A 57,671-nucleotide genomic window follows, 5' to 3' on the forward strand; every position below is an offset into this window, starting at 1 on the left:
TGGTGGAGACTCTGCGCCACGCACTGACTTCCGCAAAAAACGCGAAGACTAATTTTATCTAAAAGATGAAATCAATGATCCCTCTGCATGTTTAAGCATGCAGGGGGATTTTTTATGGCTTAGTATTGGATAGATAACACATATTTTTTAATACTTAAAACAGATACGGCAAGCTGACCTTCGCCCAAACCGTTTGTCCTTCAGGTCGATTGCGTGCATCGAATTCTTTTTCCCAGCGCAGTTCTGCCGACGCGTATTTTAAGAAAGTGAAATGCACGGCTGGGCCAATCGCAAATGCTTGACCTCGATTTCCATTCGACACTGGCGTACCCATCACGTCTGTCACTGCTTCGCCATATTGCTTATCATCAGTCGTCTGCTTGAAGTAGTAGCCATTAACACCGAGGTGCAGGTTATCCGCTATTTTATACGTCAGAGAATAATCAAAGTGGAAAATCTGCCCTGATCGATAATCAGTGTCTTTGTTTTTTTGATTAAAGCTGTACGAGATTTTGCTCGAAACCTCGACATTGTCGTTCGGCTGCCACGTGATTGGAAAGACAGGCTTATAGGTATAAAAGTTATTGCTGGTATTGGCCAGACGCGTGGCATCATACTTTCCAGTTGGAACCGTAACTTCAAGTCCAGTACCCACTGTTAGATTTTTGCCAAAACCCCACAGAATGATTGGCGCAAATTGAATATCACCTAAGCCATCACGACTATCCTTGTTCACACCACCGACAAAATCAGGAAATGAAACCGTTACTTTGGTAAATGGGACCGCAAGATAGCCACCGAGTCGACCACCGCCGGGAAGCGTGATACCACTGAGATAGTCAACCCGAGGAATGATGCTGTTTGAATTGACCTTAAAGTCTGGGATATCTCCACCAAGGATCGCCGATTTAAACTTCGTGGCCGAATAATGGTTGTAATACAGATCAAACACGAAAAGGTTAGAGGGTAAGCTGGCAAGATCAAGAGGCGCAACAAACATGCCATCGCTGCCCGCGCCGACATTGTCGACCCCTGTTTCCGTGGCCAATGCCGAATGGTTAAAACACACCGCGACGGCCCCTGCTAAAGCGAGCTTAATAAACGAGATTCGATTTTCCATTTTCGATGACACCTCATACATGATTGATTCAGCATTCCATATCAATGGAACCCATTAGACCTAACTTCCCCTGCCATGCTCTCTTTTTTCGCCATTACTCCACATCAAACAATTGATATAAAATTAATTTATGTCAAAAAATCACTTAAGCCATGTATCAACACTTCGATGCAGTCGCTGACTGCACACTCCCACAATTACGCCGCCAAACCATCAATAGCGCTACCACCATCAATCCTGCAAACCCCATACTGACCAATGGAACACTTGCTGCGTTGTCCCCTGTGACACTGAACGAAGCAATCAATGGCCCAAAAGCACAACCCAGCAATTGTGAGGCTGGTACAAGCATGGCAACACGCCCTGCTGGATCAGCAGCCATAGCCAATCGAATTTGAAAAGGCATAAAAAATTGCCAGACAAAGCCAAATCCCAAGCACAACATGGCAAAAAGCAGCGTATTGCCTATAGGTAATACATAAATCACCAGCGCTATTGCGCCCATGAGTACAGCACCAACGCTCATCGTGATCAGCAGTGGCAGCCTTCTAACCAGCAGAATTGCAGCGGCACTGCCTATGATTTGTAAAACCAGTACCCAAGCGATCAGCGTTTGCACACCGATAGCACCGAAGCCCACGGCTCGCCCCAGTGGATCCATATAAGCCCATAGCGCCCCTATCGCACTCAAAAATGCAAAGGGAACCGCCAATACAAACAAAGTCATAGCAGAGGCAACTGGAGGTGTCGTTTCATTAACCAGCGTAGTGAGTTGTGTTGGGATAAACGGTAATAGCAAAAGAGAAAGCAGCGTCAATACAGCAAGTGCAACAAAACCTGATTGCCAGCCACCCATAGGCATGACATAGCGCGCCAAGAGTAATGTCACAAGCGCCTGCAATAAGGTTTGCACCATCAGAAATAATCCTGCCATCTGATCGGGATGTGCGGTACGCACAATCATACTGGTGGTTAACCACAGCATCGCACCTTCGACCAGGCCCGCGAGCATACGCAGGATCGTAAAGGCAATATCACCGCTGACCTTCACCATGATCAGATTGATGACGGCTAACAAGATGATCGTTGCACATGCTATCCAGCGTAAGTGGTATATAGAGAAGAATTTTTCCGCAAGAATGACACCGATACCAATCGCAAAAATCTCACCCATGGCAACAATCCCGACTCCTTCCATGGTGATTTGATGCTCTGCAACCAGTTCACCCAGCAGTACAGGCTGCAAACCCAATATCAGTAGCGCTAGAGAGCCCAGCATGAGCGCTGCAACCGTCTCAAAGCGGCTGAACTGTAAAGAAGTCTTCGTCATGCACATCATCCTGATGTTTAAGTAAGGAATGGATCAATTTTTTCACCTTTACCCATCTTCACGACTGATGTTATAGGTCGTGATTAATAACGCTTTTGCACAAGACATCACACAAGTCCTTGCACAATCTCGGGTTGTAATCTTGAAAACCCGCCATAAAATGGTATAAGTCGGTGCGACTGACAGATACCCATAGGGTTCTGACGTTGCTTATTCACCGCTTGCACGCAATTATAGTCATAACTATAATATAGCGATGACTATATTATGGCCGATACAATTACGCAAGCCTCATTGGAAAGATTTTTATGGCCGCTCCTCGTCCCAAAAAAACGGAATCGCTGGAACTGGAACCCAAGATGCAGCCCGCCCAAACGCGTGCAACCCAGACCTATGAACGGATTCTAGAAGCAGCAGCAGAAACACTGGCTGAGGTGGGCTTTGAACGGTTATCGACCAATCTGGTCTGCCAGCGTGCTGAACTCACGCCCCCAGCGCTCTATCGCTATTTCCCAAATAAATATGCGCTGTTGCATGAGCTGTCGCGTCGGCTCATGGAGCGGCAAAATGCGATCATCCCGAAGTGGCTGACGCCGGTCGTGTTTACCAGCGGGCTCAAGTCTTTGGAAACAGCCCTACTCGGATTACAGCTTGAAACTTACGAAATTACCCGTGAGACAACGGGAGGCATGTGGATTATTCGTGCCATGCGTGCAGTGCCGATGCTGCAAGAAGTGCGTTTAGCTTCAGATCTGGAAGTATCGACCTATAATGTTGAACTCTTACGTGAGGCACTCCCTCATATTGCCCCAGCACAATTGCTTCTTATCAGTCGCGTGGCGATTGAAATGGCCTACTCCCCGATGGAAATGCTGTTCGATGATCCTTCGCTAGATCCCAAAGCAGTCATGTCAATCGTGGCCTCTGCTTTGGCGACCTACTTCATCAGACTCGGTGAGGCTGAGTAAGGTTTCTTTTTTAAATCAGCGTCATGAGCTAGATAAAAGAATGCCACGGCGTAAAGCCTATACCATCATAAAGCCACACCTGCTCAAACTGACTGATGATGGACTCACTCTGTGTCGGCTGCAGGAAAATAAAATCATCGACTTGGATTTGTGCAGATTTAGGGACATTGACCAGATCTTGATTGCTACTGCGTCCAAACAAACGATTGGCATGTGCGCCTTGCGGATAAACAAAGTCCGCCATCCATTTCCCGCCATAAATAAACAAAGCGTCTTGAAAAGATGGCAAGCGATCCAGCCATGTCAGTCCGGGGATTTGCGTGGAAGGTAATTTTTTTAAAACTGGTGCGGCAATCCACAGCGCAGACTGAAAACCATCCAGACTGGGGATATCAAAGTCTTTAGGCTTGAGCAGCATGGAACCAAAGGACAAGTCATTGCAGACGCTGTGTTCGGTATGCAGGCTAAAGGTCGGGCTACCCGAACCATTGAAGCAAAGACCAGTTTGATAGAGTCGCGGAAAATCCTGCAATATGGATTCTATGTAGCGCTGATAATGCTGCTGCGACTCGGCATAGCCCTGTGCAATCGGCTGAATAAAGGTCGGAATCTTAGAGACGTGAGCGTCATAACCCATCAACCCTGCGAGTTCCAATTGTTGAGGATGATCTTGAATCAGCGTCAACAATCGCTGAAAAGGAGCCAAATCCTTAATCCCTCCGCGATGCAGCCCCACATCAATCTCAATATTGATCGACAGCGTCAATTGTTGTGACTGTGCCAAAGCCAGATACTGCTCTAATCGTTCTGGTGTATCGACCAGCCACTGAATACGTACAGAGTCTAATGATTGATTCTCCGCGTAAAAGGCTTGAACCGCTTTGACTGGCATGGGCTTGCCGAGCAGGATGTCTGACTTTGGAAAGAGGTTAACGACCTTCGCTATATGTGGCAGATGAAAAACCATAAACCGCTGACAATCCAAAGCCTGCGCAATATATTGCAGTAACTCCACTGCACACAATGATTTAACGACAATTCTGGATTGTATCGTTGCAGGCAGCATGCGCTTGACGCGATTCAAATTGGCATCCAGACGCGCCTGATCAATGATGAGCGCTGGCAATGCAAAATTAGCCCGCTGCAAAGCACTGTTTAGTATTTTAAAATAGTCAGACATCGCGAAATTATCCCTTTATTGATGAGCCTATCGCTCAACCCAGAAATAGCGTCTTTAAATGAGGGTTCAACCATTTTTGGGTTGGATCAAGCATTTCTCTGATTGCCATAAAAGCATCCCAACAGGGATAGAGTGCTTTGAGCTGCTTAGCACTTAGTGTATGTAATTTCCCCCAGTGTGGGCGGCCTTGATATTTCCAAAAGATAGGCTCAATCAATTTGAAAATTTCCCAGCAATCTTGCTTATGATATTGGTGGATCGATATCGATGCCGAATCCTGCTGGTAAAAGGGACTCAGCCAAATATCATCGCCTTTGACATAGCGATACTCGATGGGAAAAAATACAGGCGCTTTATGCTTCTTGAGCGTTGCAACGACTTCAGCTAAACATGCAAGACCCTGTGCCGCGGGGATTTGATATTCCATTTCATTAAAACGTGTTTCCCTCACCGCAGGAAAAATCTTTGATGACCAGTCCACACGCGTAGTCGGCTTAATAAAAACTCCCAGCATTCTTTGAATCTGTGGACTCAAAGCAGGCAGTGCACGCGTGATCTCACAGCAAGCGGTTAATAACGTATCCTCAGAAGGCCAAGACTCTGGCAAGACTTGAATATCATCAGTGGTCGGATCTAATGTTTTCAGTAACGCTTTAGAACCATGGGCAAAGACAAAACATTCAATATGTCGATGCGCTGTCTTCCATTGATCCATATGGGTCAAAATATCGTCGAGGGGCACCAGCGAAATCTGCTCTTTTAGGCGGTAACTGGGTACGTTTTGCATGGTTATTTGACTCAATACCCCAAAGCTTCCGAGTGCCACACGCCCAGCGGTAAAGATTTCCGTATTTTGGGCTCGGTCGCACTCCAGCAATTCGCCATTTGCAGTCACCAACTGAAACCCTTCAACCAAACCCGACAAACAGGTCAGATTCTGTCCAGTACCATGCGTCCCTGTCGCCACGGCACCCGCCAGGCTCTGCTCATCAATATCTCCTTGATTCGCAAGACCTTGATTGATACCGAGCAGCATTGGCCCAAGATTTTTTAACCGCGTGCCCGCATAAATTGTACTTTGTACGAGATTTTGATCATGTCGTACCAAACCGGAAAGCCCATCCAGAGAGATCAACGTATGATCGGTACACACCAGCGGCGTAAAGGAGTGACCCGCACCGACTACACGACATTTGTCAGATTGGCGAATAACTTGACTAAGCGCGCTTTGATCATGGGGCGTTGCGTAATGGCTAGGATTGGACTGTTGTAATCCCGACCAATTCTTCCACGACGGAGTCGCGTTTTCTGGCGTATGAGTGCGGTTTGTCATAGTGCGAGGAATTCCATTCTGAGCATCGAATATATTTTTTGCTTATAAATCATTAAATAGGCTGGGGCACTTCGCATAAAGCCGGGATGATCCCGTTATCGCAACAGGATACCCTCCCCGCTTGCATCAGCCCACGCGGGCGCATTTAGTAATTTACAACAAAACGATAGTTATGACTATATTGTAGGTCGTGATCACTCTGCAAGCACTCTCGACAAAATCTTTTTAGTCGCGCTTTCAAATTACACCCTGCACTTTAGACATCCGCGTTTGGGTTTAAAAAAGATAGCTATCAATTATTTTTATCGATGTGCGTATTCTTTACATTCAGCAAAATATAATTGCGTCATGTCAGGAAAAAATAATGAAGTGACGGTGATCGATAACCATAAATTAATGGATTAAAAATGAAGAAAATTACGGCTTAATCCACCATACAATTTGTTTTTAAATTAAAAAAACTATGTTATTGTTTGTATCTAAACAATGCACGGAAAAGCAATGTCATGCCTTATATTTTTGTATTCCTCGTGGGGATTAATGCCGCATATTTGGGCTACCAGTTATTACAAGAGAACCAACCGACACTACTGCAACCCATTACGGCTGTGACCCATCAGGATTTTCCGGTGACATTAGAGCTGGTTTCGGAAAAACCCCTTTTTCCAGAGCGAAGTCACTCTTAATAAGATTGATGGCATGGGTGATTCAGCTACGATATTAGAAATATGAATATCAGTACGATAAATTATCGGACTAAACCAAATGGCTTAAATAACCCACGACATGCATTTGAGAAATTACCAACAAAATATGAATCTTAGTCCACAATTCACACAAAGCTTGTACATACAGAACAAGCAACTCTCTCTCAAATGTAAGCAATTTTGTGCTACATTGCACAATACGCATTTTATAATTTTGGCTTCTGCTGCATGACGACACCTTCTGCACCATCACTGTCGATGACCAACTCTACCCTCTCCTCATCAGCAACCAATCTGGTTGAAGCCCGAGCGCTTTCTTTCAGCTGGGGCGAGCGTGTGATTTATGATCGACTGAATTTAGTGATTCGTCGTGGTCAAGTCACTGGCATCATGGGACCATCTGGAACGGGTAAAACCACTCTGCTGAAGCTTATCGGTGGACAACTGATTGCTGATTCAGGACAACTGTTGCTGAATGGTCGCAGTGTTGCCGAGATGAATCGTACCGAATTGTTTGCCGCACGCGCACGTATGGGCATGCTGTTTCAAAGTGGTGCATTGTTTACCGATATGAGTGTCTTTGAAAACGTTGCATTTCCGCTCCGCGCGCATACCAACCTTTCTGAAAATCTGATCCGTGAATTGGTCGGCTTAAAGTTGGAAGCGGTCGGTTTACGTGGCACTGAAGATCTGATGCCTGCAGAGCTTTCTGGCGGGATGAATCGCCGTGTAGCGCTGGCACGCGCTATTGCACTCGACCCTGAACTGATCATGTATGACGAACCGTTTGCCGGACAAGACCCGATTGTAATGGGTGTTTTGGTGCGCTTGATTCGTTCGCTGCGTGACGCATTGGGTCTGACCACCGTGATTGTTTCCCACGATGTGACCGAGACCTTGTCCATTTCTGACTATGTTTATGTGGTTGCCGATGGCAAAGTCATGGGCGAAGGCACGCCAGAGCAACTGCGCCAATCAGACTCCCCTTTTGTACAGCAATTCTTAAAGGGTGAAGCAGACGGTCCGGTGAAGTTTCAATACAGTCAACTCCCCTATCTAGGCAATACAAGCAACAACACTAAGCAAGATGCTGTATCTGTTAACAAGGGCAAGGACAACGCATGAAGGTTTGGATTATGTTGTCATTATCGTCGACGAGAGAGCATCAGCAATGAAATGGATACAGTTACTGGGTCGTGATGTTATTGACCGCATTACTGGCATCGGCGCAGCTGGTGTGTTGCTGGCACGTTCAGCATTTGGCATTCCAAAATGGTCGGGTATCGGCTTATTTGGGCAGCAGATGTACCGTGTCGGAGTAATGTCGCTCCTCATTATCTTGGTTTCAGGTTTATTTATTGGTTTAGTGCTAGGTTTACAAGGATTTACGATTCTTTCTAAATACGGGAGCTCACAAGCCCTCGGAACCATGGTTGCACTAACCTTAGTCCGTGAACTCGGGCCCGTGATCACAGCACTCTTGTTTGCGGGGCGTGCAGGTTCGGCGCTCACTGCAGAGATTGGCTTGATGAAAGCCACTGAGCAGCTTGCCAGCATGGAAATGATCGGCGTTGATCCACTCAAGCGGATTGTGGCTCCACGGCTTTGGGCTGGGCTGATCAGTATGCCAATGCTAGCGATCGTCTTCTCTGCTGTCGGTATCTTAGGCGGCAAGCTGGTCGGTGTGGACTGGCTGGGTGTAGACGAAGGGTCGTTCTGGAACAGCATGCAAGTCAATGTTAATTTTACCAATGACGTGATTAATGGCGTCATTAAAAGTGTGGTCTTTGGTGTCGTCTGTACGTGGATAGCGGTTTATCAAGGCTATGCTGCCACACCGACATCAGAAGGCATTTCTACAGCAACGACAAACACCGTTGTGTATTCATCATTGTGTGTTTTAGGTCTTGATTTTATTCTGACTGCGGTCATGTTCGGAGGGTTGTCATGAGAACTCGTGGTGCAGAGTTTGGGGTCGGGATTTTTATTATTTTAACGATCGCCGCGATATTTTTTCTGGCGCTACGCGTCAGTGGCTTACTGAGTGAAATCGATAAAGGTGGCTATACAGTAACAGCACACTTTCAGAACATAGGTGGGCTAACCCCGCGTGCTAAAGTAACCTTAAGTGGTGTGGTGATTGGGCGTGTGACCAATATTGCTCTGGATCCGAAACGATTAGATGCGGTAGTCACCATGCAGATCAATAACAGCATGAAAGAAATCAGCACCGATTCCACCGCCAGTATTCTGACTGAAGGTTTGATTGGTGGACAATATATCGGGATTTCCGTGGGTGCCGATGACACAATGCTCAAAGAGGGCAGTGAAATCGAACAAACTCAAAGTGCACTGGTTCTGGAAGACTTAATCAGTAAGTTCTTGTTTAGTAAAGCAACAGAGCCAACACCTGGTGCAACTGGCGCTGCTGCAGCACCTGCGCCGACTGCGACCGGCAAAGCTGCCAGTAGTGATGCATTCTAAGATTGAGGTTATGGCTTGACGTGTTCATCGCAAGCCAAGACCTAAGCCCCAAAGGGTCAATCTGCAATTTTATTCGTAATATGTTTGGAGTTTTTTGAATGAAACGTATACTTTTTCCAGCGGTGACTGCACTGACATTGTCTAGCTTATTTTCAATATCGACAGCATTTGCGGCCGTTGAACCGGCACCGGTATTTGTCAAAAGAATTTCTGATGCGCTGATTACACGCCTGGTTAGCGAACGCGGCTCTTATAAGAAGAACCCTGCAGTTCTCAACGACATCGTGCAACAAAATATTGAACCCTATATTGATTTTGATGGTTTCTCACGGGGTGTCATGGGTCCATTTTATCGTCAGGCAACCCCACAACAACGCGTGGCTTTTGCTCAAACCTTTAAACAAAGTCTAATACGTACCTACTCTAAAGGTTTGGCGTCTTACGACAACGAAAGCTATACCATCCGCCCATTCATTGAAGGCAAAGACCCGAGCAAAGCGGTCGTGAATATGGACTTTAAAACCGATACCGGCACCATCGTTCCTGTTGCCTATCAGTTGATCCAAAGCGGCGACTCATGGAAACTGCGTAACTTACAGTTGAATGGTATTGATATTGGCTTGACCTTCCGCAATCAATTTGCGACTGCGGTACAGACCAATAAAAATAACCTGGATCTAGCGATCAAGAACTTTATCCCTTCTGCCAATGCGTCTGGACAGTGAGTTTAGACCTTGAGTAATACTCAAATCGCACCAGAATCGGTTGATCGCACTCCTGCCAGCGTCAAGTTTGCAGGGGATACACTGATCATTAATGGTTCAGTCCACTTCGACAATGCCAATAGCATCTATGAACAAGGCGTTAGCGCTTTGAAAGATTTAAAAACCGAGATGATTACTGTTGATTTAGCTGGGCTTAGTCAGAGCCATACGGTATTACTGGCCGTTATTGTGCAGTGGATTCGTCGCTTAAATGCAGGACAGCGTCTACATTTGGTCAATGTCCCTGCAAAAATGCAATCGATCATTCAAACTTCCCGCTTACAGGAAATTCTTTAAGCGGGTGGTTCACTCAAATATTTATATAAAAACGTCACTCCCACCCTTCTTGCAATTTGATCACTACTGCTGTTTTTTTTGACTAGTCACGCTTATTGATCTGTGTCCATAATCTGAATGTATGAAACAACTCAAAACCGTATGAGAACGGTTTTCTTATCGCACTTGATGTAACTCGATGCCATTGATCGGTTTTCCTTTTAAGATCGATAGGTATCTGTCGTAATAAGCAAAGCACCATGTACGTAAATCGCAATATAAATTTAATCTGTTCTTTTACTTTAAATGGCAAACACCGCCCAATTCGATGCAGTCCATGCACAATATATAAGTCTTTATTCATACTGAGATAGCCATTTAACAGACGCTTTTGCAGATTCGCTGTGGACTGAAATGACAATCCTTCCGCATCATAATCAAGTGATTGCGTTTTCGGGGCATGCAATAACGATTTTAAGTTTACCGTCAAAGAAAAATGACTGCGCGACCACTGTTTGAGTGCGTGCTGATGATGAGGTATGCAGGGAATCTCACACAACTCCTGCACGATCTGCTGTGCCGTACACTGTCTGGATTGTCGCCCACTAAAATTATAGTACAGCGCCTGCTCCACGTTACTCATGGATAACCAGCCCGGTCCGCCGAAATGATCATAACAATACACGGGAAGTCCAAGGACTAAGGCATATTGAACCGTCTTGCCGATACTCACGATCGCATCATACTTCGCCAATAATGCCGGTGTAACCGGCTTCATATGGTCGGGCAATCCAATATGATCGACGACAATATCATGATGCTTTTGCAATATCTGCATTGCTTCCGCAAGCTCAGGGCATAAATGGTTAGTGACGATGGCAATATTTTTTTTGGTCGATACGAGTCTGACTGGCGCTTCGAAGTTTAAGAACTCATCGGGTGCTGCATTCGGAAAGACCTGACTCATGCGCACATACTCAGGCACATTTTCCGCCAACCAATCCTGATTCTCTTGCGAGTTCACCAGTAACTGATGCCCCGATAACAAACTCATCGGCGGGCATTCTAAGGACTCGGTAGGACCCAAAGAAGTATAAAAGGCTTGTGCGGCATGAATCTGCTTGTCTTGAAAAACATACGCATAAGTCGGCCAATGCTGAATCCACACCAGATCATAGGTCGACGACTCTGGTAAATCAGCCAACAGCCGGATATCGATATCCAAACTCCGTGCCAAGGCATGTAGCTTGCCGCCGAACTTGAATGCATAGAGATCAACGCTAAAGCCCATACGCGAAAAAGCCTGATGTAGCTCGAGAGCATAGAGTTCGGAGCCTGCCAGATCAAAGAGCCTGGAGGTGGCAATCAGCGCCCTTTTTGGCCTAAATCCGATGCCCTTGAGATCAAATGCATCCGACACGCAAATGATGTTATAGCTGGGTTTATTAGGGAATTTAAACGGTGCAGGATATGACCATTGATGTAGTGCAATCCGTGCTGACTCGATAAATGCTCGATTGCTTGCACTGCTGGTATTGCTCAGCTTGGAGACAAAATTTGAGCGCACAAAATTCATATGGTGCATGGCAATGCAATCCACATCAAAACGTTTAAACCGCCCTGTTGCATGGATTAAGCGACGTGTCGGGTCAACATGCTCAACAGGAAAACGAGATTGCCCCTCAAAGATCAGTCCCTCATCAATCTTAGCAATAAAGCAGACATTAGTGGTATCCGGCATTGCAGAGCGATAGATCGGCTGATGCAGATAGAAATAGGAAGACACACAGCTATAGTAGATCTCCTCATCTTCAATCTGCTGCTTGGCTGCCAAAAACTGATCAGGCAGATAGAACTCATCTGCATCCATCAACAGGAAGTGACTGGCCTGATTGGCAATTGCCACATCCAAACCGATACGGCGTTTACGAAATTCATTTTCAGCGGCACGCAGGGTCAGATCAGGTTCATAGCAGATCAAATCATCAACAAGTCCCGCCTGCTGTAAACGGGTGAGTACTGCCAATGCACTTGCCGAAATCTCCTGCCCCCAATTCGATTGGCGCTGGTAAACAATTGATAAATGTTCAACCAAAGGACGCATGTTTAGCACTGCATGCCAGAGCAGTTCCTCGCCATTGAAGAAATTAATGCTGGCTGAGAGTCTCATGATTCAGACTCCGCCAAGGCATGCTGTAGATACTGGGCGATAATGGTTTGCGGATCACCATCGGCCACCAAGCGACCATGATCCAGCCAAATCACTCGTGTGGACAGCTCGGCAAGCAGCACCATATCATGCGAAACAAAAACCATGATACTGGCACTATCGATAAACGACTGCATACGGATACGGGCTTTACGGATAAAGTCATCATCCGCGCCAGCAAACAACTCATCCAAGATCAAGATATCCGGCCTGATCGCGGTGGCTATGGCAAAGGCCAAACGCATATACATGCCCGTCGAATAATATTTCACGGGCGTATCGATAAAAGGCTCAAGTTCCGCAAAATCGATGATGTCCTGCTCGACACTTTTGAGAGTCTTGATGCTACAACCAAGTATGGCGCCATTGAGATAAATGTTCTGACGACCGCTCAGTTCTGGGCTAAAGCCAGCACCGATTTCAAGCAGCGGGGCGACTTTGCCTTGTACATCGATACGACCTGCGGTGGGCTCATAGATACGGCAAAGGGTTTTCAAAAGCGTGCTCTTACCCGCCCCATTATGCCCAACGATCCCGACGCGCTCACCGTGCCCGATCTTGACACTCAAATGATCCAAGGCGTGAAACTCGGTGAGCTTTTGATAACTATTTTTCTTGAATAAGCCTGAGAACACCTCTTTCATTGATGTGCTCTTTTGTCGAAAGAGCTGAAAATTAAGTGAGACATCCTGCACATGAATATGCGAAGGGATAGCTTTGGAAGAGGTGTTTGCTGAGGTCATGGGGCTACAACCTAAAAATAACTTTGCGATCGTTGGCTTTGAAGATCCAAATCCCCAAAAGCAATGAAGCCAGTGCAAGAACGCTACAAATACCAATGGAATGCCAGCTCGGTAGTACGCCATTGGAAATCGGCTGCCTAAACACATCTAAAAAGTAATACATGGGATTGAGCTGAAAAAAGAAACGATATTGCTCAGGAATCTGCGTGATCGGATAAATGATCGGGGTCATAAAATACAAGGCTTGCAGCAGTGCCGTGATGATGTTTTGCATATCCCGAATGAATACCGTGATGATCGATAGCATCAATCCCAGCCCAAAACTAAAGATAGCCAACAGCAAGAACGACACAGGCAAAAACAGTAAACTCAGTGTCATCGGCGCACCAAGCGCCATGGCAACCAGAAACAAACACACGGTACTGAGCAGGGAATCAATCAGGAGTCCGATTGCAGTCGATGCTACAAAGAGTTGCTTGGGCAGGTATATCTTTTTGATAATGCTTTCTTTAGCAATTAACACCCATGCACACTGACTCAGGGTTGTTGAGAATAAAGTCCAAGGAATCACCCCTGCAAACAAATACACGGCAAAATTCTTGACCGGCATATGCATGACGGTTGAAAAGACGATCGCTAATACCGCCATATTTAACAGCGGATTGATCAGCGTCCACAGAAAGCCTAATGCGGTTCGGTGGTAACGCAATGTCAGTTGCAAGCGCACCAGTTGAACCAGCACCACACGGTAATCATAAAGACCACCAAAGAACCATTTCATCAACTCGATTACTCATGAAGTCAGATTTAAAGGTTTGTTTATTTATTCATATCAAAGATAAAATTTTCATAAACTTAGATGAATTAATAGGCAAGCTTAAACCGCATTCTTTGAGGAAATATGAGGCAAATATGAAGTAAAAAAGGAGATGTGGGCGTTTGTGTGAGCGGAATCTAGGAAGATCATTTGAGAAAGGACTTGAGCATTTTATCTTTTACTCACCACTTTGCTGCAATGAGTTTCAACGATGGATAACACGCAAAAAAAAAGAATGATCAAGCATTCTCTTTTTTTAAGTTTTATAACCAACCACGTCTACGGAAATAGACCAGTGGCACGAGGAAGAACAGCAGTACGATGCCCATGGTGATGATAAAACCATAATGACTGTTTGGGCTGACAAAGGGCAACCCATTGACGTTCATTCCAAAGACGCCCGTAACCAAGACTGGCGGTGCGAGCATGCTGGAGATCACCGAGAAGCGTTTGATGATGTCACTTTGTTCGGTGTTAATAAATCCGGATGTGGTGTCGAGTAAGAAGCGCACCTTTTGAAATAAGAAGGCATTATGTTCGACCAATGAGCGCACATCTTCATTGAGCTCGCGTACATCCACATCATACTCGTGGCTACCCAAGGCACGTGGTCGGCTTAAAAAATTCAGCACGCGACGCAAGTCAATCAGACACAGCTGCGCTTTTCCAAGTACGTCGTCCTGCTGCGCAAGACGGGTAACCATGTCATCCAGATCCAGATGATATTCACGGTGGTGGTTGTTTAGGACTTCGGTAGTACCTTGTTCCAGGTCTTTATGCACATCTTCCAAGATGTCCGCCAGTTCATCCAGCTTCGCTTCCAGCAGCCCCAAGAGAATCCAGACTGGATCTTTATAGTTCAAGTCATAGTCGTTGCGATGTGCGCGGGCACGAAAGGCTCTGAACGATAACAGCTTATGTCCGCGCAAGGTAAATAAGCGATCCTTATGCAGAATAAACGCAACCGTATGTGCTGAGGCCAGAATATTACTGGACAGCTCACCCTCACCATCGGCGGTTGAGTTTCTGTTTTTACTGAGGAAATAGGTACTGATGTGCAACACGCCATCGTCATCACGATAGTAGCGTGCAGATGCCGAAATATCTTCAAGCGATTTTAAGGTCGGGATATTCTGTTCATAGGCTTCAGTCACCCATTGCTGCTCTTCTTGCGAAGGCGCAATCAGGTCAACCCAGACTAGGTCTGGCGCGAGATCAAATCCACCGCGTAACGTGACTTCTCGTAGACTGCCCTGCTCGGTGGCTTGAAAGGCTTCCAGCATAGCGTCTCCTCCCGCCATCTTGCGGAGTTGATGGGCTTATTTTAAATGCTCGGCAAGCATCTCCCTATGAAGTTGTCTATTCTAATGATAGCGCCTGATAAAAGGCAGTATTTAACGTAAATTTTCACACTCTTTTCGCACTTATCTGAATAGAACTGCGTATTTTTTCGCCATGTCTTGTTATTTTATTTGACGGCTAGCGATCACCATCGCTTCTACCTGCTGTACACCGTGCTGTTTGAGAAATTGCGTGAGGCTAAGCAGCGTACTTCCTGTCGTCAATACGTCATCGATCAGTGCCACGCGTGTAGGCAATGATCGGTTACTCTTGCCCTCAAGGCTAAATACATTGGCAACATTTTGCAGGCGCTCGCTGCGGCTCAGTCCCTTTTGGCGTAGGCCATCCAGACGTGTGATACCAGTCCATACCGGAATCTGCCATGCTTGTCCCAGCCGCTTGGCCAGTTCATGGCTTTGATTAAATCCCCGCTCACGCAAACGCGCATCAGACAATGGCACTGCAAGCAGCGCATCCACATCCGGTCGCTGTAACTGAGTCAGCCCAAACTGCAATACTGCCATGAGATCTAGACGATCCTGATACTTATACAGATGAATCAGGCGATCCATCGGCCACGCATAGTCAAAGGCAATCTGGACAGCCAAATCTTGTACCCATCGGGTATCCCTACACCATGGTAAATCCCGATGACAGCCACCGCAGATGGGCTGTGCTATAGCGGCTGCACACACCTGACAGAGCAAGCAAGGCTGACATGGCTGAATAGATCCCAGAGCAGAATGGATCATGGCTAGACACGCGCATAGCGCGGTGCGGTCGGTAGCCAGCGGTTCATCAGCGCGTCACAGACCTCAGGTTGCGCTTTAAGCATCTGCGCGGCAACCTGTTGCGCCCGCGGCAACAGATATTCATCGCGCAACAGTTGTACCAAACGAAAACCGAGCAGCCCTGTTTGCCGTGTACCCAGAATTTCACCCGGCCCGCGCAATTCTAAGTCCTTCTCCGCAATCACAAAGCCATCGGTACTATTGCGCAAGGTTGATAAACGCTCCACACCTGTCTCCGAAAGAGGGGCTTTATACATCAGTACGCAAAAACTGGCCGTAGCGCCGCGACCCACTCGTCCGCGTAACTGATGCAACTGGGATAAGCCTAAGCGCTCTGCATTCTCAATGATCATGAGTGAAGCATTGGGGACATCCACCCCAACCTCTATCACAGTCGTTGCAATCAGCAAATGCAGTTCATTGGCTTTGAACTGCTGCATAACGGCCTGCTTCTCTTCAGACTTCATCCGGCCATGCACAAGACCAATACGTAGATGAGGCAATCGGCTCGATAGTTCGGCATAAGTATCTTCTGCTGCTTTCGCATCCAGAGTCTCCGATTCTTCAACCAAGGTACAGACCCAATACGCTTGTTTACCTTGTGCACAATTGGCAGACACCCGCGCAATGACCTCTTCACGACGCTCAAAAGGCACCGCCACCGTAGTAATTGATGTCCGTCCTGGCGGAAGCTCATCAATGATCGATGTATCCAGATCGCCATACACACTCATGGTCAGCGTACGGGGGATTGGGGTTGCGGTCATCACCAATTGGTGTGGACTCATGCCCGCTATGCCTTTCTCTCGCAAGGCCAGCCGCTGATCCACACCAAAGCGATGCTGCTCATCAATGATGACCATCGCCAAATGGGAAAACTGCACACTGTCTTGAAACAGCGCATGAGTGCCGATCACCAGCCCCGCTTCGCCAGTACTGACCGATAACTCAGCTGCCGTCCGTGCTTTTCCCTTCTGCTTGCCAGCTAGCCACGCCACTTGAACCCCGAGCGGCTCAAACCAGTTTTTAAAATTAATGAAATGCTGTTCTGCCAAGATTTCAGTGGGCGCCATGAGCGCGACTTGCCATCCGGCCTCCAGTACATGGCATGCTGCGAGTGCCGCGACCAGAGTCTTCCCCGATCCCACATCACCCTGTACTAAACGCAGCATGGCATGCGCTTGCTGCAGATCTCGTCCAATCTCCTGCCCGACCCGCTGCTGCGCCAGTGTCGGTTTAAACGGTAAACGGGCCAATAACTGTGGTGCGAGAATCTGACTCATCGGTACCACAGGTGCCTTTTTTAATTGCATGTAATAACGTCGACTAAGCAAACTCGCCTGATGCGCCACTAGCTCTTCAAAGATCAAGCGAATCTGCGCAGGATGGCGATAAGACAACAGTGCGCTGACATCGGCATCACTGGCAGGCTGATGCACCTCGCGCAGTGCCTGACGTAAGCTATAGGGCTGAGGCAGCGCAGTTGACGGGAGTAACTCCTGCAGATCAGCAGGAAATTTTTTAAGCACTTGATCCACCAGCATGCGCAGCTTCGCCTGACTCAGGCCTTCGGTAGTCGGGTAAATAGCGGTCAGACGTGAAGGCGGCAGTGCAGCCCCAGCACTCACCATCTGGATATCCGGATGAGACATTTCAAGGCCACGTCCCCCCATGCGCACCTCGCCAAAGGCGCGCAGTGTACGACCCGTTTGGAACTTGTCTTTCATTCCCGGGTACATTTGAAAGAAACGCAGGGTGATGCGCCCACTGCCATCGCTCAGATGTACAAGCAGCGATGTCCGCCCGCCGTGACGCGAATTTGTAGCGGGATGCTCCGTTGACTGCACGACCGCTTCGATTAAGGCGCTTTGTCCCGGACGTAGTTCAGGAATGGGGACGAGACGACTGCGATCTTCATAGCCTCGCGGCAAATGAAACAAAAGATCGCTGGCCTTATAAATACTCAACTTTGCCAGCAACTGAGCAACCTGCTCTCCCACACCGGTCAGTGTTCGTATCGAATCATTCATAAAAGAGGTCAACAACTTGCTAGAAAAAAGTTTATGCAGCTCTAAGCTTAGCCCGTGAAACATGCATGTTTCATATGGCCTTAATTAAATCATAAAAAAAGGAAGCTCATGGCTTCCTTTTTTTAACAGGCGGCAATTAAGACGCTGTTTTAGCCGCTTCAGTCGGCGCAGCAGCCGTTGCAGCGGCACTGCTTGCAGCAGCGCTCGCATCCGCAGCAGCATCCGCAGCAGGCACAGCAGCAGTCGCAGCATCGGTCGCAGCTTGTGCAGCTTGTGCAGCACTATCTGCGGTGGCAGCAGCGGAATCTTGCGCTTTTTGCTCTTCATGCTTTTGACAACCCACAACAGCAAGTGTCGATACAATTGCAGCAGCGATGGCGATGTTTTTCAATTGAAGTGGCATAGCAGTGTCTCTCACAGATTTAAAAAGGGCAAACAAAACGATAGCACATCCTGTGACAATCACACACCATCCTTGTAATACAACGCCTCGCTATTTGAACAATTACATTCATACTGCTAAATAAGCAGCAGAAGCGAACTCAAATCGCAGGCACAAAAAAAGGAAGCCGAAGCCTCCCTTTTTTCAACACTATACAAAGGATCGATTAAGATGCAGTTGTAGTAGTAGTTGTAGTTTCAGAAGCTGGTGCAGTTGCAGTTGCTTCAGAAGCTGGTGCTACAGTAGAAGCTGGTGCAGAAGCTTCAGTTACAGCTGGAGCAGAAGCTTCAGTTGTAGTTGTAGTAGTTGTTGTTTCTTCAGCTTTCTTTTGGCAACCAACGATAGCTACAGAAGCAGCAATAGCAGCAGCGATTGCGATTTTTTTGAGTTGCATAGCATCACTCTCACAGATAAAAAAAGGGGGATTTAAAAACCAACTGTTAATCTGCACTTTTTTTGCTATTAATACCTACAATATCAAACTGTAGGCGCAAGAGCTCAGGAACAGACTAAATGGTGATATGATCTTAGCATTGGTTTTTGTGAAAAACCACTGTTGTTTCATAAAAATTTTTTAAGTATCAATCTATACAGATATAAACAAAAATAATACTGATAAAAATCAATATATTAAAATTAAATATTAAATAGCGATAAAAATGTACTATAAGCTAATATGCTCTTGTTTTTCCTCAGTTACGAAGATAATTCGGTCCGTCTTCTGCTGCTTCGCTTGTTCAAGCGAGTCATGCATTCGTCTCAATAATGGATCAATCGCTGCATGATCCAGTGAAATCTGACTCACTGCAAACGTCAACTGCAGGGCTTTTAAAGACCCCAAAATCTTGACCAGATCTTTGGCCAATACACTGGCACCCGACACAGAGGTATCACACAGCAAGATCACTAAATCCTGATCATCTAATTGTACGAAAACATCACTGCGGCGAATTCGACCCAAAACCTCCGCAGCAAAGGTCTGCATGGTTTGCACATGATGCACGCGCCCTTCAGCACGAATCATGATCAAGCTGACAGGAATCTTATTGCGCTGATGATAAGGCAGCAAGTAATGGAGGCTGGTATGTAGCGCTTTCAAACGGGGTAAACCACTGACTGGGTTCAAATCGGTTTCGATATCCGATTGCTCATGCCCCGTTTTCTCAAAACGCCAAGCGCCAAGCAAGGCAAACAGTACCAATAACGCTTGCAGCGCATGGATCGGCATCGGCACACTGCTTGCCAATACATCCGAAAAATGAGCCACAACTAAAGCACAAATCCCTAAAATCAAACTCTGACTAAGGATAAAGCGTCCATTTAAGCCTTGCAGCATCGCCAGCATTGCAGCAACAGCAATACTAAAACCAACCAGTGCGACCCCAGGGAAAAGCGCTAATAAACATACCACAAGGATCGTATCGCAGACACTGGAAGCAATAAACACCTCACGCTTGTTGACCCAGATCATTTGACAGATAAACAGTACTGCGCTGGCCAAACTATAAGCCAGACAAACCAGTGTAAAAGAGTTCGTCAACCACTTCGTCAACGCAGCAATATGCCACTGCCCGAGCGGGATCAGTTCCCACTGCATGGTCCAGCCAAAAACGACCAGCGCCAGCAATCGAATCAGGAGACCCGAAAACTGCTGCTGAGCCAAGCGACGATAGATACTGGGAGAGATTAAAGCTGCAGGACGAGACAACATGAGTTAAGTCACAATGAAAAAGATAAAATGTCTGATGTTTAAGGTGATCATCTGTTCAAATGGCTTTAAAAGCAGAATCAGATCTAAAGTTACTTCCTTGAACAAGCCTTGATCTACAACATTTAACGATCTGAGCGCTGACCAACAATCATGGTCAGCACACATGCATCAGTAATGAAAAACCACGCTGATGTTAAAAGCGAAACGCTCTTAACGAACAGCATCACCCCAAGCTGGGACAACCGCTTGCATCAAAGGTTTCAGTAATTTCAATGGGCACGCAAAAACCTGACCATTATTCAGGAAGTCAGAACCCCCTTTAGCATCCACTACCGTGCCGCCAGCTTCGCGAACCAATAGCTCCCCTGCCGCAATGTCCCAGCTCTTTAAACCGAGTTCGAAGAAGCCATCGTAACGACCCGCAGCCACATAGGCGAGGTCCAATGCGGCTGAACCACAACGGCGGATTTGCGCACCCGCTTCGGTTACGGCAAGCAGTGACGCAAAATGTTCTTTGGCAAAGCTCTTCACCACACCACCACGCTCCGCGCGGTAGGGATGACCGACAGCAAGATTGGCATGTTCAAGGCTCACTTGCTCAGAGACACGCAAGCGACGTTGATTCAACAATGCACCGCGTCCACGGCTCGCGCTGAACATTTCATCGCGCACCGGATCATAGATGACGCCATGTTCGGTCACGCCTTTATACTGCACCGCGATTGAAATGCAAAAATGCGGCAGACCATTCACAAAGTTTGTCGTACCATCTAAAGGATCAATGATCCAGCACCATTCCGGCTCTGAGCCTTCTTGAAAGCCTTCTTCTTCACCTAAAAAACTATGCGTTGGATAGCTTTTACGCAAAGTGCTGATCAGTAAACTCTCCGCATAACGATCAACACGTGTCACTAAGGTCGTCATACCCGCAGAACCTTTGCTCTCGACTTGAAGATCAATTTTATGGCGGTTTTGATGCGCCTTAAGAATTTCGCTGCCGACCAATTGCGCTGCGCGCGTCGCCATCACCACCATTGGTTCCATGTACCGTCACTCTTTAATAAGGCTTGTCTGTAATAAGTCGGGTATTCTAACGTATCTTCTGCACCTAGGGCTAGAAAAGCGCTAAAAAAGCATGCACTGCAATAAAAAAAACGGTGGTTTGTCTGCACCTCGCCATATCCAAGAAGAATTCACCCGCTATAAGGCTACCCCCTCCCTTGGAGATCAGTCAAAAATCAAAATCCGGGTCAACATCCATGGGCACGATAACAACTTTAACTAGACAGTCCATGTTTGACCTTTTAGTTAAAAAATGAATATCGTTGTCATTTTTTACTGAAAGTAAAAACGGTCAGGCATGCTAAATTTTACGTTTACAAATTTAGACATGGTTTATGTAATGCCTCAACAATTCACACCATCTCGCTACACTTTCCCGTTGTCAGCGCTCGCGCTCGCGCTGGCTTCGCTGTCTACACAGGGTTATGCCGCAGACAGTGGTACGACAGCAGACGCCCCCCAACAAGTGACGGTCACCGGCTCTCGGATTTCACGCGCACAAAAAGAAGGCGCGACCAGTGTCACTGTCATCACCAGTGCGGAGCTGGAAAAGAAGGGCTATAGCAATGCATTTGATGCCCTGAACGGTCTGACCCAAAATACCGGTTTCACGCAAGGTGCGGACTTCGGTAATACCTTTACCCCAGCCGCAAACGCGATCAGTCTGCGTGGTCTGGGTCCGAACCACACCTTAACCCTGATTGATGGTCACCGCGTCGCCGACTACCCCGTGCCTTATGATGGCTCCGAGAACTTCGTCAATCTGGCCAACATTCCCACGGCCATGGTGGATCGCATTGAGATTTTAAATGGTGGCGCTTCCGCAATTTACGGATCTGATGCGATTGCGGGGGTGGTCAACATCATTCTCAAGAAAAAATTTGATGGCGTTGAAGTGAATGTCAAAGGCGGTGGCACCAGTCATGGCGGCGAAAATCTACGTTTTCAGCTCAGCGGTGGCAAAACTTGGGATGATCTCAATCTGGTCTATGGCCTTGAGGTCAGTGGTCGCAATCCCATTTGGGCACGCCAACGGGACTTTATGTCAGATCGTACTCGCCTCGGTGAAACACCGACCGTTATCCTAGGACGTAAAGACGCAGAATCAGGCAAGTATCTCAATCTGGGTGGCTGTAATTCTGCGGCAGGATTATTTGGCGGTAGTGTCAGCAGTATCGGCAATCGCTGTGTAAGTGGTAAAGCCAGCCCAGACTTCTGGACCGTACAAACGCTCAATCAAAGTGAAAACGGCTACTTTAGTCTGGACTACACCTTGAATGAACACACCCAACTCTTTGGTAATTTGTTGTTCGGTTTCAATCACACGGAAAATAACACCCGTGGGCCCAGCTGGACCTCAGCCGCAAACTCGACCAGTTACTTCCTGAACCAAGCCACAGGCGGATACGAATCGTGGACCAAGCGCTTTGCTCCTGAAGAAGTGGGCGGCGTCGATCACACCAATAAAGAATGGGATGATACCTCTGCGAATGTGAACTTTGGCGTACGCGGTGATATCGGCGACTCGACCTGGAAATATGAGACGTCGTATAGCGGCTCGACTTACACCAGCAAAGCCAGCGTTTATGGTCGCCTGCTATCGAGTGTTGACAATTACTTCTTAGGCCCACAACTGGGCGTTGATCCCGATGGCGTGCCGATCTACAATCCCAACGTAAATCGCTTGAGTCAACCATTGACCCCGACTGAATTCCAAAGTATTTCGGGACGCTCGATTGAGCGTGATAAATCATGGCTGCACACCATCAGCGCATCAGCCAACGGCGAATTATTTGATCTTCCTGCAGGTGCTGTGAAATTGGCGGGTGTGGCAGAGTACGGTCGCCAAGGCTTTTCCAATACCCCTGATGCGCTGATCAATCAGGGAGCTTTTTATAATGCTTCGCAAACCAATAGCTATGGCGGAACCCGAACGCGTCAAGCTGTCGGTACCGAACTGTTCATCCCCGTTTCATCACTCCTCAATGTGAACTTTTCTGGACGTTATGACCGCTATGCCCTATCCGACAGCAGCATCGACAAATTCACCTACGGCAGCAGCTTTGAATTCCGCCCCGTGAAGACCTTGTTGTTTCGTGGTAACTATGCATCCAGCTTCCGCGCACCCGACATGAATTATCTGTATCTCAAAGAACAGCATGGCTACTACTCAAACACAACCGATTACTGGCGCTGTAAACAAGCGGGGCAACCCCTCAGCACCTGTGATTTCAATAACATGTCGCCAGGCGCCAACTATACCCTGACCGGAAATCAGGCTTTGAAACCTGAAGATGGCAAATCATTTGGTTTTGGCTTTGTCTGGTCACCGACCAAGAAATTTGATCTATCCGTAGACTATTGGGATATCACCATCAATAATCTGGTCACCAATCTCGACGCGGATAAAATCCTGCGTAATGAAGCGGACTGCCGCAGTGGTATTCGCGATATCAACTCCAGCCTCTGTCAAGATGCCATCTCACGTGTCGTGCGCAACCCTGATAATGCCGTTGTGGATGCAGGCGTGATTAATCACATCAATATCATTCCGATCAATGCGGCTAGAGAGCATGTGGCAGGCGTCGATTTAGTCGGCAAACTACGCTGGGATAGCGAGGACTTTGGCAACTTCTTATGGACCACCAACTATACACAGGTGGTGCGCCATACTTACCAACAGTCCGGTGATGACCCTAAAGACAACTACTTGGCGGACCTCACCAATACTGACTGGCCGAATAAGCTGAATACCAGTCTGACGTGGAATCTGGATAAGGTTTCCTCAACAGTACTTCTGAGCCGCAATGGTAAAATCCCCAATGGTGAACAGACGGGTTACCTTAAACCGGGCGTGACCGTCAACTGGAGCGCAAGCTACAAAGTCACCCCGAAAGCCACGGTCTCTCTGATCGTGAACAATGTCTTCAATACCATCAAACGCGACGATACTGGCGGCTGGCCTTACTATCCGGTTGGCAGCTATTCTCCGTTTGGTCGTCAAGGCTGGCTCGAGTTTAACTACCACTTCTAAAGTTCACTAACATTTTATTCCCAACAAAAAGCCCACGTGATACGTGGGCTTTTTGTTGGGAATAAAAACAACTTGCTAAACAGGTTCCGCATAGTCAACGTTAAGACCAAACAGGTTCACAACATCCAGCAATTGATCACTTTCTGGTTCCAGCGTTGATCGATTCACCAGATAATCGCCATCCCAGTCGGCATAACGTGTCGCATTACTGGCCAGACTCATCGTATAGTCATCATTAAACGCAGTTTTCTCACGTTGATTTTGCTCTAATTGAAAACCCTGCTGACCCAAAAAGAACACCAAATCGGTCATCGCGTTTTCAAGGCGCCAACCGTTTGCGGCATAGAGCGCCATTTGTGGCATCGCATTCAAATCACAGGTCAGCCAAGCCGTACTGCGGGTTTGCAAACGAATCCGTTCAAAGCTCTCAAACACCTCATAGGTAAAGGAGAATGGATTTTCAAAACGTCCCACACCAACAATATTCCCTTGACCTGCAAACTCAAGCTCAGTAGGCAGTACCTGCTCATCAAAATACGCATGGAGCAAGCTGCTCAGCGCTTCAACATCTGGAATTTCAAAGGCCGGATAGTACAAGCTTTGCTGCTGATGCGCGGGTTGATACTGCATCGGATGGTTCTGCGGCTGATAGCGGTACTGCACTTCACCCTCGACCATCGCACTGAAGGCATAAAACGTCACCTCAGAGACATGCAATAAATCATAGTGCGCCAGCACGGCCGCCACCAGTCCACAGCTTTCCATCAGACTCCGGCGATAATGTGGAATATGGTGTGCAGGCTCCGCCAGCACATCAGACAGGTACTGTGAATGGGGGCGCCAGAAATCCCACTCATAGACAATCCCTTGATCCGTACTCGCCGTGGTCAATACCGCAGGGGTCTTGGCATGTAGGGTATTACTCTGATGTCTACGGGCGAGCGGATAGGTAGTTAAAGAAGCCGCAAGCTCTGAAATAGTCAAATGTGTACTGGAATATACAGGTGGAACGGGTAAAGGCATCTGCTCAGGCACAACCAGCGGCAACGGATGCGCGGGCAGGGCGGATGTGTTAGGTAAAACTTGCAGTCCGTGTTGGGAAGTTTGAGGTTGGATGGTGTCGATTGGGAGGGGAACTTGTGCATCTAAATGAGGCGGGCTTTGACCCTCATTCACGTTGTGATGCATCTGAATGTCATGACCATTGATCAGATCATCTATGAAATCAGTCTTTTGAGATGGTGCTCCTGTCGTGTCAGTTTTAGTACCGAGGGGGGTCGAATCGTCTACTCTTGAATCAGTCATTTGACACGCTCCAATCGTTAAAACTCACCTACGAATGTATAAGATAATGAGTCAAAATTGAAGCTTTTTTTGTCGGCTTGCTGTGAATCTTGCAAATGAATTGTTTCAAACATTTTACATCGCGCATCGCACAAAAAATCGGATCAGGCGACATCTGGGTAGATCAGACTGGATGTCGCCTGATCCGCTGCTCACACATGGTAAAATACATATAAGGTACGTTAAGCTTCACGTATTAAAGGGCTGTAAGTTTGGTCAAAAAGGCACTGACTGAACGGCTAATCCCTGCGGCATCCAAGCCTTCTTCTTTCAGCATCTCCCCATGTTCACCGTGGGCAAGAAAACGATCGGACAGCCCTAAATTCAGGACAGGCTTGATGATCAGCATCTGATGTAATGCTTCATTGACCGCACTCCCCGCACCGGCCATCACCGCATGTTCTTCAACAGTGACAAAAGCCTGATGAGTTTGCGCAAGTTGTTTCAGAAGCGCGGTATCTAGCGGTTTGATGAAGCGCATATTCACTACGGTGATGCCAAGACCCGTCTCAGCCAATTGCGCCGCGGCTTCAAGTGTCACCATCATTCGACTACCAAAGGCTAACAGCGCAATTTGCTGCGGATGACCCGCATTAAACGTTGCCAGTACCTCAGCTTTGCCGATCGGGAGTGCGGTAAATGTCTCTTCGATTTTACTGCCGACGCCTGCTCCGCGCGGATAGCGCACTGCTGCTGGGCCTGGATGTTGATACGCGGTATGCAGCATTTGCCGGCATTCGTTTTCATCTTTTGGCGCCATGATCACCAGATTCGGTAGCGTGCGCATGAAGGCATAATCAAATGTGCCTGCATGGGTCGCGCCATCCTCTCCGACCAAACCTGCACGGTCGATGCCAAAGGTAACGTCCAGATTCTGTAAACAGATATCATGAATCAGTTGATCATAGCCACGCTGTAAGAAGGTGGAATAAATCGCAACCACCGGTTTGATGCCTTCGCACGCCATGCCTGCCGCAAGCGTTAGGGCATGCTGCTCGGCAATCGCCACGTCAAAGAATCGATCTGGATAGCGCTTGGCAAACTCAACCATACCTGAGCCTTCGCACATGGCAGGAGTGATTGCAAGCAGACGCGAATCCAGTGCTGCCTGATCACAGAGGAACTGCCCAAAGACATCGGAGTACTTAACCGGTTTATGAGAAGCATATTTGGTGCTAACCGCACCGAGTTTATGAACGCCCAGTTTGGCAATTGCATGGTAGCCAATCTGGTCTTGCTCAGCAGGGGTAAAGCCTTTGCCTTTAGTGGTATAGACATGCAGCAAGCGGCAACCTTTACGATCCTTTAACGCATTGAGCACACGTAGCAGCTCAGGCAAGTCATGACCATCAACCGGACCAAAATACTCAAAACCTATAGCTTTAAATAAGTTATCGGTGTTAATTTTAAAATGATCAGACGTCGGTTTACGCGCACGAAAATCCCAATTCGGGCGCTGACGCACTTCAGGTGTGCCGTCATCATGGGCATGGACATAGAGTCCGTTTTGCCATAAACCAGACAGATGGTGCGCAAGTCCACCGACACTCCCTGAGATCGACATATCATTGTCGTTTAGTACAACCAATAAATCGGCTTGATGCTGCACTGCATCATTCATGGCTTCAAATGCCATACCTGCCGTCATGGCTCCATCACCAATCACACAGGCAACCCGCGCCTTTTGCTGCTGATAGCGCAGCGCAAGTGACATGCCGAGGGCGGCTGAAATGGAGGTAGAGGAATGACCAACACCAAAAGTGTCAAACTCAGATTCATCACGTGCTGGGAAAGCCGCCAAACCATTTTTACTTCGAATCGTTGGTAACTGTTCACGACGACCCGTCAGTACTTTATGGGGATAAGCCTGATGACCGACATCCCAGACCAAACGATCACGGGGTGTATCCAGAATACGATGTAACGCTACGGTCAGTTCAATCACCCCCAGATTGGCACCAAAGTGTCCGCCACTTTGCCCTGCGGCATAGAGAATATAGGCGCGCAGTTCTGCCGCCAACGTCTGTAGCTCGGCTAAATCGAGGTTATTCAGCTGCTCAGGGGCATCAATAGCGTCTAATAACGGCGTATCGGGGCGCAGCTCTGGAATTTGGGTATACATCATAGCGTTAAGATATGCCGGAAGCTTAGTTAAAAATATTTGCTAAACCAATGCTTTGTCTATAAGAATAATCATTCAAAGTCACCGTTTGTATCACAGCAATTGCTAAAACTGCCAATCTAAAGTCGAATCGTATCACTCTCGCGCAAAATGACCTAGTCACAAGATGCAAAAGCATGCCTTGGAATCTAAAACAAAGCACGATTTCAGATCAATTGCACATTTGTCATCCAAAATAACGCATTAAAGCAGACTGATGCCTATCACATGGCCAACAGATTGCGGTCATGCAGCGAGGATACCGATAAAAACGACTTGAAATTACCAGACCTCAGCCCGATTAATCATAGGTCAGTCCTATGACAGATCAAACATGTCGTCTATACACCCTTTTGTTTTATCTAACAAACAGAAAAACTTAAATGACATTGTTACTAAGCCACATAGTGGGATCACACCAAGCGGTCTAAAGCTAGGCTATAATATCAACCCTTTAACGTATGACAGAGCACGTAATGCCAGTAGAGTTCGTTGCTGCATCCAAACTGCCGACCAAGCATGGATTATTTGATATTTCAGTTTTTCAAGATCCTGAATCTGGTCAAGAGCATATCGCACTGTCTATCGGACTCGTTGTCGATCCATCGGTCGCGCCTTCTGATGCTGCAATCAGTGCCAGTATCCCAACCTTAGTTCGCCTGCACTCGGAGTGCTTAACCGGTGATGCGTTCGGATCATTACGCTGCGATTGTGGTCCTCAGCTCAATTCAACACTGGCACTTCTTGCAAAAAAAGGACGCGGCGCACTACTCTATTTGCGTCAAGAAGGTCGCGGCATTGGGCTACCAAACAAGATCCGTGCTTATGCACTGCAAGACCAAGGCCATGACACGTTGGATGCCAACCTGATGCTGGGCCTGCCTGCGGATGCACGCACCTATGAAATGTGTCAGGTGATGCTAAATTTCCTGAATGTACAAAAAGTTAATCTCATTACCAATAATCCAGCTAAAATCGAAGCCTTAGTTGCGCTTGGATTAGATGTCGTCGAGCGGACTCCATTACACGTCGGCGAGAATCCACACAATGCTGCCTATATTGAGACCAAACAAAAACGTATGCGCCACATCAAAGCATAGTGGCGAAACAGCCAAATCTGAGGACAAAGGATTGTCCACACTATTGCTATGGGGCACTCCTCTACTTGCCTTTTTAGCCTTTTCAGGACTGTCATCATTCTGGGTGCAAGTACCTTATGATGAGTGGCGCCTGACCCAAGTGGTCATCTTGCTGCTGCTCTCTGGCTATGCGCTTTTTAGCTCACTCCCCAAAAAATCGGCACTCACACCTCAGATCCATCGCTTGCTTGCTATCGGCATTCTGATGATTTTTGCGCTCATCATCATAACCGTGTCACAGGCGCAATACCCAGATCGCGCAATAGCCGATGCTGCACTTTATACTTTGCTGCTGGCGGCTATATGGGTACAGGCCATACTCATGAAACGCGCCCCTGCGCTTGCACCTCAAATTGCAGCGGTATTGGCACTCCTCCCATTGCTCACCTTGGTTTTTTTACCCCTCAGTATCCTCACCACGATATTTGCTCATCAAGAGTCCGTATGGCATCAATCCTTTAGTAATATTCGCATGCTGGATGATGCTTTACTGCCATGCTTATTTTTACTCTGGCAACGTCCCGCATGGCTTGCGAAACACCCCGCTCAAACGCTTACATTCAACGCCATGCTCACCATTGCGCTCTACGTCATTTCGACCCTGTATCTGATCGCATTCTGGATGGATGGCGCGCGGGCTGGGCTACTAACCATCATCATCGGTTTAGGGCTGATTGGATTATTGCGCCGTGACCAGTGGTCCTCATTACGCTTACCCCTTTTCACGCTGGCGGTCTCTGGCTTGATCTATGCCCTTCTCGTCCAACTGCTCCCCACAGATTTTGCGGTCAGTGTCATGCGTACCGATAGCTCCCAGCGTACCCTACTATGGCAAAAAGCACTCGATCTTTGGCAAGCCCATCCTGTACTCGGTGTAGGTGGCGATCATTTTGCACTGGCCAAGCCATGGCTACTCAATGCCCACCCGCATAATTTACCCTTGCAGTGGATCAGTGAATGGGGTCTAGCTGGACTGATGACCTTAATCCTGTTGTTACCCATCATGCTGCGCATACTCCATCATCGGCAAACCTTACCCGCCTTTGCCCTCGCTGCAGTGGCCGCAGTTGGCATCGACGCCATGGTCTCGGGCGTGCTGGTTTATCCGCTCAGCCAGATGCTAGGTTTATGGTCAGTCGCATGGTTGATCTCTTTACTACCTGACACGCACCTAATATCAAACACTGAAAAAAAGTCTATTGCATCACACTTTCAAATTTGGCAACGAAGCTTTAAGATCATCACAGCTTGGGCCATAGTAGCCATGTTGGTCATTCATGGTCGTGACTTGGTTTGTGTCCACTGTGTGAGTGTGGACAGTGAAAACGCACCTCGATTTTGGCAATTTGGTCGGGCATTACACCTTGAAAAACAACATATTGCACCCACAATGCCAGAATAGTAAAACCTTAAAACTGCATCAAACCGGATGTTTAAAAGGCACTGATGCAATGAAGTACTTAACCGCCACAGAGAATGCGATGACCCCTCATGACTTAAGTGATGCCCCTGCACCATCCGATATTGATCGGGTTCGTACATTCTTACTCGATTTGCAAACGCGTATCTGTCGGGCGCTTGAGATCGAGGAACAACAGGGCGGTGGCAGCGCACGTTTTTTCGCTGATGAGTGGCAACGTCCGGAAGGCGGCGGTGGGCGCTCCTGTGTCTTGCAAGGCGGCGATGTGATTGAAAAAGGGGGGGTGATGTTTTCACACATTGACGTTAAGCATCTCCCTGCTTCTGCGACAGCGCGTCATCCCCAGATTGAGGGTGCAACAGCACAGGCATTGGGACTATCCATTGTCATTCACCCGAAGAATCCTCATGTCCCGACGAGCCATGCCAATATCCGCCTGTTCATCGCACAAAAAGAAGGTATGGAACCTGTATGGTGGATGGGTGGAGGCTTCGATCTGACCCCCTACTACCCTGTGCTTGAAGACTGTGTCGCGTGGCATCAACAAGCCTTTGAAGTCTGCACACCATTCGGAGAATCCGTCTACCCTGAATATAAGACCTGGTGCGACAACTATTTTTATCTTAAGCATCGCGATGAACAGCGTGGTATCGGGGGGTTATTCTACGATGATCTCAACACATGGGGCTTTGCACGTTGTTTTGAATTTATGCAGGCGGTCGGCAATGGTTTTTTAAATGCTTACTTGCCCATTGTGCAAAAACGCAGAGAGACCCCCTACAGCGAATCCGAACGTGAGTTTCAACTTTATAGACGTGGTCGTTACGTGGAATATAACTTGGTGTATGATCGCGGCACCTTATTCGGATTACAAACAGGCGGCCGGATTGAATCGATTCTGGTCAGCTTGCCCAACCTCGTCAGTTGGCACTATCGCCCAGAATGGGCCATCGACTCGCCAGAGGCACGCTTGACGTCATACTTTTTAAAACCCCGTAATTGGTTGCAACTGGATCAACAATCAACATGACCGCTCAAACCGCTATCAAGAAATTCGCCGTGATTGGTAACCCGATTGCCCACAGCCGCTCACCCGAGATCCACCAAGCCTTTGGTCGGGAAATGAGCATCCGGCTGCACTATGACAAAATTCTGGCGCCACTGGATCAATTTGCAATCACCGTTCACGATTTTTTTGCACAAGGTGGCAGTGGCTTAAATGTGACGGTTCCCTTCAAAGAACAAGCCTTTCTGCTATGCAATCATCTGACTGAGCGGGCTAAAGCAGCCCATGCCGTCAACACCTTATGGATGGAGAAAGACCAAATCCATGGCGATAATACCGATGGTGCGGGTCTCGTCAACGCGCTCAATCTATTGAATTGGCCGCTCGATAATAGTCGCATCTTGATTTTAGGTGCAGGCGGTGCAACACGTGGTGTGGTTCTCCCCCTTGCTCAAGCGGGCGCACTGGAAATTGTCATCGCCAATCGGACTCAAAGCCGTGCGGAGTCCTTGGTCGCTGATCTCAGTCCCTTCATTTTACAATCGGCTCAGAACACATCGTTGAGTACCAGCACGCTTGACGATCTGACGGGTCACTTCGACATCATTATTAATGCAACCTCCGCCAGCTTAGAGGGTAGCGGTATCACTCTGCCCTACACGCTCACGTTTGATTACGCGTATGAAATGGCCTATGGCAAACCGTCCAGCTTCATTGAACATGCCAAACAAAAAGATGTACCTACGGCTGATGGTTTAGGAATGCTGATCGGTCAGGCTGCAGAAGCCTTTTTTGTATGGAATGGTGTCCGCCCATCCATTGAGAGCGCTTTATAAGTATTGGATGGATGATGACAATAAAAAACCAGAGTGCATACCACTCTGGTTTTTTTAAATCATGAAGGAGTACTTATTTCGCAGTTTGTGAAATATCGACTTTCAACGTGTCTGAAGTTGATGTAGGCGCACCGAATGTTCCGGCAGCTTGGCCAGTAGGTTCTACGTCATGGAAAACAACGCCATTTTTCCAAACGACACGCTTCTCAGCAGAACCCTTTTCATCGGTTGCTTCTTTTTTCACAGCTTTATGGGCTTTATGTTTCACTTTTTTCACCGCTTCATGGGCAGGCTTTGCTGCGGCTGGGGCGGCGGCTGGCGCTGGTGCCGCAGGAGCAGCTGCTGGCGCATCGGCTGCATATAAAGGAAAGCTGATACCCATTGCTAAAGTAGCCGCTGCAAAAGTCAAACGAGTGAAATGTTTTGACATGTTCATCACGAAACTCCAAGTTAGTTTTCTATATTGATTACAGTATCTAATACAAATATTGATCTTTATATATCGCGCTAAGTCAGAACAGATGCTTAGTTTGTCTATTATCTAACCTTAAAGCGCGATAAGAATACGACAAAAATGTTAACCAGCTCATATAAATAGAGTCAAAATGTTATTAAAAGGTGAGTTTGTGTGAGCATCGCTCACATGCTGAGCGAAACCAAAAACAACAACGTAGCAAACTCCCTTCTAAAAACTATAATCAACAAATACATTAAGTTGAGAAATTCACCTTGATGAACAGATTTAAATCCCGTGCGAACCATGCTGCGTAAAGCAGTCGACCAGAAAATCCATCACCGCTCGTACGGCAGGGGTATTGTGTAGGTCCTGATGGACGGCCAGCCAAATCTCTCGCTCAAGTCCGCCCTCCCCGAGACCAACCCTTGCAAGCCCTCCGAGCTCCCCTAAAAAATAAGGCAAGACTGCCACTCCAACCCCAGCACACGCAGCGATGCGCTGAATTTCAGGACTATTGGTGCGCAGAACAATGGGCCGATCCGCCAGATGAGCCGACAGCCAACGCTGTTGCACAGATTGCACCAGGCTGGAATCAAGCGCGATAAACACATAATCCTCAGACCTAGTTTTGGCTAAATAATCTGGTGCTGCATAAAATGCAAAGGGCATCATGCCAATTTTGCGTGCCACCAAGTCATCTTCCGTTGGACGGCTCAAGCGTACCGCAATATCCGCCTCGCCATGAGGCAAGGAGGCAATCCGGGTTTCAGCAATCATCGAGAGCAGGATGTTTGGATACTGCTGACGCAGTTTAGCCAGATGCGGCACAATGAAATTAGCCGCCGTGGCAGGCGGGACGCTGATCGAAACTTCGCCACTGATAGACTGCTGCCCCGCTTTGGCGATTCGCCCGATTGAAAACGCCCCCTCCACCATTTGATCCGCTATACTGGCGATTCTTTCACCATCGACCGTCAACACATAGGCGCGCGGTCTTCGGTCGACTAATTTAAGCTGTAGAGAGGCCTCAAGCACAGCGATCCGCCGTGCAACCGTGGCGTGATCGACACCTAACTTACGCGCTGCTGCCGAAAGAGATTTTTCGTGAGAAAATACCGCAAAATAATGTAAGTTTTCCCAATCTAGCATGTGCATTTTTCCACAATAGCAGTGAGCATCTGTGGAATTGTACCCCTTCTAATTTAAGTCCACGCTATGCATTATTGTTAATATTGGATTATTACTAAAATGACCTCCTCCATGCGCTACGCATACTTTGGCATCATCTTGACGACCTTCTTTTGGGGTACCAATTTTAATGCCGGGGCTTATATTATTCACTTCATGTCACCGATTACTGCCGCCACTGAACGCTTTGTCATTGCTACGCTACTACTGCTTGCCATCTTTGGCACACTAGGCCGTTTACGCGTCACGGCGCTCAAACAAAATTGGCTGCCTTTTATTGCCATTGGTTTTCTGGGTGTCGTGGGTTTTAACATGGCGATGTTCTTTGGTCTGCAATCAACGACACCGATCAATGGCGCATTGATCATGGCAACGACTCCACTGACCACACTTGCATTGGCTTACTTATTTGAACGTGAGCAAATGACCTTGCATAAGGTGATTGGTCTCGTCTTTGGTCTGGTCGGGGTGATCTTGGTTATTACTCATGGCGATATCATGCATCTACTCACGTTAAAAATTGCACGTGGCGATGCCATGATTCTGGCGGGGAGCGTCTCTTTTTCACTGGCCACAATCATTTCAAGGCGCTTTGTTCAACAGGCCACTCCACTTGAAACCACGACTTTCTCCATGCTGTTTGGCACGCTTGCACTGGTAATACTGAGCTTAGCCTTTGAACATCCACTGACTACGGTTGCCGCAATGCCAACCTCGGTACATCTCGCCCTATTTTATCTGGCATTCTTTGGATCGATGATTGCCTACTTATTTTGGTTCAATGGTATTCAACATATTGGCTCAGCCCGCGCATCTGCTTTTTTTAATCTGGTTCCAGTCTTTACCATGCTGGTTTCAATCATCTTTGGTGCGCTTCCCAATATTTGGCAAATTTTAGGTACTTTTATAGTCATAATTGGTGTACTCTTTACCACAGGCATTATTCAAAAACGTAAAATCACTTCCCTACCCCCACCTTAAAACAGCTAACACATAATTAAAAAAAAAGTAATGGCTGAAATGACCAAAATTTATGGCAATTACAGACATGCAAAATTTGCTATAGCGGTTTATGATTCGCCGCAGCGAAATTATGATCGCCCTTCGCATTACTTACTTTACCCACTAAAGGGGTCACTATGCCAACCTATAAAGCACCGCTTCGCGACGTTCGTTTCTTGATGAACGAAATGTTTGATTTCCAAGCTCACTTCGCAACACTGTCCAACGGCGCACTTGCCGATAGCGACACTGTAGACATGATTTTGGAAGGTACTGCTGATCTGTGTGAAAACGTTCTCGCACCTATCTATCAATCTGGCGACGAAGAAGGCTGTCATTTTGACAATGGCGTAGTCACCACGCCTAAAGGCTACAAAGCAGCTTACGACCAATTCGTACAAGGCGGATGGCAAGGTCTGTCTTACCCAGAACAGTACGGTGGTCAAGGTCTACCAATGTCACTGAATCTGGTTAAGTCAGAAATGATGGGGACTGCAAACTGGTCATTCACTATGTACCCAGGCTTAAGCTCTGGCTGTATGAATACCATTCTTCAGTACGGTACTGAAGAACAAAAAGACACCTATATGCCTAAACTGGTTGAAGGCACATGGAGTGGTACCATGTGTTTGACCGAACCACAATGTGGTACTGACTTGGGTCAGGTCAAAACCCGTGCTGAGCCAGAAGCTGACGGTACTTATAAAATTTTCGGGACCAAAATTTTCATCTCTGCGGGTGAGCATGATCTGGCTGAAAACATCATCCATATCGTTCTGGCACGTCTCCCAGATGCCCCTAAAGGTACCAAAGGGATTTCACTGTTTATCGTTCCTAAATTCATGCCAAAAGCTGATGGCACCATCGGTGAACGTAACCCAGTAACTTGTGGTTCAATCGAACACAAAATGGGTATCCGTGCTTCTGCAACTGCTGTATTGAACTTTGACGGTGCAGTGGGTTATTTGATTGGCGAGCCAAACAAAGGCTTGAATGCGATGTTCACCTTCATGAACACTGCGCGTATCGGTACTGCGGTTCAAGGTATTGCACACGCTGAGTTGTCTTATCAAGGTTCATTGCCTTACGCCAAAGAGCGCATGTCTATGCGTGCACTGTCTGGCAAAAAAGATCCTGATAAAGTTGCTGATGCGATCATTCACCACGCCGATGTCCGTCGTTTGCTCTTGACTCAAAAGGCAGTGGCTGAAGGCGGCCGCGCGATGATCTATTACGCAGCACAACTTGCTGACAAAATGACTGACGGTATCCTCAAAGGCGATCATGCTGAATACGAATACTGGGATGACAAACTCGGCTTCTATACCCCAATCCTGAAAGGTTTCTTGACTGAAATGGGTCTGGAATCTGCAAACTTGGGTATGCAAGTCTTCGGTGGTCACGGTTATATCAAAGAACACGGCATGGAACAAATCGTTCGTGATGCGCGTATCTCTACCCTTTACGAAGGGACTACCGGTATCCAAGCACTCGACTTGCTAGGCCGTAAAGTATTGCTCGGTAGCCGCGGTAAAGTGGTCCGTGATTTCACTGGCGACATCCTGAAGTTCTGTGGTCGTCAAGCCAGCCACAAAAACATGCGCGGTTTTGCATGGGATCTGACCAAGATCTGTGCACAGTGGAATACACTGACCCTGCGCCTGATGTTGATGGCACGTAAAGATCGTGATGTGGTTTCAAGCGCATCGAACGACTACCTGATGTACTCAGGCTACGCGATGATGGCGTACTTCTGGGCACAAATGGCGGCTAAATCTTTTGAACTGCTCGACAAAGGCGGCAAAGAACAACCTGAGTTCTATCAAGCCAAGATCCAAACTGCTGAGTTCTTCTTCGAGCGCTTGTTGCCACGTGCACAAGGTCATGCTGAAGCAATGATCAAACCATCTAAATCACTGATGCAGATGGATATCAGCAACTTCTCATTTGATTACTAATCATTTGAAGCGTTGAGAATCAAAAAGAAGGAAGCCTAATGGCTTCCTTCTTTTTATGGACTATATCTAAAGATCAAATTGCTATTATTCCATGCAAAAAGGAATGGTGCATAATATCTAATCATGCTGGAAAGGGGGAGGTATCCTCACAACCCTCACCAAACGCACATCCTCTTGTCCCAAGACATTAAAAGTAAAATCTCCAGGCCCTATTTCCGCAAACTCTGATGGCTTCAAAATCAGTTCATTACCACCTATCGTATATAGGCAAACCCCTGCAAGCACGTAAATTGTCGTACGGACACTAAGCTTGCCTACAAGTGCTGTCTTAGACTGATAAGTATTAGGAAATAGCCTATATTCATGCTCTGGTATATACAAAGCACGAACCACTTCCAATGAAATAGGCTTAACAGACACGAACGACCAATTCTGTTTTTTTAACCGCATATACCATCGACTCATATCAAGAAAGATATCCTATTGAGCCAGCCAAATCTCGTTTGAAATGCACGCTTCGCCAGCTCAACAATATTATTTAAAAGTGATAACCTACCTTTAATCCATAGGCAATCGCATGATTGTCGCTAAATGAACCTGCATATGCTGCAGATTCATTACCTGGAACTGAATAAGATCCTGTATGAGCTTCTGCATTCCCAAGCCATAAGTATTTCAATGCTAAGGATACATCCCATGCAGGTACTGGGTTATAGCGTAAACCAAGTCCTACATTCCAATTACCATTCGTCGGTCCCAATGTAGAGACGGGATTACCTGCACCACTGTCCCAACCAACCGCTGCGGTGCCCGAAAATTGAGGATCAAACTTGCGCCCCACCCCCAAATTAGCAGACCATTGATCTTTAGTATAATCAACAAGATTAAATCCTTGTGTCGAACCTCCTTTGCCTAAAAGAGGTGAGACTGTAGAAGCAACTTGACCAAATAAATACGGACGAACTGCAAAACTTGACCAATTTACCCAGCGTACATTCGCAAATGCTAATGTATTTTTCATAAGACCCATTTGAAAATCTAAATTAAGAGATTGGGGAGTTGTAATCCTGGTGATCCCTGAAGCATTTGTATTAATGCCAATGACATTTGTAAGTACACCTTTCACAGACTTCGGTAAAGAATTGATCAACCCACCCAACTTGGCAAGATTGACGGGATCTTGCAGAGCATTGACTAAGGGTACAGCCTCTTCTCCTTGAATATCATGATCAATTTCAGAGCGGTAGGTGATTGACGTTTTTAGTGCAATTTCAGGAATTTGGTAAGCAAAGCCAGCTAACCAGCCATAGGCGTGACTCTCTTTCAACGTTTCACTAAAGCCATTGAATAAGCTATAGGCAGACCCTCTTAACTCAACTTGACCTTTAACCTCTTGATACACGGCACCGCCAAAGAAATTAAAGTTTTTAATCGGCTGATAACCAATAATGGCCGAAATATTACGACTATCTAACTTAACGCGAGTTCCACCAGTAATACCTGCATTCAAGCTTTCGTTAGTGATCGGCAAAGAGCCAAGCACACGATCTGTCGGCTTTGTCACAAAATTATTTACGCCTGAATAGCTGGCATCCGCACCAAATGGCTCATCGAAAATCAATCCAAAAGAAATCTGTTCAAACGGCTGAATCTTGATTGCACCCACCGGGAATCGATAAGTATTCGCCATATCGCCAGTTGCCGTGATTCGACTACTGTCTGTACCTTCAATGGTAGGGTCCAATACTGTAAAGCCCGCTTCAGCATAATTTCCCGGTTGTAAAAATGCAGCAATCGATTGACCCGAACGGTCAATGGCAGCCGCAAAAAGGCTAGTTGTGGGGAGTACCATTAAAAACAAAGCAACAGACAGAGATTTAATTCTCATAAGAGACCGATCCATGATTAATAAAAAAGAGTGATGAAATCCACCATCAACAATTAATAAATCTAACTATTTGTTGTTAATGAATAAATATAAAAAATAATTACGAAACTACATGCCTGCCAATTTCAGCCGATTGGCTTGTTGACGGTACAAAACCACAGGGCTGACAGAAAACACATCAACCATTCCCATAATTTGATTGACCTCATTCATGTGATTTTGGTTATAGTTATCACGAATGACTTTCCCTAAATGGCTCGAACAGCGGGGAACTAAGCCATCACTTGAACCTGAAATCAATGGACTTGTAACAAGGAAGGCATAACTCAAAACATCAAGAGGATTGGTTATGATGCCAGTGCCCCCCCAAGAATAGTAATTGGTAGTGCTAGTTCCATCCGGTGACTTCACTTGCTGGTCACCTTCGCCACATTTGCTGGTCGACATCCCTTGTGGGAAATTTTTGTTGTATGCGGTCATGCCTGCTGTAGAAAGTTGTTTTACAGCTGCATAGCTACTTTGGCTATATGCTTGCCCTGACGAAATACCTATGAGTGAGAAAAAGGTATTTAATACGCCACCTATAATAGGTTTAGTAAAACCGCCAATCACAGGGGCATCCATGACATCGAGAACTCGATCAGCAACAGGTGACCCTAAATTAACACCGGCAACACCCGTTAGAGACGCAACCTGATTAGGAATCACCGCAGCAACATAGCGACCATCAAGAACACCTTGGCTATGCCCAACAAGATTCACTCTTTTTGAGCCAGTTATAGCTAGAATCTCTTGAATCTGATTCAACAATTGTTCACCGCGCACATAGGAGGATTCCGCCGCAGCAACTTGAGTATCAAAAACCTGAGCGCCATTTTCCGTCAGATCTGAACTGATCCCATAAAAATACTCAAAACCGCCAATTGAGCTCCATCCTGAAAGCCCATGTGCCAACACGATTGGATATTTGGTCTGCGCATATTTAGAGCTTACGTGTTCAGTATTACCATCACGACAGCTTGATAGCCCATCGGAATAGCTACAATATTGGTAGGTTGAAGTTGTAGTGGCGTGCGTAAGTGACACAGGGAAAACACTTCCTACAAGCATGAGTAAAGAGGCTGTATGTTTCATTAATAATGTCCTTATTAACTTTTTTAGATGATTGTCATTCATACGTATTTTTATTGCTGAATACCTGTAGAAATATCGTTCATGAATTCTCTACATCGTACAAACCGTAGCATGCCTATCCTTGATTTGGCTCGTATTGAGCAAAATGCCCTATTATTGAGAAATCACGAATATAAAGCATAAAAAATAATCGATAGTCGTATTTTTCAATCAGAGTTGCATCGACTGTTTTTTCCTTGCTACAGTGAAGAAGAATGGATAACAAAACCAAAGTGGTCACGAGTCGTATCCGCGCTAAGTGTGCGATATTGAGAAGATGATCTATTGATTGATAAATCACGTAGGGATGAATCAGAAAATTAAAAAGCAGCAGCGAGAAGAAAGTGCAAGTACATTCTTTGTACAAGCACTCTTAGATTATCTTCGAGGTATCGGAGTCAATTTAAGTGAAATGTTTGAGCCAACATTGCTAAGTAGAATGAGTACTCACGGCACACGGGTACCCATTTCACTTTGGCTGATGATGTTTGAACGCGCGATTGCTTTGACCAATGATCCCAATCTCGCCCTGAAAGTAGCGGAACAGATACAACCGAAATATTTAGGCATGTTTGGCTTTGCCGCGATGAGCAGCCAGTCCCTACGTGATATTTTTATTCTGCTGATGCGTTATGAGCAAATTATTGATGATGTCAACCTAACTAAACTCATCGAAAATGGGAATCGTGCTGAGGTCCATTGGTACCCTGTATATCAGCCCACCTCTCCCATTTTCATGCAGCAATCACTCGTCAGTATGGTCATTTTTTCACGGTGGCTAACATCAAATCCATCATTACAATTTGATGCCTATTTTAGCTTTAAACAACCCGAGCAGATTGATATTTATCAACGTATTTTTGGCGGTCAGATATTCTTTGATGCAGAGGTGACCAAACTTGTTTTTGATCATAGTCTCCTTAATTTACCCATTTCTCACTATGACTTGGAGACCCATAAACTGCTAGTTGCCCAAGTCGAAAAGAGTCTGCAAGCCATCAATCAGCCCAGCTTTTTGCAAAAATTACATGAATACTTATCCACGCATCTAGCCAACAATCTTATCTCGATTGAACAGTCTGCGCATGCTTTAGGCATGTCATCACGCACGATGCAATATGCTCTCCACTCATCAGGTATCACCTATCGTCACGTGCTCGACCAAGTTAGGAGGGAATATGCTGAACATTATCTGAGTAATACCAACTTTAGCTTAAGTGAGATTGCTTTTTTGTTGGGTTATTCAGAGCAAAGCCCCTTTCAAAGTGCCTTTAAGCGCTGGACCGGGGTTTCTCCAGGCGAATTCCGTAAGAAGGCGCAAATGTCCAAGACGTTATAGTTGTTGTGGTCTAACATCGTCTTCGCATGTAAACCACACAAAGATTTAAACTGATAAACTCACAATGAGTCTTCGATAAATTGAGCTGGCACACTCTGCGTCAACCACACCCCATTTTCAGAGAGAAAAAACTTAAAACCTTGCTGCTGCATCTGTAGCGCCTGAATCTTTAACACGATTGGTTTGCCATAGCGTTTACCAACTGAAATTGCAGTTTCTTGATGCTCAGATAAATGCACATACTGCCGTGATCCTGCCAAAAGCCCCTGCTCTCGAATGGATTCTACAAATCGAGTAGCGGTACCGTGATAGAGAACTGGTGGTGGTACTTGCTCTGGAAAGCTGCGCTGCACGGCCTCGGTCGAGTGCCCTTGTACAGCTCGAATCAGTGTGCCATCTTCTGAAATCGCAAATCGTTTTTTATCACTGCCATCAACCACAGCTTCAATGAGTTCATAGCTTAAAGACTTACCATCTGCGATCGCACCGACCAGTAAATCATCGATATTCGCCCACCCTTCCCGGTCAAGCGTCAATCCGATCACTTCAGGCTGATGCCTTAAAACAAAACTTAAAAACTTACTGATTTCGGTATCGTTCATTCAAACCCTCTGCACAATGCTTTATTCATCCATGATACCAGTACCGTAGAACTTGGATCGCAGCTTATTGAATAACAGCAACAAAAAAAGACTTTGAACATCTTCTTATTCAAAGCCTTTTTTAAGTTTTTATTAACCCGCCAAAAACTCAAGTAACGCTGCATTGACCTGATCAGCATGCGTCCATATCAGACCATGGGGCGCATCTTTGACCACCACAAGCTTGGCATCTTTAATCGCCTTATGCGTCTTCGCGCCCGAGATATCCAGCGGCACGATACGGTCACTGTCGCCATGAATCACCAAGGTCGGAATGGTGAAACGGGCTAGATCTTTGCGAAAATCGGTGCCCCATGCGGCAACACAATCTACGGTACCTTTCGGCGATGCCGCTACTGCAACGTTCCAGCTATACTGTACGACCTCATCACTGATCGAGACGCCACCAAGCACATCAACATTAAAGAAATCTTTTAAGAACCCAGCCAAGAATGCAGGGCGATCTGCGCGCAATCCTTGCTGAATGTCCTTAAATACACTGCCATCGACACCCTCAGGATTGTCATCGGCTTTCTGTAAGTAGGGCGGCACAGCGCCGATAAATACGGCTTTAGCCACACGTTCTGTACCGTACGTCCCCACATAGCGTGCAACCTCGCCGCCGCCCATCGAGAATCCGACCATCGTCACATCATGCAGATCCAGCTTGGTCAGCACTTTATTCAGGTCAGATGCAAAGGTGTCGTAGTCATAGCCTGTCGAGGGCTGAGTGGAACGCCCAAATCCACGGCGATCATAAGTAATGACCCGATAGCCCGCTGCAAGAAGCGCCGCTGTTTGTTTTTCCCATGACGCCCCACTCAGCGGCCAGCCATGGATCAGGACGACGGGCTTACCCGAGCCCAAGTCCTCATAATGCAGATTGATATGAATTGAGTTTTCGATTCCGACATTGACGAGACTCACGATACTTCTCCTGAAAAAAGAGGGTTCCATTCCACCCCAGTGTGCAACGAAACGTCATATAAATTTTCTTAAAATCGTGCTGATTGTGTTAATCATGATCAACTGGTCTAATGAATAGTTGATGAATGCCAAATGGATCACATCGTTGCTTGAAAACAGATCAGTACATTTACAAATTCCGCTTATGCCGTCACATGCTGCTAATGAAACACCACATAGTCGCACTACATCCTGATATAGAAAGCATAGATAATAATTTCACTGCCACATGGCAGGACAATTTACGGAGAACTGCTGCTATGAATGGTCTGCAACGCTCAACTCAACATCATATGATTGCTGGGGTTATGGGTGGGATTGCTGAACGGTTTGGTTGGAATGCTAACCTCGTCCGATTGGTGTTTATTGCAATATCGCTGGCCAGTGCAGCTTTTCCCGGAATCCTTGTCTACATTGTCCTGTGGATACTGATTCCCAAGCAACAACCCAATGGCTGGGTATCGCGCTAGTGCATCGCTAGAACCCAACCTTTTTAAAAGCCATTAACGCTTTATAAGCCCAGTTACCCCACTGGGCTTTTTTTTGGTTGCGATTCTTGATCATGATTCCGTCCCATCATTTATCCTGACAACAGCACTGCTCATTCTTTCTACAAGTCTGTATAAATAAAATAATTACTAACAATTATCTTTATATTCATAAGCATATATTGATTATTCAGACAAAACGATATTTAAGCATCACAATCACTATTTTTTATAATAATAACAAATACCTAAAAAATGACAGCCCTGAACAAGGTTACACGTGCTGATCACAAGTCATCCGAGTCAGTTACCATATTCAACAATAATCCTATTGCATCAAGCTGATATAGTCGATGATTAGCTCAATATTTCTATGAGCCCCTTATATTTCAACCTGCTAGAGGATTTTTATTCGTGAAGCATGTGATGACCCGAACTCTGATTGCCGCTGCCGTGCTCACGCAGATGACCGCAATCGCCTATGCTGTTGAAACCCCAACGCCTGCTGCACCTGTCGCAGCGACCACTGCAACCACCCCTGCGCCATTAATCTCGGGTATTGATGCGCAAAATGCCGATACCAGTATCCGTGCTCAAGATGACTTTTATGACCATGTGAATGGCAAATGGATCAAAAATACCGAAATCCCTGCTGACAAATCACGCTGGGGTGCATTCAATGAACTGGCTGAAAACTCCCTGAATCAACTGCATACTATCGTTGATACCATCAGTGCAAAAAAAGACATTCCCACTGGTTCCGTTGAACAAAAAATTGCAGACCTCTACGCCAGCTATACAGATGAAGCCGCACTAGAAAAACTTGGTGTGACTCCTCTGAATGCCGAGTTCGCAACCATCGATGCGCTGAAAGACAAAAAACAAATTGCAGCATACACGGCCCATTTAGCCAAGATCCAAGTCAGCTCGCCTTTTGAACTCGGGATCGGTCAAGATGCCAAAGACTCAACCAAAATCGTTGCAGGCTTTGATCAAAGTGGACTCGGCTTACCTGATCGCGACTACTACTTGAAAGACGATGAAAAACTAAAAGACGCGCGCGTCAAATATCAAGCTTATGTCGAAAAACTACTAACACTGTCTGGTGACGCTAAAGCCAAAGAAAACGCAGCAGCCATCCTTGCGCTTGAAACCGAACTGGCGAAAGTACAGTGGACCAAAGTGCAAAACCGCGATCCGGTCAAAACCTATAACAAAGTTGAAGTGGCAAAATTGGCAGGTCTAGTACCGCACTTTGACTGGAACAGCTACTTAGTCGATACGGGCCTCAAAGACAAAATCACCTATGTGATCGTTGCCCAGCCTAGCTACCTCAAAGGCTACGATCAAGTCTTGCAAAAAACACCACTGGATGTCTGGAAAGCGTATTACAAACTGCGCGTTCTCAGCCATTTTGCTCCAGACTTGTCTAAAGCCTATGTTGATGAAAACTTTGCGTTCTACGGCACCACCCTGCGCGGTACGCCTGAGAATGAACCCCGCTGGAAACGTGGTGTAAAAACGGTTGAAGGTGCATTGGGCGAAGGCTTGGGTAAACTCTATGTCGAGCAGTACTTTCCGCCTGAAAACAAAGCACGTATGGAGAAGCTGGTTAGCAACCTGATCGCTGCCTACCATCAAAGTATCGACACCTTAGACTGGATGGGACCTGCGACCAAGAAACAGGCACAAAAGAAACTGGCTACCCTGATGATCAAAATCGGTTATCCCAAAAAATGGCGTGATTACTCCGCGCTTGAAATCAAAAAGGATGATCTGATCGGCAATGAAATCCGCTCTGCGGCTTTTGAATACGCGTATCAGCTCAACAAACTGGGCAAACCTGTGGATCGTGATGAGTGGGAAATGACACCACAAACAGTCAATGCCTACTACAACCCTTCCCTCAATGAAATCGTGTTCCCGGCCGCGATTCTGCAACCACCATTCTTCAACGCCAATGCTGATGATGCGGTCAACTATGGTGGAATCGGTGCGGTGATTGGTCATGAAATCAGCCATGGCTTCGATGACCAAGGCAGTCAGTTTGATGAAGTGGGTAATCTGCGTAACTGGTGGACCAAGCAGGATCACGAGAAATTCGCCAAGAAAACCAAAGCACTGGTTGAGCAATACAATGCCTATAGCCCAGTTCCCGGTTATAACGTTAACGGTGAGCTGACCCTCGGTGAAAACATCGCGGACAACTCGGGTCTAGCGATTGCCTACAAGGCCTACAAACTGTCTCTGGGTGGCAAAGAAGCGCCAATCATTGATGGTACTACCGGTGATCAGCGCTTGTACTTAGGCTGGGCACAAGTCTGGCGCAACAAGATCCGTGATGCACAGGCGATTGTGTTCGTGAAGACCGATCCACACTCGCCAGCGCAGTTCCGTGGTAATGGTGCGGTGGTCAACCAGCCTGCGTTCTACAAAGCGTTTGAAATCAAAGAAGGTGACAAGATGTACTTGCCACCAGAAAAACGCGTGATTATGTGGTAAATCGTGTGGTAAATCAGGCGAACGCTTAAGACTAAAAACGAATGACCTGTTAAGCAATTAATGGGTCATTTTTTTAAACGAATGACACCCAGCCAAACTTTTTAAATCATGTTGATCAGATCGAGAGAATCCATGAAACAGATCATGACCCGTACACTACTTGCTGCTGCGATACTCAGCCAGATCAGTAGTCTATCCCATGCAGCAGAGACCACAGCGAACACAGCAACATCCCCTACCACAGCGGCAACGTTAGTTTCGGGCATTGACCCGAAAAACTTTGACCTCGCAGTACGCCCGCAAGATGATTTCTATAAATATACCAATGGCACATGGCTTAAAAATACCGAAATTCCCAAAGATAAATCCAGTTGGGGCGCTTTTTATGAATTGTATGAGCAGTCTCTGACCCAGTTGCAAACCATTATCACGCAAATGAGCGAAACAAAAGACCTGACTAAAGGAAGCGTAGAAGAGAAAATTTCATATTTCTATCAGAGCTTTATGGATGAGTCTGCTCTAGAGAAACTAGGGCTTGCTCCCCTTGCCCCTGAACTGGCTAAAGTTGATGCACTGAGCGACAAAACCCAACTCGCTGCACTGCTTGCCCATTTGTCTCTGATCAATGTGGTCTCTCCAATCGAGTTTGGAATCAAGCAGGATGACAAGGACTCCACCAAAATGACCGTGGGCTTGGGTCAAAGTGGTTTGGGCTTACCGGACCGCGACTACTATCTGAAAGACGATGCCAAACTCAAAGATGCACGCATAAAATACCAAGTGTATGTTGAGAAATTGCTGAGCATGTCTGGCGATAATGCTGCAAAAAAACACGCGGCTGACATCGTGAAATTTGAAACTGACATTGCCAAGGCGCAATGGACCAATGTTCAGAACCGCGACCCGATCAAAACCTATAACAAAGTCACCACTGCAAAACTTCCGCTGCTAACCCCGCATTTTGATTGGAATGCATATCTAACCAACGCCGGTCTGAAAGACAAAACCAATGAAGTTATCGTCAGCCAACCCACCTACTTTAAAGCCCTGAGTCGCATTATTGATAAAACGCCAGTGGACACATGGAAGGCTTATCTGAAGTTCCATGTCATCAATCATTTTGCACCTGACCTGTCCAAGGCTTATGTTGATGAAAACTTTGCCTTCTACGGCACCGTACTTTCAGGCACGCCTGAGAATACGCCGCGCTGGAAACGAGGTGTCGAGACCGTCGATGGCTCATTGGGTGAAGGACTCGGCAAAGTGTATGTCGATAAATACTTTCCGCCTGAAAACAAAGCCAAAATGCTGGTACTGGTGGATAACCTGATCAAGTCCTATCAGGCCAGCATCCACCAACTGGACTGGATGAGTCCAGCAACCAAGATCGAAGCACAGAAAAAACTATCTACGCTCATGGTCAAGGTCGGTTACCCCGACAAATGGCGCGACTACTCATCTTTGGAAATCAAAAAAGATGACTTGATCGGCAACGAAATCCGCTCTGCGCTCTTTGCCAGTCAATATGAAATCAACAAGCTGGGCAAACCAGTCGACCGTGCGGAATGGGGCATGACGCCGCAAACTGTAAATGCCTACTACAACCCGTCGCTCAATGAAATTGTCTTCCCTGCCGCAATCTTGCAGCCGCCATTCTTTGATGCCAAAGCGGATGATGCGGTCAATTATGGCGGGATTGGTGGGGTTATCGGACATGAAATCAGCCATGCCTTCGATGATCAAGGTAGCCAATATGATGAAGTGGGTAATCTGCGTAATTGGTGGACGGCCGCTGATCATAAGAACTTTGCGGTCAAAACCAAAGCATTGGTTGCACAATACAGTGCGTATAGCCCAGTTCCCGGCTACAAGGTCAATGGCGAACTGACACTCGGTGAGAATATTGCAGACAACTCAGGGCTGGCAATTGCCTATAAGGCGTATCACCTCTCGCTAGCAGGTAAAGAAGCTCCGGTGATTGACGGTAAGACTGGAGATCAACGCTTGTACTTGGGCTGGGCACAAGTCTGGCGCGAGAAAGTGCGCGATGATGCCGCAATCATGGCCGTGAAAACAGACCCGCACTCGCCGTCTGAATTCCGCGGTAACGGCGCACTACTCAACCAACCCGCCTTCTTCAAAGCCTTTGATATCAAGGAAGGTGACAAGATGTACCTACCACCGGAAAAACGCGTGGTGATGTGGTAAATCGTGGAGTAAGTCGTTTGATAAGTCAGGTACAAGACCCGCATTAGTCCTGTGATCAATCCCAACCTGTTAGAGCGACAGGCTGGGATTTTTTTGAGGCTCAAAGAAAAACTTTCGTTACGCTTTAAGCACATATCACCTTCATTTTGGACTGAATTCTGCCGTCAAATCTTCATTTTTCCAGTCTATAATGCAATGAAGCTCATCACAGTTATCTCCTATGTCTCGTCCAATCTTAGTGATCAATTGCGGTTCATCATCGATTAAATTTGCACTCGTTCCCGAACACGTCGCAGCCCATCAAGTGCGTCGCTCGGGACTGGCAGAAAACTTAGGCACACCGGAAGCCTTACTGAATATCACAACCGAAGATGGTAAAAAAACTTCATTTGCGATTCCGCACGCGGATCATCAAGCGGCACTGACAGAAATTTTAAAAAGACTGGGGGATGAACAGCCGATTGCGATTGGTCATCGTGTGGTGCATGGTGGTGAGAAGTTCACCCATGCCGTGCAGATCGATGAGTCGGTCTTAAACGCGATTCGTGAGACCACGCCGCTTGCCCCGCTGCATAATCCTGCGAACTTGCAAGGGATTGATGCCACCTTGAAGCTGTTTGCAGATTTACCGCAAGTCGCCGTATTTGATACTGCATTTCATCAGACCATGCCCCCGCAAGCCTTTCGCTATGCTTTGCCAGAAGATCTGTATAGCAAGCATCACATTCGTCGCTATGGTTTTCATGGCACCAGTCACGCTTATGTTACCCAGCATACTGACCAACTCGTCGATGGCGACAACGGATGGATCTCTGCACATTTAGGCAATGGCTGCTCCACCTGTGCTGTCTGGCAAGGCAAGAGTATGGATACCAGCATGGGTCTCACCCCGCTAGAAGGTCTGGTGATGGGCACGCGCAGCGGAAATGTTGATCCTAGTCTGCACATTCATCTGACCCGGACACTGGGCTGGTCACTCGAAGAAATTGACCAGATCCTCAATAAAAAAAGTGGCTTACTGGGTCTGTCAGGTTTATCCAATGACATGCGCACCCTGACTGAAGCGGCGGCGGATGGACATCGCGGGGCGCAGCTTGCCATTGATGTCTTTTGCTATCGCCTTGCCCAGTCATTGGCGGCCATGAGTTGCGCATTGCCTGTGTTTACGGGCATTATCTTTACTGGTGGGATTGGTGAGAATGCAGCGGTGATCCGTGCCAAAACATTAGCGCTCCTCCCCCATTTTGGACTCTATCTCGATATCCAAAAAAATCAGAAAATGATCCGCGGGGCAGAAGGACGTATAGATCAGGGCGCGGATGACACGGAACTTGGGATCAACGCCTATTTAGGACGTCAGATCTGGGTGATCCCCACCGATGAAGAAGGTCAGATCGCACGCGAAACACGGAGTGTGCTGGACTTATAAGGGTCGCTTGTATGACACGCTTTTTGCGATAGCGCCCATAACACCACGAAAACATTAGTAAGACCATTTGAAGGGACTTTTTTCATGCAAACTTTTTTGATCGTCCCCACCGGTATTGGCGTCGGCCTCACCTCAGCCTGTTTAGGTTTAATCCGTGCACTCGATATGGCGGGTATGCGCGCGGGCTTCATGAAGCCTTTTGTACAGGCAGAACTCAATGCCGATGGTGATGGTAGTGACCGTTCTAGTCTTCTGGTCAGTAAAACCTTAAATCGCCCTGTGGTGCAAGCCATGCAACAAAGCACGGTCGAACGTATGCTGGGTGATGGTCACATGGATGAACTGCTTGAGCAGCTCATGAGCATGAAAAATGAAAGCGGACAAGGCCAAGATGTCTTGATCGTTGAAGGACTCGTACCCACCAGTGAAAGTAGCTATGCTCCTCAGCTGAACGCGGCACTGGCCCAATCTCTCGATGCCAGTGTAATCATCGTCACCACGGCGGATATCGACCACCTTGAAGGGCTTGCTGATCGTTTAGACCTCGTCGCACAAGCCTTTGGGGGCACAGCTTCGGAGCGAACCCTTGGCTACATCTTAAACCGTGTCAAAGGCGTGACCGAAGCGGCGTTGGGTGAACCTGCTGAACTAGCCGTTCTGCAAAGTCGAATCATTCAGGCACTCAAGCCACTTTCCCAAGACATGGGAACCGATAACTTTCATTTAATCGGTGTAGTGCCTTTCAATGAAGTCTTAAGTTCACCGCGTATTATCGATGTCGCACAAGTGTTAAGTGCCAAGTTCTTAAATCGCGGCGAGGCCACAGAGCGCCGCGTCCGCCGTGTTTCTTTGTGTGCACGTACCGTGAAGAATATCCTATCTGCACTCACGCCAGATACGCTGATTGTCACGCCGGGTGATCGGGAAGATGTCTTGGTTGCGGCTTGCCTTGCCTCAATGAATGGCGTGCCGCTGGCTGGCGTGGTTCTGACGGGTGACTATCTGCCCGAGGAACCGCTACTCCAGCTCTGTACCAATGCTTTTAAATCAGGCCTGCCGGTACTGTCGGTGGATAGCGACTCATTTGAAACCGTGCAACGGTTAAGCCAGATGAGCAATGAAATCCCTGCTGATGACCATGACCGTGCCGAACAAGTCATGGCCACCGTAGCACGCCATCTTGATATCGACTGGCTGAAAAAACACTTCGCAGCACAGCGCTCCGAACGTCTGTCTCCATCGGCATTCCGCTATCAACTCGTTAAAAAAGCCCAAGCGGCAACCAAGCGAATTGTGTTGCCCGAAGGTGCTGAGCCGCGCACCATTCAAGCGGCGGTCATCTGCCAAACACGGGGTATTGCGCATTGTATTTTGTTAGCAAAACGTGACGAGGTTGAGGCGGTGGCATTGGCACGTGGCATTACATTGCCCCCTAGCCTTGAAATCATCGAACCCGAAAGCATCCGTGCACGCTATATCGCACCGATGGTGGAGCGCCGCAAAGGGAAGCTCACAACCCAACTTGCAGAAGCCCAATTGCAAGATACCGTGGTACTGGGCACCATGATGCTGGCGCTGGGTGAAGTCGATGGACTGGTATCGGGTGCAATTCATACCACCGCCAACACCGTACGCCCCGCCTTCCAATTGATTAAGACGGCACCCGGCTTTAGCCTAGTGTCCTCAATCTTCTTTATGCTGCTGCCTGAACAAGTGGTCGTCTACGGTGACTGCGCGATCAACCCTGACCCCACTGCAACCGAACTGGCTGAGATTGCGATCCAGAGTGCCGACTCCGCTGCGGCATTTGGCATTGAGCCACGCGTGGCGATGATCAGTTACTCAACCGGCGAATCCGGTACCGGTAGTGGCGTAGACAAAGTCCGTGAAGCCACTAAGATCGCCCAAGAGCGCCGTCCTGATCTGATGATCGATGGTCCGTTGCAATACGATGCTGCGGCGATTGAAAGTGTCGGCAGACAAAAAGCCCCCGACTCCAAAGTTGCTGGACGTGCCACGGTGTTTGTATTCCCTGACTTAAACACTGGGAACACGACCTACAAGGCCGTGCAGCGGAGTGCCAATGTGGTGAGTGTGGGACCAATGCTACAAGGCTTGAACAAGCCTGTGAATGATTTGTCACGCGGTGCATTGGTCGAAGATATTGTCTATACGATTGCGCTGACGGCGATTCAGGCTGAGGGGTAAATCAATAATCAAAGACGTTCTGGGCAATGCTCAGAACGTCTAAATGCAAAATCAAAAGCCTTTTCACTTCACCCGATGCGACGCTCTCTCCGCTTGATAATAGCGTTTTCTTTCCGCATAACGCTGCGCTTTAAACTGCCGAACTTGCGCCGCTTGATGCTGCTGATACTCATAATGACTGGCTGTAAGCTTTGAATACGGCAACATGCGAGCATTTGACGCACAAGTGGTTTGGGAGTAATGCACCCCACCGCCCGCATCCTGACACTTATAAACATCATGCGCTAATGCAACTGAAGAAACTAGGCATAGTCCGAAACCTGCTAAAACCAGCCTCATCCCCAGACTCCTGCACGAACCGACCAATTTTCTACCGGCCACTGATGATCCAGTGCATGGGCATGCAGACGCTTATCTGGAGTCACCGTGATCGGATGATCAACAAAATTCAGTAAGGGCAAATCATTAAACGAGTCCGAATAGCCCCAGCTGTTGTCCAGTTTCTGGTCCGGATTATGCTGCGCCAGCCAAGCATGGAGATGATGCAACTTGCCTGCTTGGAAGCACGGCTCACCCGCAAGTTTACCGGTGTATACGCCATCAATGATTTCAGGTTCGCTTGCAATCAAATGAGAAACACCAAAAGCCTGTGCAATCGGTGCGGTGACAAAACTGTTGGTCGCGGTGATGATCACGATTTCATGACCCGCTTGACGATGTTTCTCAATCGCTGCAATCCCCTTTGGACGCATCGCTGGGCGAATGATGGTATCGAGATATTGATCATTCAGCGCTTTTAATGCGCTCGGAGCTTTGCCTTTTAAAAACTGAAAAACGAATTCATTGTAGGCCACGGCATCTAAAGTGCCGGATTGATAATCCGCATAGAACTGGTCGTTGCGTTTGCGATGTTCAGCTTCATCCACCAAACCTTGCGCAATTAAAAACTCGCCCCACTCATGATCTGAATCCAAATCTAATAAGGTGTGATCCAAATCAAATAACGCCAATTGCATGCTCGCCTCCAATGGGCTCAAAAGTTATTAAACAGATTAAAAATGCAGCATTTTCGCCAATGATGTCGCCACATCTTGACTTCTAAAATTCACTTAGTGATTTAACTCACAAAAAACTGTAAAAACTATCCCCGTAAGCCTACAGAATTTCGGTAAAATAACATCAAATTTCATGTACTTTCCTTGCGTTTATATCAGCTTTTAGAAGATGTCACGATGTTATGCCCTAGTATGACACGCGATGATGAAAAATAAGGATGGTCATGCACCACATTAGGCATATTTTCTGGAATTGTTTCAATGATAGATGCAGATGGCTTTCGGCCCAATGTCGGCATGATTTTGTGCAATGCACAAGGTCAGGTGCTGTGGGCAAAACGAATCGGTCATAATGCGTGGCAGTTTCCACAAGGTGGGATTTCCGAAGGTGAAACCCCAGAGCAAGCGCTGTATCGCGAGCTTTGGGAGGAAGTCGGATTACAACCTACGCATGTGAAGATTCTGGCTCAAACCCAAGGCTGGCTTCCTTATCGGTTGCCGCATCGCTATGTGCGGCAGGACGATGCCCCACCGGTTTGTATTGGGCAGAAGCAAAAGTGGTTTTTACTACAATTGACCGCAAGCGAATCGGAGATTCATCTGGATGCCCAGACCCCTGCAGAGTTTGATCATTGGATGTGGGTGAGTTATTGGTATCCGCTGACCGAAGTGGTCGCATTTAAGCGTGAAGTTTATCGCAAGGCATTGCTTGAGCTGATCCCGCATTTGCCCGTTTTAAATTAAACGTTGTTGGCTGAATAGACCTTATAAAAGAATTGATGCGACCTAGCAATACGCCTCTTGATAAATGATCATCCTCATACGTCAATGCTTATTTATCCAGGGAAATAAAAGATAAGACAACCCTAAATCGGAATTGGAGATGTCATGCAGATTGAAAGCCTGCGCAAGATTGTACAAGACGTAGATGCCGCACCAAATCTCCATGCGGCACTCGAAGTCATGGTACAACTGGTTGCCGAAGCCATGGAGACGGAAGTGTGTTCGGTCTACCTCTTGGACGAACGCAATCAACGCTATATTTTGATGGCGTCCGTTGGCTTAAACGCAGATTCAGTCGGAGAAGTGTCTCTGTCCACCACCGAAGGTCTGGTGGGCTTGGTGGGACAACGTGAAGAAATCGTCAGTCTTGAGGATGCCTCCAGCCATCCACGCTTCCGCTACTTGCCTGAAACGGGTGAAGAACGCTATAGCGCTTTCCTCGGTGTGCCGATCATGTATCGCCGCAAGGTTATGGGCGTTATGGTTGTGCAGCACCGTGAACGTCGTGCCTTTAGTGAAGCAGCAGAATCCTTTCTCGTGACGTTATGCGCCCAGCTTTCTGGCGCCATTGCTCATGCGCATGCGGTCGGGCAAGTGGATGTTTTTAGAAAACCCAATAGCGCATCCTCCCCGCAAGTTTTCCAAGGTGTCTCCGGTGCCGGCGGTATTGCGATTGGTCGTGCAGTCGTGCTGTATCCTCCTGCTGACCTGTCACTGGTTCCGGATCGCAAAATTGATGATGTGAAATCCGAGCTGGTCGTCTTTAAAGATGCACTTGAGATTGTACGCAAAGACATCCGCGATCTAGATGAAAAGATGCAAAAAGCCCTGCTCGAAGATGAACGCGCCTTGTTTAGCGTTTATCTTCGGATGCTGGACGATCATGCACTCCCCGCCGAAATCAATGCCAAGATCAAAGCCGGCAATTGGGCTCAGGGTGCAGTCCGTGCGGTGATCGATCAACATACCGCTCATTTCGCGCAGATGAAAGACGAATACCTGCGTGAACGCGTGGCTGACTTGCGTGACTTGGGTCGTCGTCTGCTTGCGCGCTTGCAAGCGTCTGACAGTCAGCATCGTGAGATTGGTGAAGAAAGTATCCTCATCGGTGAGGAAATCTCGACAGCGATGCTGGTCGAACTGCCACTGGATAACGTTGCGGCGATTGTTACGACCGAAGGCGCTGCCAACTCCCACATGGTGATCGTGGCACGTGCACTGGGCATCCCGACAGTGATTGGCGTCACCGAACTGCCGACGACATCACTCGATGATGTCGAGATGATTGTCGATGCTCATCAGGGTCGTATCTTCGTTCATCCGATCCGTCAGCTCCGTCAGCGCTATAAAGAGATTCAAAAAGAAGAGCAACAAGCCGCGCAAGACCTCAAAGCCTATGAGCGCCGCGAAACCATCACCCCAGATGGTCACGTGATGCCGCTGTATGTGAATACCGGTCTAATGATCGATGTGATTCGCGGTGCACAGCGCGGAGCCAAAGGCGTCGGGCTGTATCGCAGTGAAATTCCCTTTATGCTGCGTGAGCGCTTCCCCGGTGAAGAAGAGCAACGTCTGATCTATCGCCAACAGCTCAGCCACTTTGCAGGCAAGCCTGTAGTGATGCGCACACTCGATATCGGTGCGGACAAAGACTTGCCCTACTTCTCGATTGAAGAAGAAAACGCAGCCTTAGGCTGGCGTGGTATTCGCTTTACGCTGGATCATCCTGAGATTTTCTCAGCGCAAATGCGTGCGATGCTTAAAGCCAGTATCGGACTCAATAATCTGCATATCCTCTTCCCGATGATCACCTCGGTCAGTGAAGTGGAAGAGTCGTTATATCTGCTTGATCGCTCCCTGCATGAAGTGCAGGAAGAAGAACAGGTCAAGATCAACAAACCCAAAGTTGGTGTGATGATCGAAGTACCAAGCGTGCTCAGCATCATTGATGAGTTGTCTGAATTAGTCGATTTCTTCTCTGTCGGTTCTAACGATCTGACCCAGTATCTACTTGCGGTCGATCGTAATAATCCGCGGGTAGCGACCTTGTATAACCACTACCATCCTGCAGTACTTCGTACGTTGAATCAGTTGGTGAAACGCTGCCGTGAGCTGGATCGTCCTGTCAGTATCTGCGGTGAAATGGCCGGTGATCCGGGTACAGCGGCGCTGATGATGGCGATGGGCTTTAATGCCTTGTCGATGAGTTCATCCAACATCCTGAAAGTGCGTAAGGCTCTGATTCAGATTCCTCTGACTGAGGCGCAGCAGCTCTTGGCTGAAGTGCTTAAGATGGATAACCCCGCGGTGATTCGCAGTTGGGTTGAGATGTTTATGGTCAATAAAGGTCTGGGTAGTTTGATTAAGCCAGCGCAGAAGAGTTTGGGGTAAGTCACGATATCTATCATGGTGAACTCTCATGGCAAAGTATCGAATATTGAGTCTGGATGGCGGTGGTCTACGCGGTCTCATCACTGCCCGTCTGCTTGATCGTCTTAACAAACATCCGGATATCGCAGGATGGCTTGATGGCGTTCAATTCTATGCAGGCACATCCACTGGCGGCATTCTTGCGTTGGGACTGGCTGCGGGCAAAACTCCTAATGACATTGGCGATCTCTACAAAGATAAAGGCCAAGAGATTTTTGATGATAGCCTCTGGGACGACATCCGCGATCTAGGTCGGACTATCGGTGCGGAATACTCGAATAGAAACTTAAAAGCAGAACTCAAAACCATCTTCGGTAACCAGAAAATCACCGACCTCAGCAAGAAGGTCGCCATCCCAACCTTTGATCTCGACAATGGTGCACCAGCCAACCTGCGAACATGGAAACCCAAGATTTTCCATAACTTTAAAGGCTCCGACTGTGATGATGACTGCCTAATCGCAGATGTCGCACTCTATACCAGTTCAGCACCGACTTACTTTCCATCAGCCGATGGTTATATCGATGGCGGCGTCTTTGCTAACAATCCCAGCGTGGTGGCGATTGCACAGGCGATCTCACAGAAGAATGATCCTACTGAGCGAGCGAGTCTAGATGAGCTGGTTTTGCTATCTGTTGGCACGGGTGTCAGTCTGACTTATATCAAAGGACAAACCCTCGACTGGGGCTATGCGCAATGGATCAAGCCGCTGATCAATGTCTTGACGGATGGAGTGTCTGGCGTATCGGATTATCAATCGCGTGAGCTACTGAATGATCGTTATCATCGACTACAGATTGTCTTTGCACCCAATGAGACGATTCCATTGGATGCGGTTGATAAGCTAGATCGTATGGAGCAGATCGCGGCGGAGTTTAATCTGGATGAGACTGTGGCATGGATTAAGAATGAGTGGCTTTAAATCAGAGATTAAAGATGACAGCCCACCTATTTATTTACTTTCAGGTAGGTAAATTAAGCACTGCTTAATACTTTCTTTGGCAATAAAAACACTGGGACTGCCTTCACCGTAGCCCCCAAGCTCTTCGGGATCAAACACAAAAGCTAAGCCTAAAGGTGTAGGGATAAATTTTATATCTTTATAATCAGTTTCCGTCATTCGAAAACCTTCCGCGCTACTTACTTGCTCTTTTTCTAAATCGCTGCGGATTAAATTAGACAGTGTTGTGAGGCAACTCGAAGATGTTTTGAAAAAATAGTCTAAAAATACTTCATTTGATACGTCATGAGTTGAGACATAGTGACGAAGAATAGATCCATAGTGACCGTGTGCATTTCCAGCATCGTAACCCGAGTTACCGCTACTTAGACTCATTAGATTATTGTAGTGTCCAACCACTAATATACTATTGCTACACTCTTGATCAAACTCGCATAGGGAGGCATTTTCCAAGCCCGCCTCATTGATTTTCTCATCTTTAAGAATGGGCACAATTGCGTTAAATGTAAAAGGACGAGTTGGATCTATCCATTCAGCTTCCTCAGGCGTTAGTGTTTGCGATGCAAAGATGCTTTTATGAGTGACTGAAATCTCTTTATAGGTAATCAACTTTCGCATTGAAAAACGTAACTTCCTTTCCTTTTTATTAGCGCTATGCGTCCATATCCCCGATGCAGTTTTTTTATCTTTAGACAGCTTCCCCGTAAACTGCTCTTTATAAAGTACCTTTCCTTTTGGATAAGCATT

Annotated in this window: 48 protein-coding genes and 1 pseudogene (2 of these 49 only partly in view); 24 read left to right on the top strand and 25 right to left on the bottom strand. The window is 47.2% G+C overall.

The features are described from left to right. A protein-coding gene (locus ACLHG7_RS02725; RefSeq protein WP_410209528.1) for a DEAD/DEAH box helicase crosses the window boundary here: on the top strand, positions 1-52 show its end. It extends 1,898 nt beyond the left edge of the window; 52 of the gene's 1,950 nt are visible here — the last part of the coding sequence; its start codon lies beyond the left edge, outside the window; its stop codon occupies positions 50-52. A gap of 102 nt (positions 53-154) precedes the next feature. Here the strand turns inward: ACLHG7_RS02725 and ACLHG7_RS02730 are convergent, their stop codons facing one another. Continuing rightward, positions 155-1,120 (bottom strand): transporter, encoded by a 966-nt coding sequence (locus ACLHG7_RS02730; protein ID WP_410209529.1) that lies wholly within the window; start codon positions 1,118-1,120, stop codon positions 155-157. 157 nt (positions 1,121-1,277) lie between these two features. After that, positions 1,278-2,450, bottom strand: a complete 1,173-nt coding sequence (locus tag ACLHG7_RS02735; RefSeq protein WP_410209530.1) for an MFS transporter — start codon at positions 2,448-2,450, stop codon at positions 1,278-1,280. Positions 2,451-2,758: 308 nt separating this feature from the next. On the opposite strand from ACLHG7_RS02735, the gene ACLHG7_RS02740 reads away from it, so the two are divergent. After that, entirely contained in the window at positions 2,759-3,418 is a 660-nt protein-coding gene (locus ACLHG7_RS02740; protein ID WP_410209531.1) for a TetR/AcrR family transcriptional regulator, read from the top strand. A 28-nt stretch (positions 3,419-3,446) separates the two neighbouring features. On the opposite strand, the gene ACLHG7_RS02745 is transcribed toward ACLHG7_RS02740, so the two are convergent. Together ACLHG7_RS02745 and ACLHG7_RS02750 are read right to left on the bottom strand one after the other, a co-directional pair. Continuing rightward, positions 3,447-4,598: an alanine racemase gene (locus tag ACLHG7_RS02745; protein WP_410209532.1), complete on the bottom strand. Its 1,152-nt coding sequence runs from the start codon at positions 4,596-4,598 to the stop codon at positions 3,447-3,449. 34 nt (positions 4,599-4,632) lie between these two features. Further along, complete coding sequence (locus ACLHG7_RS02750) at positions 4,633-5,931, bottom strand: D-arabinono-1,4-lactone oxidase (RefSeq protein ID WP_410209533.1); 1,299 nt, start codon at positions 5,929-5,931, stop codon at positions 4,633-4,635. A 506-nt stretch (positions 5,932-6,437) separates the two neighbouring features. Between ACLHG7_RS02750 and ACLHG7_RS02755 the strand changes: the two genes are divergently transcribed. From ACLHG7_RS02755 to ACLHG7_RS02780, 6 genes and pseudogenes are all read left to right on the top strand, one after another. Beyond that, positions 6,438-6,617 (top strand): hypothetical protein, encoded by a 180-nt coding sequence (locus ACLHG7_RS02755; RefSeq protein WP_410209534.1) that lies wholly within the window; start codon positions 6,438-6,440, stop codon positions 6,615-6,617. 279 nt (positions 6,618-6,896) lie between these two features. After that, a complete protein-coding gene (locus tag ACLHG7_RS02760; RefSeq protein WP_410209685.1) occupies positions 6,897-7,763 on the top strand; it encodes an ABC transporter ATP-binding protein in 867 nt (288 codons plus the stop codon). A gap of 46 nt (positions 7,764-7,809) precedes the next feature. Further along, a complete protein-coding gene (mlaE, locus tag ACLHG7_RS02765) occupies positions 7,810-8,589 on the top strand; it encodes a lipid asymmetry maintenance ABC transporter permease subunit MlaE (RefSeq protein ID WP_114899690.1) in 780 nt (259 codons plus the stop codon). After that, positions 8,586-9,041: pseudogene (mlaD, locus tag ACLHG7_RS02770) on the top strand (outer membrane lipid asymmetry maintenance protein MlaD); the annotation flags it as partial. The gene mlaE and the pseudogene mlaD, both read left to right, overlap by 4 nt. Before the next feature lie 179 nt (positions 9,042-9,220). Beyond that, complete coding sequence (locus ACLHG7_RS02775; protein WP_410209535.1) at positions 9,221-9,847, top strand: phospholipid-binding protein MlaC; 627 nt, start codon at positions 9,221-9,223, stop codon at positions 9,845-9,847. A 9-nt stretch (positions 9,848-9,856) separates the two neighbouring features. Beyond that, the gene (locus ACLHG7_RS02780) at positions 9,857-10,183 is read left to right on the top strand and encodes a lipid asymmetry maintenance protein MlaB (RefSeq protein WP_410209536.1); all 327 of its coding nucleotides are present in this window, start codon (positions 9,857-9,859) and stop codon (positions 10,181-10,183) included. 82 nt (positions 10,184-10,265) lie between these two features. On the opposite strand, the gene ACLHG7_RS02785 is transcribed toward ACLHG7_RS02780, so the two are convergent. The 10 genes from ACLHG7_RS02785 to ACLHG7_RS02830 all read right to left on the bottom strand — a co-directional run bounded on the left by ACLHG7_RS02785 (position 10,266) and on the right by ACLHG7_RS02830 (position 21,290). After that, positions 10,266-12,332 (bottom strand): hypothetical protein, encoded by a 2,067-nt coding sequence (locus ACLHG7_RS02785; RefSeq protein WP_410209537.1) that lies wholly within the window; start codon positions 12,330-12,332, stop codon positions 10,266-10,268. Beyond that, positions 12,329-13,114 carry an ABC transporter ATP-binding protein gene (locus ACLHG7_RS02790; RefSeq protein WP_410209538.1) on the bottom strand — a complete coding sequence of 262 codons (786 nt, stop codon included), beginning with the start codon at positions 13,112-13,114 and terminating at the stop codon, positions 12,329-12,331. Before ACLHG7_RS02790 ends, ACLHG7_RS02785 begins: the two co-directional genes overlap by 4 nt. 4 nt (positions 13,115-13,118) lie before the next feature. Beyond that, positions 13,119-13,895, bottom strand: coding sequence for an ABC transporter permease (locus ACLHG7_RS02795; protein ID WP_410209686.1), 777 nt, complete (start codon positions 13,893-13,895; stop codon positions 13,119-13,121). A gap of 299 nt (positions 13,896-14,194) precedes the next feature. Further along, positions 14,195-15,214 carry a CorA family divalent cation transporter gene (locus ACLHG7_RS02800; protein ID WP_114900758.1) on the bottom strand — a complete coding sequence of 340 codons (1,020 nt, stop codon included), beginning with the start codon at positions 15,212-15,214 and terminating at the stop codon, positions 14,195-14,197. 180 nt (positions 15,215-15,394) lie between these two features. Next, positions 15,395-16,024, bottom strand: coding sequence for a ComF family protein (locus ACLHG7_RS02805; protein ID WP_410209539.1), 630 nt, complete (start codon positions 16,022-16,024; stop codon positions 15,395-15,397). Between the two features lie 2 nt (positions 16,025-16,026). After that, positions 16,027-18,093: an ATP-dependent DNA helicase RecG gene (gene recG, locus ACLHG7_RS02810; RefSeq protein WP_410209540.1), complete on the bottom strand. Its 2,067-nt coding sequence runs from the start codon at positions 18,091-18,093 to the stop codon at positions 16,027-16,029. A gap of 136 nt (positions 18,094-18,229) precedes the next feature. Then, positions 18,230-18,496, bottom strand: a complete 267-nt coding sequence (locus tag ACLHG7_RS02815; protein WP_410209541.1) for a hypothetical protein — start codon at positions 18,494-18,496, stop codon at positions 18,230-18,232. 205 nt (positions 18,497-18,701) lie between these two features. Beyond that, complete coding sequence (locus ACLHG7_RS02820; protein WP_410209542.1) at positions 18,702-18,929, bottom strand: hypothetical protein; 228 nt, start codon at positions 18,927-18,929, stop codon at positions 18,702-18,704. 270 nt (positions 18,930-19,199) lie between these two features. Next, positions 19,200-20,246 (bottom strand): GGDEF domain-containing protein, encoded by a 1,047-nt coding sequence (locus ACLHG7_RS02825; RefSeq protein ID WP_410209543.1) that lies wholly within the window; start codon positions 20,244-20,246, stop codon positions 19,200-19,202. A 210-nt stretch (positions 20,247-20,456) separates the two neighbouring features. Beyond that, positions 20,457-21,290, bottom strand: coding sequence for an inositol monophosphatase family protein (locus ACLHG7_RS02830; protein ID WP_114899700.1), 834 nt, complete (start codon positions 21,288-21,290; stop codon positions 20,457-20,459). Positions 21,291-21,648: 358 nt separating this feature from the next. Here ACLHG7_RS02830 and ACLHG7_RS02835 point away from each other — a divergent pair, with 358 nt between their 5' ends. After that, complete coding sequence (locus ACLHG7_RS02835) at positions 21,649-24,342, top strand: TonB-dependent receptor plug domain-containing protein (RefSeq protein ID WP_410209544.1); 2,694 nt, start codon at positions 21,649-21,651, stop codon at positions 24,340-24,342. A gap of 75 nt (positions 24,343-24,417) precedes the next feature. Here the strand turns inward: ACLHG7_RS02835 and ACLHG7_RS02840 are convergent, their stop codons facing one another. Further along, positions 24,418-25,647, bottom strand: a complete 1,230-nt coding sequence (locus tag ACLHG7_RS02840) for a hypothetical protein (protein WP_410209545.1) — start codon at positions 25,645-25,647, stop codon at positions 24,418-24,420. Positions 25,648-25,882: 235 nt separating this feature from the next. After that, the gene (dxs, locus tag ACLHG7_RS02845) at positions 25,883-27,811 is read right to left on the bottom strand and encodes a 1-deoxy-D-xylulose-5-phosphate synthase (RefSeq protein ID WP_410209546.1); all 1,929 of its coding nucleotides are present in this window, start codon (positions 27,809-27,811) and stop codon (positions 25,883-25,885) included. 512 nt (positions 27,812-28,323) lie between these two features. Between dxs and ribA the strand changes: the two genes are divergently transcribed. The 4 genes from ribA to aroE all read left to right on the top strand — a co-directional run bounded on the left by ribA (position 28,324) and on the right by aroE (position 32,248). After that, positions 28,324-28,947: a GTP cyclohydrolase II gene (gene ribA / locus ACLHG7_RS02850; protein ID WP_410209547.1), complete on the top strand. Its 624-nt coding sequence runs from the start codon at positions 28,324-28,326 to the stop codon at positions 28,945-28,947. Between the two features lie 31 nt (positions 28,948-28,978). Next, on the top strand, positions 28,979-30,388 hold the full coding sequence (locus ACLHG7_RS02855; RefSeq protein WP_410209548.1) for an O-antigen ligase family protein: 1,410 nt from the start codon (positions 28,979-28,981) through the stop codon (positions 30,386-30,388). 79 nt (positions 30,389-30,467) lie between these two features. After that, positions 30,468-31,436 carry an oxygen-dependent coproporphyrinogen oxidase gene (gene hemF, locus ACLHG7_RS02860; protein WP_410209687.1) on the top strand — a complete coding sequence of 323 codons (969 nt, stop codon included), beginning with the start codon at positions 30,468-30,470 and terminating at the stop codon, positions 31,434-31,436. Then, a complete protein-coding gene (gene aroE, locus ACLHG7_RS02865) occupies positions 31,433-32,248 on the top strand; it encodes a shikimate dehydrogenase (RefSeq protein ID WP_410209549.1) in 816 nt (271 codons plus the stop codon). The genes hemF and aroE overlap by 4 nt, the downstream gene beginning before the upstream one ends. A 73-nt stretch (positions 32,249-32,321) precedes the next feature. Here aroE and ACLHG7_RS02870 read toward each other — a convergent pair whose 3' ends face one another. Further along, the gene (locus ACLHG7_RS02870) at positions 32,322-32,684 is read right to left on the bottom strand and encodes a hypothetical protein (RefSeq protein ID WP_410209550.1); all 363 of its coding nucleotides are present in this window, start codon (positions 32,682-32,684) and stop codon (positions 32,322-32,324) included. A gap of 306 nt (positions 32,685-32,990) precedes the next feature. After that, positions 32,991-33,854 carry a LysR family transcriptional regulator gene (locus ACLHG7_RS02875; protein ID WP_410209551.1) on the bottom strand — a complete coding sequence of 288 codons (864 nt, stop codon included), beginning with the start codon at positions 33,852-33,854 and terminating at the stop codon, positions 32,991-32,993. A 99-nt stretch (positions 33,855-33,953) separates the two neighbouring features. On the opposite strand from ACLHG7_RS02875, the gene ACLHG7_RS02880 reads away from it, so the two are divergent. Next, complete coding sequence (locus ACLHG7_RS02880; protein WP_410209552.1) at positions 33,954-34,874, top strand: DMT family transporter; 921 nt, start codon at positions 33,954-33,956, stop codon at positions 34,872-34,874. A 158-nt stretch (positions 34,875-35,032) separates the two neighbouring features. Further along, positions 35,033-36,853: an acyl-CoA dehydrogenase C-terminal domain-containing protein gene (locus tag ACLHG7_RS02885; RefSeq protein ID WP_410209553.1), complete on the top strand. Its 1,821-nt coding sequence runs from the start codon at positions 35,033-35,035 to the stop codon at positions 36,851-36,853. Between the two features lie 538 nt (positions 36,854-37,391). On the opposite strand, the gene ACLHG7_RS02890 is transcribed toward ACLHG7_RS02885, so the two are convergent. Both ACLHG7_RS02890 and ACLHG7_RS02895 read right to left on the bottom strand, forming a co-directional pair. Then, positions 37,392-38,741 (bottom strand): OmpP1/FadL family transporter, encoded by a 1,350-nt coding sequence (locus tag ACLHG7_RS02890; protein ID WP_410209554.1) that lies wholly within the window; start codon positions 38,739-38,741, stop codon positions 37,392-37,394. A 108-nt stretch (positions 38,742-38,849) separates the two neighbouring features. Continuing rightward, positions 38,850-39,875 carry a lipase family alpha/beta hydrolase gene (locus ACLHG7_RS02895; protein WP_410209555.1) on the bottom strand — a complete coding sequence of 342 codons (1,026 nt, stop codon included), beginning with the start codon at positions 39,873-39,875 and terminating at the stop codon, positions 38,850-38,852. 346 nt (positions 39,876-40,221) lie between these two features. Between ACLHG7_RS02895 and ACLHG7_RS02900 the strand changes: the two genes are divergently transcribed. After that, a complete protein-coding gene (locus ACLHG7_RS02900) occupies positions 40,222-41,253 on the top strand; it encodes an AraC family transcriptional regulator (RefSeq protein WP_410209556.1) in 1,032 nt (343 codons plus the stop codon). Positions 41,254-41,312: 59 nt separating this feature from the next. Here the strand turns inward: ACLHG7_RS02900 and ACLHG7_RS02905 are convergent, their stop codons facing one another. Together ACLHG7_RS02905 and ACLHG7_RS02910 are read right to left on the bottom strand one after the other, a co-directional pair. After that, complete coding sequence (locus tag ACLHG7_RS02905; protein ID WP_410209557.1) at positions 41,313-41,855, bottom strand: RNA 2'-phosphotransferase; 543 nt, start codon at positions 41,853-41,855, stop codon at positions 41,313-41,315. A gap of 132 nt (positions 41,856-41,987) precedes the next feature. Beyond that, positions 41,988-42,821, bottom strand: coding sequence for an alpha/beta fold hydrolase (locus tag ACLHG7_RS02910; RefSeq protein ID WP_410209558.1), 834 nt, complete (start codon positions 42,819-42,821; stop codon positions 41,988-41,990). 299 nt (positions 42,822-43,120) lie between these two features. Between ACLHG7_RS02910 and ACLHG7_RS02915 the strand changes: the two genes are divergently transcribed. The 5 genes from ACLHG7_RS02915 (at position 43,121) to pta (ending at position 51,695) form a co-directional block, all read left to right on the top strand. Then, complete coding sequence (locus tag ACLHG7_RS02915) at positions 43,121-43,330, top strand: PspC domain-containing protein (protein WP_114899713.1); 210 nt, start codon at positions 43,121-43,123, stop codon at positions 43,328-43,330. Positions 43,331-43,774: 444 nt separating this feature from the next. Beyond that, entirely contained in the window at positions 43,775-45,850 is a 2,076-nt protein-coding gene (locus ACLHG7_RS02920; RefSeq protein ID WP_410209688.1) for a M13 family metallopeptidase, read from the top strand. A gap of 132 nt (positions 45,851-45,982) precedes the next feature. Then, positions 45,983-48,058 (top strand): M13 family metallopeptidase, encoded by a 2,076-nt coding sequence (locus tag ACLHG7_RS02925; RefSeq protein ID WP_410209559.1) that lies wholly within the window; start codon positions 45,983-45,985, stop codon positions 48,056-48,058. A 220-nt stretch (positions 48,059-48,278) separates the two neighbouring features. Beyond that, positions 48,279-49,487 (top strand): acetate/propionate family kinase, encoded by a 1,209-nt coding sequence (locus tag ACLHG7_RS02930; RefSeq protein WP_410209560.1) that lies wholly within the window; start codon positions 48,279-48,281, stop codon positions 49,485-49,487. Between the two features lie 84 nt (positions 49,488-49,571). Beyond that, positions 49,572-51,695: a phosphate acetyltransferase gene (pta, locus tag ACLHG7_RS02935; protein WP_410209561.1), complete on the top strand. Its 2,124-nt coding sequence runs from the start codon at positions 49,572-49,574 to the stop codon at positions 51,693-51,695. 63 nt (positions 51,696-51,758) lie between these two features. On the opposite strand, the gene ACLHG7_RS02940 is transcribed toward pta, so the two are convergent. Further along, entirely contained in the window at positions 51,759-52,034 is a 276-nt protein-coding gene (locus ACLHG7_RS02940) for a DUF4124 domain-containing protein (RefSeq protein ID WP_410209562.1), read from the bottom strand. Next, a complete protein-coding gene (locus ACLHG7_RS02945; protein WP_410209563.1) occupies positions 52,031-52,711 on the bottom strand; it encodes an HAD family hydrolase in 681 nt (226 codons plus the stop codon). Before ACLHG7_RS02945 ends, ACLHG7_RS02940 begins: the two co-directional genes overlap by 4 nt. A 300-nt stretch (positions 52,712-53,011) precedes the next feature. On the opposite strand from ACLHG7_RS02945, the gene ACLHG7_RS02950 reads away from it, so the two are divergent. The 3 genes from ACLHG7_RS02950 to ACLHG7_RS02960 all read left to right on the top strand — a co-directional run bounded on the left by ACLHG7_RS02950 (position 53,012) and on the right by ACLHG7_RS02960 (position 56,885). Next, positions 53,012-53,494, top strand: a complete 483-nt coding sequence (locus tag ACLHG7_RS02950; protein WP_114899721.1) for an RNA pyrophosphohydrolase — start codon at positions 53,012-53,014, stop codon at positions 53,492-53,494. Between the two features lie 144 nt (positions 53,495-53,638). Continuing rightward, positions 53,639-55,924 (top strand): phosphoenolpyruvate--protein phosphotransferase, encoded by a 2,286-nt coding sequence (ptsP, locus tag ACLHG7_RS02955; RefSeq protein WP_410209564.1) that lies wholly within the window; start codon positions 53,639-53,641, stop codon positions 55,922-55,924. Between the two features lie 28 nt (positions 55,925-55,952). Then, positions 55,953-56,885, top strand: coding sequence for a patatin-like phospholipase family protein (locus tag ACLHG7_RS02960; RefSeq protein WP_410209565.1), 933 nt, complete (start codon positions 55,953-55,955; stop codon positions 56,883-56,885). Positions 56,886-56,915: 30 nt separating this feature from the next. Here ACLHG7_RS02960 and ACLHG7_RS02965 read toward each other — a convergent pair whose 3' ends face one another. Next, positions 56,916-57,671 carry the 3' portion of a hypothetical protein gene (locus tag ACLHG7_RS02965; protein ID WP_410209566.1) on the bottom strand. It continues 303 nt past the right edge of the window, so the window shows 756 of its 1,059 coding nt (coding positions 304-1,059); its start codon lies off the right edge, out of view — the gene reads right to left on this strand; its stop codon occupies positions 56,916-56,918.

Origin of the sequence: Aquirhabdus sp., from assembly GCF_046462495.1 — a bacterium.
Classification (GTDB): Bacteria; Pseudomonadota; Gammaproteobacteria; order Pseudomonadales; family Moraxellaceae; genus Aquirhabdus.

Excerpts from the sequence above, each read along its gene's own strand:
- ACLHG7_RS02730 (WP_410209529.1), bottom strand. The coding sequence starts at position 1,120 with ATGGAAAATCGAATCTCGTTTATTAAGCTCGCTTTAGCAGGGGCCGTC.
- ACLHG7_RS02735 (WP_410209530.1), bottom strand. The coding sequence starts at position 2,450 with ATGACGAAGACTTCTTTACAGTTCAGCCGCTTTGAGACGGTTGCAGCG.
- ACLHG7_RS02740 (WP_410209531.1), top strand. The coding sequence starts at position 2,759 with ATGGCCGCTCCTCGTCCCAAAAAAACGGAATCGCTGGAACTGGAACCC.
- ACLHG7_RS02745 (WP_410209532.1), bottom strand. The coding sequence starts at position 4,598 with ATGTCTGACTATTTTAAAATACTAAACAGTGCTTTGCAGCGGGCTAAT.
- ACLHG7_RS02750 (WP_410209533.1), bottom strand. The coding sequence starts at position 5,931 with ATGACAAACCGCACTCATACGCCAGAAAACGCGACTCCGTCGTGGAAG.
- ACLHG7_RS02755 (WP_410209534.1), top strand. The coding sequence starts at position 6,438 with ATGCCTTATATTTTTGTATTCCTCGTGGGGATTAATGCCGCATATTTG.
- ACLHG7_RS02760 (WP_410209685.1), top strand. The coding sequence starts at position 6,897 with ATGACCAACTCTACCCTCTCCTCATCAGCAACCAATCTGGTTGAAGCC.
- mlaE (WP_114899690.1), top strand. The coding sequence starts at position 7,810 with ATGAAATGGATACAGTTACTGGGTCGTGATGTTATTGACCGCATTACT.
- ACLHG7_RS02775 (WP_410209535.1), top strand. The coding sequence starts at position 9,221 with ATGAAACGTATACTTTTTCCAGCGGTGACTGCACTGACATTGTCTAGC.
- ACLHG7_RS02785 (WP_410209537.1), bottom strand. The coding sequence starts at position 12,332 with ATGAGACTCTCAGCCAGCATTAATTTCTTCAATGGCGAGGAACTGCTC.
- ACLHG7_RS02790 (WP_410209538.1), bottom strand. The coding sequence starts at position 13,114 with ATGACCTCAGCAAACACCTCTTCCAAAGCTATCCCTTCGCATATTCAT.
- ACLHG7_RS02795 (WP_410209686.1), bottom strand. The coding sequence starts at position 13,895 with ATGAAATGGTTCTTTGGTGGTCTTTATGATTACCGTGTGGTGCTGGTT.
- ACLHG7_RS02800 (WP_114900758.1), bottom strand. The coding sequence starts at position 15,214 with ATGCTGGAAGCCTTTCAAGCCACCGAGCAGGGCAGTCTACGAGAAGTC.
- ACLHG7_RS02805 (WP_410209539.1), bottom strand. The coding sequence starts at position 16,024 with ATGATCCATTCTGCTCTGGGATCTATTCAGCCATGTCAGCCTTGCTTG.
- recG (WP_410209540.1), bottom strand. The coding sequence starts at position 18,093 with ATGAATGATTCGATACGAACACTGACCGGTGTGGGAGAGCAGGTTGCT.
- ACLHG7_RS02815 (WP_410209541.1), bottom strand. The coding sequence starts at position 18,496 with ATGCCACTTCAATTGAAAAACATCGCCATCGCTGCTGCAATTGTATCG.
- ACLHG7_RS02820 (WP_410209542.1), bottom strand. The coding sequence starts at position 18,929 with ATGCAACTCAAAAAAATCGCAATCGCTGCTGCTATTGCTGCTTCTGTA.
- ACLHG7_RS02825 (WP_410209543.1), bottom strand. The coding sequence starts at position 20,246 with ATGTTGTCTCGTCCTGCAGCTTTAATCTCTCCCAGTATCTATCGTCGC.
- ACLHG7_RS02830 (WP_114899700.1), bottom strand. The coding sequence starts at position 21,290 with ATGGAACCAATGGTGGTGATGGCGACGCGCGCAGCGCAATTGGTCGGC.
- ACLHG7_RS02835 (WP_410209544.1), top strand. The coding sequence starts at position 21,649 with ATGCCTCAACAATTCACACCATCTCGCTACACTTTCCCGTTGTCAGCG.
- ACLHG7_RS02840 (WP_410209545.1), bottom strand. The coding sequence starts at position 25,647 with ATGACTGATTCAAGAGTAGACGATTCGACCCCCCTCGGTACTAAAACT.
- dxs (WP_410209546.1), bottom strand. The coding sequence starts at position 27,811 with ATGATGTATACCCAAATTCCAGAGCTGCGCCCCGATACGCCGTTATTA.
- ribA (WP_410209547.1), top strand. The coding sequence starts at position 28,324 with ATGCCAGTAGAGTTCGTTGCTGCATCCAAACTGCCGACCAAGCATGGA.
- hemF (WP_410209687.1), top strand. The coding sequence starts at position 30,468 with ATGACCCCTCATGACTTAAGTGATGCCCCTGCACCATCCGATATTGAT.
- aroE (WP_410209549.1), top strand. The coding sequence starts at position 31,433 with ATGACCGCTCAAACCGCTATCAAGAAATTCGCCGTGATTGGTAACCCG.
- ACLHG7_RS02870 (WP_410209550.1), bottom strand. The coding sequence starts at position 32,684 with ATGAACATGTCAAAACATTTCACTCGTTTGACTTTTGCAGCGGCTACT.
- ACLHG7_RS02875 (WP_410209551.1), bottom strand. The coding sequence starts at position 33,854 with ATGCTAGATTGGGAAAACTTACATTATTTTGCGGTATTTTCTCACGAA.
- ACLHG7_RS02880 (WP_410209552.1), top strand. The coding sequence starts at position 33,954 with ATGACCTCCTCCATGCGCTACGCATACTTTGGCATCATCTTGACGACC.
- ACLHG7_RS02885 (WP_410209553.1), top strand. The coding sequence starts at position 35,033 with ATGCCAACCTATAAAGCACCGCTTCGCGACGTTCGTTTCTTGATGAAC.
- ACLHG7_RS02890 (WP_410209554.1), bottom strand. The coding sequence starts at position 38,741 with ATGAGAATTAAATCTCTGTCTGTTGCTTTGTTTTTAATGGTACTCCCC.
- ACLHG7_RS02895 (WP_410209555.1), bottom strand. The coding sequence starts at position 39,875 with ATGAAACATACAGCCTCTTTACTCATGCTTGTAGGAAGTGTTTTCCCT.
- ACLHG7_RS02900 (WP_410209556.1), top strand. The coding sequence starts at position 40,222 with ATGAATCAGAAAATTAAAAAGCAGCAGCGAGAAGAAAGTGCAAGTACA.
- ACLHG7_RS02905 (WP_410209557.1), bottom strand. The coding sequence starts at position 41,855 with ATGAACGATACCGAAATCAGTAAGTTTTTAAGTTTTGTTTTAAGGCAT.
- ACLHG7_RS02915 (WP_114899713.1), top strand. The coding sequence starts at position 43,121 with ATGAATGGTCTGCAACGCTCAACTCAACATCATATGATTGCTGGGGTT.
- ACLHG7_RS02920 (WP_410209688.1), top strand. The coding sequence starts at position 43,775 with ATGACCCGAACTCTGATTGCCGCTGCCGTGCTCACGCAGATGACCGCA.
- ACLHG7_RS02925 (WP_410209559.1), top strand. The coding sequence starts at position 45,983 with ATGAAACAGATCATGACCCGTACACTACTTGCTGCTGCGATACTCAGC.
- ACLHG7_RS02930 (WP_410209560.1), top strand. The coding sequence starts at position 48,279 with ATGTCTCGTCCAATCTTAGTGATCAATTGCGGTTCATCATCGATTAAA.
- pta (WP_410209561.1), top strand. The coding sequence starts at position 49,572 with ATGCAAACTTTTTTGATCGTCCCCACCGGTATTGGCGTCGGCCTCACC.
- ACLHG7_RS02940 (WP_410209562.1), bottom strand. The coding sequence starts at position 52,034 with ATGAGGCTGGTTTTAGCAGGTTTCGGACTATGCCTAGTTTCTTCAGTT.
- ACLHG7_RS02945 (WP_410209563.1), bottom strand. The coding sequence starts at position 52,711 with ATGCAATTGGCGTTATTTGATTTGGATCACACCTTATTAGATTTGGAT.
- ACLHG7_RS02950 (WP_114899721.1), top strand. The coding sequence starts at position 53,012 with ATGATAGATGCAGATGGCTTTCGGCCCAATGTCGGCATGATTTTGTGC.
- ptsP (WP_410209564.1), top strand. The coding sequence starts at position 53,639 with ATGCAGATTGAAAGCCTGCGCAAGATTGTACAAGACGTAGATGCCGCA.
- ACLHG7_RS02960 (WP_410209565.1), top strand. The coding sequence starts at position 55,953 with ATGGCAAAGTATCGAATATTGAGTCTGGATGGCGGTGGTCTACGCGGT.